We start from the raw sequence: 57,671 nt of genomic DNA, 5'->3' as shown, positions 1-57,671 counted from the left end.
CATTTAGATGTTCCTTTTGTTGCTCAAATTGAAGAAGCACTTCAAAAAGAAGGAATTAAAGTTTCTGGAAGTGCAAACTTGGAAGAGTTGGTGAAAAACATATGTCAAAAATAAATAGAATATCACCAGAACAAAAAGCTAAATTAATAGCTGATAAAAAAGAAGCAAAAGCAGAATATAAAGCTCATCTTAAAGAATTATCTTTAAAACAAAAAAATGATGCTAAAAAAAGAAAAAAAAGACATAAAGAAATTAGTCTTCTTGTAAAAGATGATCAAAAAAATCAAAAAGAATATCAAAAAGAAATTGAGAATCACATTAAAGAAGATAAATCTTTATTAAATCAAAGAGTTAAAGAAGTAAAGGAATGATATGCTTCTCAACCTAAAAAAGATAAAGCGACTAAAAAAGAGTTTAAAAGAAAAATGAATATTGCAAATCAACCAAAATGAGATTTCAATGGAGAAATCAAATTTGATTCAGTTTCATATACTTACAGTAAAAACTCACCATTTGAATTTAGAGCATTAAATGGTACTGATTTAACAATACAAGAAGGAAAAATAACAGCTGTTATTGGTATGACTGGTAGTGGTAAATCAACTTTAATCCAATTAACAAATGGTCTATTAGTTACAGAAACAGGAAGAACAATTATTGGAAATTACCAAATTCCTGCTTCAACTAAAAAAATTAAACAAGTTAAGGAATTGAGAAGAGAAGTTGGACTAGTTTTCCAATTCCCTGAATATCAATTATTCCAAGACACAATAGAAAAAGATATTTCTTTTGGTCCAATTAACTTGGGAGCAAACAAAAAAGAAAGTTTTGATAAAGTACCAGAACTTTTAAGAATGGTAGACTTACCAGAAGATTATGCAAAAAGAAGCCCATTTGACCTAAGTGGTGGTCAAAAACGTCGTGTTGCTATTGCAGGAATTGTTGCAATGGATGGAAACACATTAGTTCTTGATGAACCAACAGGGGGGTTAGACCCTCAAGGTGAAGAAGACTTTATGAATTTATTCTATAAATTGAATAAAGAAAAAGGTAAAAGAATTATTATTGTAACTCACAATATGGATCATGTATTACAAATTGCTGATGAAGTAATTGTTATGCATAAAGGAAAGGTTATTTCTAAAGGAACACCATTTGAGATATTCTCAAATTCTAAGTTACTTGAAACAATAGAAATAGAACCACCAAAATTATATAAACTAGCTCATAAATTAAAAGATGCTGGATTAGATGTTACTAATGTAGAATTTAGAACAGTAGAAGAACTTGCAAAAGCAATAAAATCTAAAAGAAAATAGAAGAGGAGAAATCTAATAATGAGAATGGTATTTGGTAGATATATGCCTTATAATTCAATGATTCATAAAATGGACCCAAGATTAAAATTGTTCATGATCATTGCTTTAATTGTTGTTGTATTTTTCCCTATTGGATATACTGGATTTGTGTTAATAGGAGCATTTATATTCTTAATGTACGCTGTAAGTAAATTAAGTTTCAAAATGCTATTTCAATTGTTCTTGCCAATATTGTTTATATTTGTCGTCTTAATACTTATAAATGTATTTATGTTAAAACCTCAAACTATTGATGGAAAAGACTTTGCATCATTGGCAAATGGTCTTTACGATTCTGGAAAAGACAGTTTTGGATGACTATATAAATGAAAAGCATTTACATTTTCTGAAAAAGCTCTTTACTCAGCTCTTTACATGACAATAAGAATCTTTTTAATGATTACATTAACAACTATTCTTACCGGAACAACTCAACCATTAGAATTAACTTTAGCTATTGAAGATTTACTATGACCTTTAAAATTAATTGGAATACCTGTTTATATTTTTTCAACTATTATTTCAATTGCTTTAAGAATGATACCAACTTTAATTGATGAAGCTGGAAGAATTATGAAAGCTCAATCTTCAAGGGGGATTGACTTTAAAAATGGTAAATTAATGGATAAAGTTAAATCAATGACTTCATTAATTATTCCTTTACTTGTATCTGCTTTCCAAAAAGCAGAAGACTTGGCATATGCAATGGATTCAAGAGGATATGATCCTCATGCAAAAAGAACAAGATATAGACAAGTTAAATTTAGAATATTAGATATAATTATCTTTATATTGGGTATGGGTGTATTTGCAACATTAATTTGTTACATAAACATACCTGCATTTGGAGATATGGTTCAAATTCCTAGAATAGATCAAATTCTATACTCAAAATAATATGTATTATTACTTATTTACAATTCAATATGATGGAACTGATTTTTGTGGATGAGCCAAACAAAAAGGTCAACCAACAATTCAAGGAGAACTTGAATTAGCTATTTCACGAGTAGCTAGAAACTCTGTATTTAGAGTTGTTGGAGCTTCAAAAACAGATTCAGGAGTTCATGCTTTTGATCAAAAAGCATGAATAGAGTTAAACTTTCAACCTAACGTTGAAGGTTTTTTAAAAGCATTGAATAGAAGTTTGCCTCTAGGAATACAAGTAACTAATGTAGAAGAAATTTCAAAAGACTTTAGAGTTAGAAATTGTAAAGAAAAAACTTATGAATATAAAATAAATCTTGGACAAAACAATGTTTTTGAAAACAGATTCTATTATTTACCAAAAAAAGCACTTGATTTAGATAAATTAAAAGAATCTCTTGGTTTATTTGTTGGAACTCATGATTTCTTTAATTTTTCTGGTTTAAAAACAGAAGAAAAAGAAATGATTGAAACTTTAAGAACTATTAATTCGATTGAAAGTGATTTAAATGATGATATCTTTAAGATCACCTTTAAAGCAAAGGGTTTCATTAGATATCAAATAAGAATGATAATTGGAGCTTGTCTTGCTTATAGTTTAGACAAAATTGATTTAGATAAAATTAAAAGAGTTTTAAACTTAGAAGAAGATAAAATGCCTTTTATTGCAAACCCAGAAGGTTTGATGTTAAAAAAAATAAAATACTAACTATTTTTTAGTGTATTATATAGATATGTCGGTTCTTTGAACTTAGATACACCAAAAAATAAGAAGTAGATAGTTTTTTATTAGTTTATCTTTCTTGCATAGACTCAATCGAGCAAGAAGGGAAAGGTATTTAATAAATTTCATTTACGCTAAACCGGCATAAAAATGTGAGAAATCACATTTTTTTTATTTTTAAATCAACCACTTATATAGGGTTGTTTAACAATGGTTTAATTTGTTATTTATTTTTCAAAATGTTATTATATAAAAGTACTTAACTGGAAAAGGAGAACTAAAATGAATAGCTTTAAAAATAAAAAAATAGTTAAAAACCTATATGTTTTATTTATCGCAACATATCTAATCATTCTATTTTCTCTTTTCCTTTTTGAAAAAAACAATAAAAATTTGTTTACTGCTGTTCAGGTATTTGCGATCATAAACACAATAGTTGTAACATCATTGTGTTTATGAATAATTATCGAATCAGGAGTTATGATTTCAAAGTTAAGAAAAAATTTTAACGAAATTAAAAATTTTAACTGATTTTTAAAAGGGGATTTCTTAAAAGGGTTTTTTAAACTAATAGTTATAACAGCTCCGATATTTATCTCAACTGAATTAAAAGCTTTTGATTACATTTGAAAAGATGAAAGAACAATGATTAACTTAGAAGCGCTTCTAATATTTTCTCTTACATCTGTAATCTTATTTTCTGTAATTATCTTGTCATTAAATCTTGTTTTAGATCGTTTTAAAGAAGTGGTTAGATTAGATATTAGTGAAAAAATATTTTTCACTGTGTCAAAAATGACAAATCAAGATTCAATTGAAACAAACATTATTGATTACTCAATTATGTTTGTTGAAGAAGATAAACATGATTTGAAAGAATTTATTGAAAAGAATTCTTTCATACAACATGTTATAAACTGAAAAAAAAGCTTAAACTTAAAATCATTTAAAAAAGGAGTAACTCCACCTCATTTAATTTTTTAGTCGTGTAAAAAAATATCAATCAATAGGAGGAAAAATTAAATATGAAAGGAATTAGACTTTTACTAAAGAATGCGTTTAGGTCTGCTGGAAAAAACAAATCTCAAATTATAGGTTTGTCTCTTTTAGTTATGCTTGTATCTTTAGTTATATCAGTTTTATCTGCAACAACAACAAGAGTTGTTGGTGCATATGAAAAATTAAACACACAATCTAATTTAAGAGATATAGTTGTTGATGTCGATTTAAATAATGAAATAAAAGAAAATGAGTCTTGAAAAGATTTGTCTGACTACACTATAGAAGGTAGTCTTACCCAAGAAAAACTATTTTACCAACAATATATTTTAAACTCAATGTCTTTAAAATATGGTTTTGATGTTTCTTTTACTGAATCAAGATTAATATCTGGATTAAAGGGTAAAAATGGAGATATTAAAGTTAAAACAATATCAAAAATAGATTCAAACGGACATGAAAAAGGTGTTGATAAATTAGTTATTTCAAAAGGGAGAAGTTTTACTCCAATAAATGGAAATGTTGCTCCGAAAGAAGTTGTTATTGGAGAATCATATGCTAAAGAAAATAATATTAAAATAGGAGATATAGTTAGGGTTAATGCTGATAAATTTGGAAAAGATTTACTTGTAAAAAATACAACAGGAGATTCACCGGAAATTTTAGCATTAAACGAAGCTATCAAAAATAATAATGCTCAAACGGTTTTAAATATGGCTGCATATTCAAATCAAGTTTGATTTGAAGTTGTTGGTATTGGTACATCATCTGACTTTACAACACCGATATTAGACCAAACCACAGTTATGCCCAATGTTAAAAATGAGGTATTAATGTACATGGATCCGTCTTGAATGGGTTATCAATCAAAACCAACAACATTTAAAAAGCAAAATCCAGAAGAAAAGTACACAAGAAATTTATCAACTTATGCTGTTCAATCAGCTAAGGTTGTAGTTTCTTCTGAAACAGATAGAGAAGCATATTTCTCTATTAAATCTAATAATGAATTTAACTCTACTTATTTGGAAAAATTAAATAATGAATACAAAGAATATTTAGATATAAAAATAGATAAACAATATTTTTATGATTCAAACGATTCAGAATATAAGTTTTCAGAGAGGGTTTCTACATTCAAAACAATAATGACAGCATATAATGCTATGGCAACAGCTTTAATAATAGTAATTATCTCAATTGCTGGATTTACAACAATATTAACAACTAAAAAACAAGTTGAACTACAAAGTAGACAAATTGGTTGTTTAAAATCTCTTGGATACAAAAAAAGAGAAGTTGTTAATAACTTTGTTGCCATTCCTTTAATAGTTTCTATTATAGGTGCATTTGCTGGATATATTTTAGCAATTTTCATTGAAACAGTTGTTGTAGGGATGTTTTCAAACTACTTCAATGTAGCTTTCTCTGGATTTAGATTCAATATTGTTTCATTTGCTTCAAGTATTGTTGGGCTTTGAATAGCTCTTACTTTATTGGCATTTGGAATTGGATATTGAACAATTAGGTTATCAGCGCTTACTTTATTAAAAGGTGGAGATGATAAAGTAATTAATAAATTTGCAATGAAAATTAAATCATTATCAGCAAAAAGAAGATTTAATCCAAGACTTAGAGTTGCTTTATTAACAACTTCTCTTGGGAAATTAGCAGGAGTTAGTGCGACTATGTTACTTAGCGCTACATTAATCACAACTACTGTTGTGGCTCCTAAAGTTATGTCAGATAATATGACAGCAACTTTTAGGGGAATGAACTATGAAAATATGGTTTCTTATACACAACCAATAGCAAACAATCCTTATTCATTCTATAAAACATATAACCCTAGTTTCAAAGATCAAGAATGAGGAAAATACGATAAAGATAAAGAGGTATTAATAAGAAATAGTGGATCTGGAAATGCTGTCGGCTCTGATTTCGTTGGGGCAAACCCAGCTGGATGAGCAGAAGGATTAACACCTTACCCAGTAATGCAAAAACCTGAGGGTTATATCAGTAATATAGCGGGTGATAAAACGGACTATATTATTAATTGAGATAAAGTTATAAAAGATCTATTAGCCGGAGATGTAAGTCCATATTATTATTCATATGACATCGCACTAAATGATACATTTTTTTGAACTGAATTTTCTTTTTTAGATTGAAAAAATATGTCATCTAAATTGTTATCAAACTTAGATGCTGCAAGCATAAGCGGTATAGCGGGTTCTATTGCCTTATCTCAATTACAAGGTCAATGACCCGACTATAATCCTTTGTTGTTGTCAATTGGAAATTTAACAAAAAATAAAAAACCAGGATCAGAGCAATTAAAAGAGTACTCAAACATAATGATGAATTTTTATGCTAAATATATAAATGGTATACAACTAACTTATAATTCTCTGGCTTTAATGAATGATAAAGAAAATAATTTAAATACAGATAAATTAATAAGTTCGGGATTACTAAAATACCCTTTGCTTTCTTCACAATTTAGAAATGGAAATAATAATTTTTGATATGCTAATAAGGATACAAAAACAAGTGAATTCATGAATTTAGACATTAAAAAAGGTGACTTTAAAGTTGATTTGAATAAAAAAGGAAAATTTATAAGTCCATTAGATATAAATGTTAATTCTTTAAAGGATGAACAGTTAAAGACATTAAATACTGCCTTGACTTTATGATTTGGTTCTGTATTTGAAAAAAGAATGGGAATGACAATTCTTCAAACAACTTATACTAGGGCATCATATTTTGTTCAAGAACAAATGAAACAAGCAATAGAAAATGATAAAAATTATAATATTGCATTTAATTTAGTTCCATATAACGAAAAAGAAGATGAAATTGGAACAAAATTAGATACAACATTTACATCGGTTAATGGAAAAAAAGAATCAGCAAGTATATTTGGAATAAATAGCGAAAGTAATCTAATAGATCTAAGAGATTCACAAGGAAACGAATTAAAAAATAAATTATTTTTAAACAATAATGAAAATGTAGTTCCTATAATAATAAATAAAAGTATGTATAAAAAAATAAATCAAGATATTGGAAGTAATATAAATTTAGATATAAGCAGGGACCTTCTTTTCGATAAAGAAGGTAATGAAATTAACTTGAAAGATGTTGATTATGGGCATAATGAAAATGGTAATAAAGATAATGACTTTAATACTATGAAAACACAATCAACATACGCTTGGTATTCTAGGGGTGATGGTTATACAAATCATTCATTGGCTGGATTAAACTCAGCTAAAATTAATGGAAAAGAAATTGCAGCAGGTGCAGCTAATGATGCAACAAAGCCAACGCCTATTTATAAAGGTTATAGAAATGGTGATTTGGTTGTAAAAAATAAAAGTGAAGAAAAACAATTTAAAATTGTTGGAATTCAAGATGGTTATGGACAACCACAAGGTTGAATCGCAAATGACTCAGCAAATAAAATTATGGAATATGATCAAGTAAAAGAAAAAAACTTTGAAAAATGATTTTCAAGAGAATACCCAAAGGGAAATGCGATTTATAAAATGGATATCTTTAGTGGCGATAACGATCAAAAAATACAAGGTACTAATCTAGAAGAATTTATTGATGAAGTTAATCAAGGAAAAAGAACTTATGAAGACTTCATAAGCAATGTAAATAGAAGTAAGGAAAATTCTTCTTGAAGAAAAATGAATCAGTTATATGAAAATCTTTTCCCAATATTTAATTACAAATACACAAGTGATAAAAATAATTTAGATATAACTGATGGATTTTCTGTTTCTCAAAGATTTGCTGATTTTAGTTCTGTAGGTTTAAATGGTAACTTTGAAATGAAAGAAGATGAAACTGGAGAAGCATGCAAACCTTCACAAGATGGTGGTTTATTAAAAGATGATAGCCAAAAATGTATGGTTATTGATCCTGATAAATTTAATGAAGGATATGGTGTTGGTTCATTATCTACAATGTTACCAAAAGAGCAAACTAGACAAATTTTAGGTCAAGTTACAGCTCTTGTAAACATGGTAATGATCATGTTTATAACAATAGCAGTTATTGTTTCTGCAACAATTATTCTTTTAACAACAAGTTTAATTATTTATGAAAATAAACAATTTATAGCAACAATGAAAACATTGGGATACTCAAATCCTTATGTTGTAAAACAAATCTTAGGAATGTACATTATGCCAATATTAATAATGTATGTTGTAGGATTCTTAATAGGTTGATTCACATTTGTATATATAGCAAACTTCTTAGCTATAAATACAGCATGAGTATTGCCTGTTCAATTTACAATCTGATTACCATTTGCCGTATTTGGTGTTATTGCAGCAATTTATGGAGTAACATTTGGTATTGGATGATCAAATATTCAAAAAATTAATCCTTTAGAAGCTTTAAAAGATAAGGATTAATAACAAAAAAAAATCACTTTCTAAGTGATTTTTTATTTGACCCAAGTAAGAAATAATGTATAATATATTTGCTTACTCATGAGCCCCGGAAGGTAAGGAGAACAAGCACATGAAACAAACTACACTAATTAAAACAGCAGATATTGCTAAAAAATGATACGTAGTTGACGCTACTGGAGCAACTTTAGGTAGATTATCTACTCAAATTGCTATGGTATTAAGAGGAAAAAATAAACCAACATTTACACCTCATATTAATAATGGAGATCACGTAATCGTAATTAATGCAGAAAAAGTAATTTTATCAGGTAAAAAAGAAAATGATAAAAACTACTACCACCACTCAATGCACCCAGGGGGATTAAAATCTAGAAACGTTGCTACACAACGTAAATTATTCCCTGAAAGAATCATTGAAAGAGCAGTAAGATTAATGTTACCAAAAAACGTTCAAGGGGGAAATCAATACCGTGCATTACACGTATATGCAGGTAATGAACATCCACACCAAGCACAAAATCCAGAAGTATTAGTAATTAACACAAACAAAGGAGATAACAAATAATGGCAGCAAAAAAAGACGTTGTTATGTATAGAGGAACTGGAAGAAGAAAATCTTCAGTTGCTCAAGTTATATTAACTCCTGGTCAAGGTGGAATAACTGTTAATGGAAAACCAGCTTTAGAGTTTTTCCCATATGCTACTTTAGTACAAGATATGGAACAGCCTTTAGAAGCTACTGGAACAAAATCAGATTTTTCAATCAAAATTACTGTTAAAGGTGGAGGATTTACTGGACAAGCTGGAGCAGCTCGTTTAGGAATCGCAAGAGCATTATTAGAAGCTTCAAAAGATTACAAACCAGAATTAAGAGGACACGGTTTATTAACTCGTGATGCTCGTGTTAAAGAACGTAAAAAATACGGACTTTATGGAGCACGTAGAGCACCACAATTCTCAAAACGTTAATTTACAATATCATATGTACATATGAATACCCACTTGTGGGTATTTTTTTTGTGGAAATTTTTTGCAAGATAACAAAAATTCAATTTAAAAGTAGATAAAAAAATATTTTAGTATTAATATATAAATGTAGGAGCGATAAAAATATGATAAATAACAAAAAAATAGTATTAGTTGGTTGTGGAGCTGTAGGAACAAGTTTTGTTTACTCAGCTGTTAACCAAGGAATTGCAAAAGATTACGTTTTAATCGACGTATTTAAAGACGCAGCAGAAGGAAACCAAATGGATATTGCTGATGCACAAGCAATATTACCAGATCCTTTTAGTTCAATTAAAGCAGGAGATTACTCAGATTGTAAAGATGCTGATTTAATCGTTATTACTGCAGGAAGACCACAAAAACCTGGTGAAACTAGATTAGAAATGGTTGCAGATAACGCAAAAATCATGAAAGATATTGCAACACAAATTAAAAACTCAGGATTCAACGGAATCACAGTTATTGCATCAAACCCAGTTGATGTATTAACTTATGTTTACAAAACAGTTACTGGTTATGAAAGTTCAAAAGTTATTTCTTCAGGAACAACTTTAGACTCAGCAAGACTAAGAAGATTATTAGCTGATAAAGTAGGGGCAATGCCTCACGAAGTTGAAGCTTACTTATTAGGAGAACACGGTGATTCATCAGTTGCTGCATGAAGTTTAGGAACTGTAAATGGAAAAACTGTTCAAGATTTCTTAAATGAAGGTGTTATAACAACAAAAGATTTAGAAGAAATCAAAGATGAAGCTACTCACATGGCTTACAAAATTATTGAGAAAAAAAGAGCAACATTCTACGGAATTGGTGCTTGTTTAGCAAGAATTGTTAAAGCAATCTTAACAGATGAAAAAGTAATGTTAATGGTTGGTGCTCACTTAAATGGTGAATACGGAAACTCAGATATCTATACAAGTGTTCCATGTATTATTGGAAAAAACGGTATTGAAGAAATCGTTAAATGAGATATTTCATCAGAAGAACAAGAATTATTTAACAAATCATGTGAACAATTAAAAGAAGTATTTAATACTGCAAAAGAAGCTATTAAATAGTTTCAAAACCCCTTACACTTTTAAGGGGTTTTTATTTTGTCTAATCTATAATAGAATATATTTCAAAGAGGTTGATGTTATGAAGGAAATAAAAATTAAAGCAAAAGATGGAAAAAAACTACACACTTACATTTGAGATGAAGTTAAAAACCCAAAAGGTATAGTTCAATTGGTTCATGGAAGCTGTGAACATTCAAAAAGATATGATGAATTTGCAAAATACTTAAATGCAAATGGATGAATAGTAATTTCAAATGATCATAGAGGTCATGGAAAAACTGCAAACATTGAAAATGATGAACTTGGTTATTTTGCAAATGAAGATGGATGAAAGTTACTAGTAACTGACTTAAAACTTATAAATGAATACATTAAAGAAAATTATAAAGTAGAAAAAACAGTAATGATGGGACACTCTATGGGTAGCTTCTTGGCTAGAAACTATGCAATTGATTATTCTGAATCAATTGATGGTTTAGTTTTAAGTGGTACTGCTTGAGAAAGTAACTTATCTTTAAAATTTGGAAGAAGAGTTGCTATTGCAAGACAAAGAAAGTATGGAGCTAAAAATGTAGATGATTTTATTTGAAATTTAAGTTACAAAAAATTCAATAAGAAATTTAATGATGAAGGAAATACAGGATCAGAATGATTATCAGTTGATGAAAAAAACGTAGATAAATTTGTAAAAGATCCGTTATGTGGACAAGTATTTACAACTTCTGCTTTTAAAGATTTGTTTGAAGGATTAATTTATATTCAAAAATCAAAAAATATTAAAAAAATTAGGAAAGACTTACCTATAATTTTAGTTTCAGGAACAAATGATCCTGTTGGTGGTTATGGTAAGACTGTTAAAAAAACTTATAAGAAGTTCAAGAAAGCTAATTTAAAAGTAAAAATTAAGCTATATGAAAGTTTGAGACATGAAATACTTTTTGATATTAAAAAAGACTTAATCTTTGCAGATACTTTAAGATTTTTAAATCAGGTTTAAAAAACACATTAAGAATAATGTGTTTTTTATTTATTAAATTTAATAAGTCCGTTAAAGATTAATTCTTCATCAAAAACAAAACCATCTTTTTCTATATCTTCTTTAAAATCAATTGAATTTCCACCAGTAAAAATAGCAGTCTTTAGATTTAGATTATTTATCATTGATTTCAACATTAAATAGTGGGCATTATATGCTCCAACATTTATGGCATCAATTGTATTTTTTCCATAAGCTTTATTTGATTTTTCATAAGTATTGTTTTGTAAAAGTACAGCACTTGAAATTAAAGCATTTAAAGATTTTTTAAGTCCAGGACAAATTATAGCTCCTTTAAACTTCTTATTCTCTATTATAGCAATTGTAGAAGCTGTTCCCATTGAAATTATAGCTCCAGTTTCAATGTTGTGCTTATCTAAAGCTCCATAAAAGTTTGCTATAAAATCTGCTCCTAGTTTGTTGATATCATCAACTTCAAAAAGTTCTTTTTCGATTTCAAAATCACTTCTAAGATTAAATATTTCTACTTTCATATTTGCTCCAAAAGCTCTTAAAATATCATTTCATTCAGGAACAACAGAAACATAAACTATTTTTTCAAACTCTATTTTATTGTCTTTAAAGTATTTACTCAAAACAGTACTTCTTCTTCATTTTGTATCTGTTGTTTCTGGTCTTATTATTTTTGTAAGAGAGTTTTTACTTTTATCTCAAATACGAAAATCAGCTGTAGTGTTTCCGATATCTACTAATAGTATTTTCATTTTTCATACCTCATTGTATTTATTTTATTACATAAATATTAGAAAAGAAGAAAAAAACACTAAAATGGTTATAAAATTATAATGATATTAAGAAAGGGTTAATATGAAAAGAGCTATTTATCCGGGGAGTTTCAATCCCTTTCATGATGGTCATTTGAATATTTTAACTAAAGCATCAAAATTATTTGACGAAGTAATTGTTGTAGTTACAAAAAATATATCAAAAAATAGCAATCCAGATTTGGAAGAAAGACTGGAAAAAATTAAATTACTTACTAAGGATTTAAAGAATATAAAAATAGAGACCAATCAAGATAAATTAACAGCTGATTTTGCAAGAGAAAAAGATATTCATTACATTGTAAGGGGTATAAGAGATACTAAAACTCTTGATTATGAAATAGAGCTATATGATGCAAATAAAAGCATATATGAAGATCTAGAAACAGTCTACTTTCTATCTGACAATGAAAGTAGACAAGTTTCTTCAACATTATTAAAAGAAATAGAAAAATATAAAAATGAGGAATAAAAAAAGATGTGATCAATAAAAGAAATAGAAAATAAAATTAAATCAATAGAGAAAAAACAAATAGTTGTTTTCCCCGAAGGTACACAAGAAAAAATTCAACAAAATGCTGAATTTTTAGTAGAAAATGAATTGGCAACACCAATACTTTTATTTAATACAAAAAGTGAAGTGCCAAATAATTTGAATTCTAAAATAAATATTGTTATTTTAGATGAATACAATAAAGATGAAATGACAAAAGTTTTTTTAGAAGCAAGAAAAGGAAAAGCAGATGAAGAAACTGCTAAAAAATTATTAAACCAAAGAACTTATTTTGGGGTAATGATGATGAAAATGAATTTAGCTGATGCTATGATATGTGGTTTAGAATACACAACAGCAGATACTTTAAGACCGGCATTACAAATAATAAAAACTAGTGCTAAATATTCAATAGCTTCATCTGTATTTTTAATGTCAAAAGAAAACGAAAGTTACTTATTTACAGATTGTGCTTTAAATGTTGATCCAAACCCTCAACAATTAGCAGATATTGCTTCAATGGCAGCAGATTTTGCAAAGCAATTAAATGAAGAAGATGTTCAAGTAGCCTTGTTGAGTTATTCAACAAATGGTTCAGGAATGGGACCAACTGTTGAAAAAGTGCATCAAGCAGTAGAATTATTAAAAGATAAAGAAACTCAAGGAATTCTATTTGATGGAGAAATGCAATTTGACTCAGCTTTTGATAAAGATGTAAGAGATAAAAAATATCCAAACACAAAAATTACAAAACAACATCCAGATGTTTATGTATTCCCTGATTTAAACTCAGGAAATATTGGTTATAAAATAGCTCAAAGACTTGGTAATTTCCAAGCAGCAGGTCCTTTCATACTTGGTTTAAACAAACCGGTAAATGACTTATCAAGAGGGGCAACTTTAGAAGATATAAAACAAACTTCTATTGTTACAATTTATACATCAATGTTTAATGGAGGAGAAAAATAATGATCTTAGTAGTAAATGCAGGAAGTAGTTCAATTAAATTTAAACTATTCAATACAAGTGATTCAAAAAACCCAGTTGCATTAGTAGATGGTCTTGCTGAAAGAATTTCAGTTGATGGTAGACTAACTATTGAAGTTGATGGAGAAAAACATGTATTTGAAGATAAAATGAATGATCATTTAGATGCAGTTAAATTAATTTTAGCTAAATTTACTGATTTAAAAGTTATTGAAAAACCAGAAGATATTAAAGGTATTGGATTTAGAATAGTTCATGGGGGAGACAAAATTGTTGAAACTGTAGAATTAACTCAAGAAATCAAAAAAACAATTGAAGATAACATTAGACTAGCACCATTACATAATCCAGGAGCTTTAACTTCAATTAACGCTTTCCAAGAAAGTTTACCAAATGCAAAACTAGTTGGATGTTTTGATACATCATATCACCAAACAATGCCAGAAATTAGTTATATGTATAATGTTCCTTATGAATGATATACTGACTTAAAAGTTAGAAAATATGGATTCCACGGAATAAGTTATGAATACATTGCTTTTAAAGCACAAGAAATTTTCAATAAAAAACAAGATGATTTAAACTTAATAGTTTGTCACTTGGGGAATGGTGCAAGTATTTGTGCAATTAAAAATGGAAAATCATACAACACAACTATGGGATTAACTCCTCTAGCAGGTCTTATGATGGGGACAAGAAGTGGTGATATTGATCCTTCAATAATACAATATGTAGCAAAAGAAACACAAAAAGATGTTTTCCAAATTACAGATATTTTAAATAAAGAATCAGGATTACACGGGGTAAGTAAAGTAAGTAGTGACATGAGAGATGTTATTGCAGAAGCTCAAAATAATAATCCAAAAGCTAAATTGGCATTAGATTTATACACTCAAACAGTAGCTGATTTTGTTGTTAAATTTGCTAATCAAATCAATGATAAAATTGATGGAATTATTTTCACAGCAGGTATTGGTGAAAATGCCTCATTAGTAAGAGAAAAAGTTATCAATAAATGTGGCTTACTAGGATTAGAAATTGATTCAACTTTAAATGATCAAAAATACTCAGATTATTTAGCAATTTCTTCAAGTAACTCAAAAATACAAGTTTTAAAAGTTAGAACAAATGAAGAATTAATGATATGTAATGAAACTTTAAGATTTTTATAAGAATTTAAAGAAACCAAACCTCTGGGTTTGGTTTTTTCTTTCTTATTAGATATAATTTAAACAATGAAAAGGGTGATGAAGTATGAAGTTAAATAAAGATTTTGAATTTTCTTTAAAAGTAATGGTTTTAATAGTTTTAATTGCTTTTTTAGCTTTCGACTTTGTTTTACAAGTTTATTCACCCAAAAAAAATCTAGAGGGTATTCCTGTAATTGAAAGAATAGATATATATTATGCCTTCTTTACTACCCAATCAAACTATGCAGTTGTTCTTTACCTAATTGTTGCTTTATTTATGAGAAGAATTTATAACACAAAACCAGCATTTGGAATAGAACTTGCAATGACTGTTTATATTACAGTTACAATGCTAGTTTTCTGATTTGGACTTTTAGCATCACCTGACGAATTAAAAGCCTATTATCCATCTAACTGGGTTTCAACTGTTGTTTTACATATGTGTATACCTTCAATAATGATAGGTTATTTTATGCTTTCTTGTGGAGATCAATATTATTCTACAAGAAGACATTCAAAATTCTCTTTACCATTAACATGTGGTTATCCAATTGGTTATTTAATGTTTGCAATGATTAGAGGAGAAATTAGATTTAATTATTACTCACCAGAATTCTTTACAAATATATATAGTGTAGAAGATAAGAGTCAAAGTTGATTTTGACAAAATTTATGAAGTGAAGGCAACGGTGTTATTAACAACGATCAACACTTCACACAACAAATGTGATACCCATATTGATTTTTAAATGTTCATCAATTTAAACTGGAAGCAAATGGAGAAGTTTATAGTAAAAGCTTTGGACCTGAATGAATGGTAATCTCAATATTTATATTAGCTGTTATGGCAATTACATTGCTAGTTGTTGGTTTACAGTTTTTCTACTTAAATTGAAATAATGGTAAATTTTACAGATGACATGATATTGAAGGAAAACTTATTACAAAAGAAGAACACGACTATCGTAAACAAAGAGCAAAACTGAAAAAAATTACAATTAAAAATCAAGCAAAAATGGAATTACTTCATAAGAAAACTGATTATAAAATTTTCTTAAAAAGTATTAAATCACTTCCAAAAGATCAAAGATTAATTAAAAAAGCAGCTCACTTAAAAGCTAAATCGCTAGAAGAAAAACTTAAGAGAGCTTCAATAAAACAAGAAAAAGTTATTATTAAATCTAATAAGGGACAAATTAAAAGATTTATCTTGTCTTTAAACTATAAAGACAGACCGTTTGTAAAAGAAAATTTAAGAGAAGCAGAACGTTACAAAAAATTAGTTAAGCAAGGGGTTTTAATTTTTAGACCTAAATATGTTGACTAGATTTTATTCACGACTTCACTAATAAAGGTAGGAATTTGCCTTTATTTTTTATATAATAATAGATGGTATATATATCTAAAAGGGGCGTTGATATTATGGTACATCTTAGGGCAAGAAACCTACCATCAAAAGGAATTCTAAGAGAGTGATTATTTTCTGGAGAAGAAATAAGCTTTGGACAAGACTTTGCTCTAATAGAACTTGAAGATGGTACTAAAGTTAATATTAAATCAAACTACAATGGAATAGTTACTAAAACAATTCATTTACACTCAAATGTTAAAAATGGAAGTATTTTAGCAAACATTGCTGTTGGAGAAAAAGAAATTCAAAAATTTAAAACAAGACACTTTAAAAAAGGTGATATTGAAAAAATTCCCCAAGAAGAAGTATTTATAGCCGATGGAGATTATGAACCAAACTTAAAACCAGTAGAAACTGATGCTGATCTATTCTCTGGAGCTGTACTATATGATAGATATAATCAAGCTGTAACACCATTTTCATCTGGAAGAGATGACATTATGGATTCGCCTGAAAAAATTAAAGAGCTAGAAGAGAGGGATAAAAATATGAGTCAAGCAAATGAGCAACCAAAAGATAGATTTGCTCAAATGAGAGCAAATATTAGAAACTCTATTAAAAATGCCCCTCAAAATAAAATAATGGGTGATTTAACAAAAGAAGAATTATTAAATATGGCAAATGAAAAACCAAAAGAAGAAGATGGTGGAAACTTATTTTCAACAAATAATTCAGCTGGTGTAAGTAAGTTTAGACAATTAGTGCAAGCAAGAAAAGAAAAACTTCTAGAAGAAAATGATTTCAAAGAAGTTCAAGAAGCAGATGAAGAAATAAATGCAATGTCAAAAACTGACGAAAAAGGTCGACCACTAATTATGAGAAATATAATTCAAGCAAGAATTGAGAAATTAAATAACTCTGGTGGAGATCCAAGTGTTTTAGAAAAAGATATTGTTGCTACAAAAGAGAATGCAATTCTTGACAGTCAAAAAGAAAAAGAATTAAAAAACCAACAAAAAAGTGCACAAGAGGTTGAGACAATGAAACAAAAAAATCTTGAAGTTAGAGAAGATGAAACATTTATGAGACAAGGGGCCAGTGAAGATGGTCAATTTGGTGTTACCTTTGGTTCTTATGTAGAAGATGAAGAACCAACTGTAATTGATGCAAATGATTTAAATCCTTATGGTGGACTTGTTATGCCTAAAAAGAAACCAAAAGAATTAATGGAAGAAATAGGTCACAAATCAAGCAAGACATATGCTGAGGCAAAACTTTCAAATTTATATGATACTTCAAGAAGATGAGATATCATGAAAAGTCGTGATGAAAGAAGTGTAATAAACCAAAGAAGAGAAGCTGTAGAAAGAGGATTAAAAGAGGAAAATCTTCAATACAGTAAAAAAGTTAAGGAAATAGGAATTCCAAAAGAATTTTTAAGAGAAGTTCCTCAACAAGATCCTTCAACTGGGGCAATGGTTTTTATGCCTTATAATGAAACTCCAAAAGGTAAACAAGAATTTGAAAATTGATTAAGAGCTACAAACCTTTACACAGCATATAAAGATGAAGAAAATTATATTGAAAAAACTCAAGAACTAGGTTCAAGTGCAGCAATAGCTGAATTGGAAAATATTGCAAATGAATCAATATTGGTTAAAACTCCGAAAGTTGTTCAAAAAGAATTAAAAACTGAAATTAGTAAAAAAGATAGTGAATTACAAGAAGTTGCTGATAAAAAAGTGGCTTCTGAAACAGTTGACTTCCTTAAAGATCAAATCAAAGAATTACAAAAAACTTTAAAAGAACAAAATCAACTTAATGCTGCAACATCAAAACTTAACCAACAGTCAAACTTAAATGCAGGAACTGATACTTTTGGCCAAATGATGCAATACATGTTAATGCAAAACATGATGCAAAACATGAGTATCAAAAAAGATTCAAGCAAAGAAATTAGTGCAAATGATTTGAAATCAATAATTAAAGAAGAAATTAATGCATTTTCAAGTGAGTTAAAAGAAAAACAACGTCAAGAAGAAGAAAGAGCTCGTTTAGAAAAAGAAATTATTGAAAGAGTTGAAAAAGATATAAGAGAAAAACTTGAATTAGAAAGATTGGAAAGAGAAAAAGAAAACATTAAAGATGTTAACTTTGAAAAAGATAAACCAGATAATTCAGTTGGATATATACAATTCGAATCAAATGATGAAAATAAAGTTATTGAAAGAGAAAAAATTAATCAAAACAGAAACTCTGCTGTTAAATCAATGATATTAAGTCAAAACTTTATACCACCTTTAACAATATCTACAGAGATTGATATGAGCTCAATTTTAAAATTGAAGCACATGTTAAAACAAACTCAAGATCATATTAAATTCACAACAATATCATTTATTGCCAAAGCAATATCTATTGCGTTGGAAGAATATCCAAAAATAAATTCAAGTTATGACCCAGAAACTAATGAAGTCCTGATAAGAAAATACCATAATATTGGATTAGCAACAGAAACAAGTGAAGGTTTAATAATACCAGTACTTAAATTTGTTGAAAAACTTTCAATAAAAGAAGTTGCAATCGATATAAAAGAAGTTACAACAAGACTTAGATCTGGAGAACTTTATGATTATGAAGCAGATGGTAGCACAATAACAATTGCTAATTATGGTAATATTGGAGCAATACAAGCCACTCCAACAATTTTCTATCCAAATGCCGCTGTAATTGGTGTTGGAAAAATAGTTAAAAAACCAGTAGTTGTTGATAATGAAAAACTAGCTATTAAAGCAATTATGAATATGAGTTTAACAGTTGACCAAAGAATAATAGATGCAGCTGAAGCTGGAAAATTCTTAGCTAAAGTAAAATCTATTCTTGAAAAACCAGAAATACTTACAGTTTCTTAAAATACAACAATTTGTTGTATTTTTTTGTTTGTTTTTTTCCACTTAAAATATTTTTTTAGTATAATAAGTAAGTGAAAACATTCACGGCGTGTATGGCGAAGTGGTTAACGCTCCGGATTGTGGTTCCGGCACTCGAGGGTTCAATTCCCTTTACACGCCCCATTAAAGAAAACTTAAATCTCTTTTTACGAAAAGAGATTTTTTTTATTTATTTTGTCGATTAATTAGTCGAGGTGATTATTATTTTAGACATAAGTTTAAAAGATGAATTGAAGTTTTCACAAGAACACCAGGACAAGGAGTTCATAAAAGTAAGTTCTGTAGACTCTAATACATTAAATCTTGATGCTATATTCATCAATGAAAAATATTCTATAAACAAAAAAGAATACTATAGACTTTTTGTAAGGCCTAGTTTGTCTAATGCTCATGGATATGATTACTTTAAAAGTTATTTTCAAACTTCTAAAGAAAATGAAACAACTTTAAATTTAAAATCAGGAGCAATTCAGTTTTATGTGAGAACAAAGGGTGGGATGGAACTGCTAAAATTTGGCAAAGAAGATCATTTAGCTGTCCCGTCATATTCAATTACTGCTAACAGAAGTGGGAGATTCACTTTAAAAGACTTTGATTTTATTGAAGTGGATATACCGGCTAGTTTTATAGAAGATCAACAAGAGGTCTTTATAACTTATAGTGCTAGTTATAATGTTTTAGGTGAAAAGATAAAACCTCACAATAACTTTGGGAGCATAGAAATAGATAGAAGAAACTTAACTCAATACAATTATAATAAAGCAGATGCCAAAATAACTATTGCTAATCTAGCATATGGTTATTTGAATTATGATTTTAATAACAAATATAAAAGACACTACTTTGATTTGTTAAGAAATGATATTGAGTTGAAGATGAAACAAAGATCTGCAAATACAATAGATCCAATAATGGAAGTTAAAAGCGTTTATAGCTCTTGAAATTATTTAGATCAATCTACACTAGGAAACAAGATGAATACATTTTTAGAACTTTTTCTTAAGGGTTTGAATAGAACTGAGGCAATGACCTCAACAGCAAAGCTAAAAAGTGATTTCAATTTTAAAGAACACTATGATATAAAAAAACTTAATGACAATATAACCCAATATACAGAAGGGTTTACAGTTAAAAGTACAAATAAAACATCATATTCATTTCCTAAAAACACTGTAGAAGAAAATGATTCTGGAACAGAAGGGATTGTATGAAACCCTTTGTACAAAAATAATTTAATCTATAATAGGGTAATCGATTTAAATTCAAGAGTTTTTTCAATTGATTATGTCAATGAAAATTTAAAAGAGGACATGTACAAAATTGATTACAGTGAGCAAACATCAAATTTAAAATATAAAACAGTTATAAAAACAAAGATTGCTGATTTAAATGCTATTGGATGAAAAAATAAAGAAAGAATAATTAACTATATAAATGAAAAAGAAAAGATTATCTAAGCTAGTTTTTATAGGGATAATAGTTTTTTCCTTGTTGGCTTCTTTTGGCTTATTTCTATTTTTTCATATAAATGCAAGCTCACATGATATTGATAGTGGTAAAGATGTGGAAAACATAGAAAAAGATCCAATTCCACAGAAAAATGATTTTGCAAAATCTAACCTAGATATAAAATTCAGTTTAGAACAAAAGATGTACATGTTAGTTTTCTCTAAAAACACATATTTTAAAGTTAATGAATTTAAATACTATTTCTTTTTAGAGTTTAATAAGTTAGGTCCTAAATCTAATGATGTAAATTTAGAAATGTTTATGAATGATAAAGAAAAACCAACTAAAATAACTGTACAGTATAAGTGTGCTAATAAAATATATACTTGGTATTTTAAATTAAATTAATATATAATAATTTATGGTGATTAAAAATGAATTATTTTGAAGAAATAAAAAAAGCTCTTTTAAATAAAGGGGCAAAAGGAACAATCAGCAACAATACAGAATTTAAAGCAATGGGGTTAGATTCATTAGATTTAATGGATATGATTGTTACTTTAGAAGAAAAATTAAACATATCTATCTCAGATGATGAATTGTTGGAAATAAAAAAAGTAAGTGACCTTTTAGAAGTTGTTGAAAAACTAACTAAATAGTTTTATGGAAAATAAATTAAACGAGTATTTAGAGTTATTCAAAAGTAAAAAAGTTAAACTTACCGATGTAAGACTGTCTATGTTGAAAATAATAGCTACAAAGAAACACTTCACAATAAACGAACTTATTTCAATGGTTGAAGAAGATTTGGGTAGTGTTAATGTTATGTCTATTTATAACAACATTGATTTGTTCTTAGATATGCATTTATTGTTTGCAAACACAATAAATGGTAAACAGATTATTTATGAAGCTATATCTACACAATTAATGCACATAAGTTGTGATAAGTGTGGTTCTTTAGAAGATCTTGAAAGTCCATCTTTAGCAAATGAATTATTTGTAAGATTCTCTAATATATTAGAAAATAAAGAAATGGAACTAGAACATTTCAAGTTAGAGCTTCATGGTATATGTAAAAAATGTAAATAAAATAGTCATATTTTATTGAAAATACTTTTTAATGTTATAATTAAAAAGTATTATTATAGGGGTATAGTTCAGTTGGTAGAACATCGGACTTCAAATCCGAGTGTCGTGGGTTCAAGTCCTGCTACCCCTGCCAAATAGAAATTCAAATACCCATTTGGGTATTTTTTAAATAGGGGTATAGTTCAGTTGGTAGAACATCGGACTCCAAATCCGAGTGTCGCGGGTTCGAGTCCTGTTACCCTTGCCATTAAAGATAAAAAAAATAACGATTTATATCGTTATTTTTTTGGCATTAATGATTTTTCTACTGCTATTAAACCTATTGTATCAATTCCTGCGTGTCATGGATAGACATTAGGTATTTTAGCTTCAACATAATCAATTTTTTCATTTTCAAGATATTTTCTTATTTGATCCATATGAGTTTTTTTAGCTTCTGGTAATGTAACAAAGTGTAGAACAAATTCTTCTTTTAATTCTTTTCTTAAAGCTGATATCATTTTATCTAAAACAGCTCCATAAGTTCTACCCATACCCAATTTTTTAGGTTTGTCTAATCATTGGATACCAACTTTAGTTTTCATCATTTTTAACATTGTTATTAATAATGAACTTGCTCTTCCACCTTTAGACATTTTTTGCAAGTCACTTGGTATGATTGCAGTAAAACTACCTTTACCTCATCTATCAGATTCTTTTTGATATTCTTTAGGATCTTCAATACCATCCTCTGCCATTTGTGCAAATTTAATTGTTAATAATTGAGCACAGTTTGCAGCGATACAGTTTTCTATAACTGTAACTTTACCCTTAAAGTCATCATCATTTGAGATCATGACAGCTGTTTGGTGCATACCTGAAAGGTTGTAAGGGATTGTCATATGAATAATATGATCAAACTCCTTTAACATTTCTTCGTATTTATTCATTAACTCTCCAGGAGAAGCTTGACTAGTTGATGTTTTATGTCCATCTCCCAATATTTTTATAAGATTGTTCTTTTTGATATCCTCTGGTGTATCTAAATAATCATCTTTATCGTTTACTATCAAATGTAAAGGTATTACTCTAACATTTTTATATTTATGTTCATTTTCTAGATAACCTGTTGAGCTATCTACCAATATTCCTATTTTCATAAATAAGCCTCCTATTTTTTTCATGTTGCCAATGCAACTGTTTCTCTACCTGTATGACAGGTGATTGTGTTTGGTAATTCATCAATCAAACCAATTTCCATTCCTTCTGATTTAACTAAATCTTTTACTAAATCTATGTGTTCATGATTTATTCTTGAATAAGATATATCAATTATATTTGTATTTCCAAATTCTTTTAAAACGCTTATAGATTCTTGGATTGCTCTTTTAAAAGTTCTTTCCTTACCTTGTTTATCAATTATTCCATTATATTTAAGTATTGGAACGATTTTAAGGAGTTTAGCAAGTCCGGCAGCAGCTTTACTTATTCTTCCTCCACGAACTAATTGATCAAGAGTTTTTGGAATTATCATTAAACTAAATTTTTCATTTTCTTTTTCAATTGCCTGTTCAATTTCTTTAGCATCTTTAACTTTTTCAGTTAAATCTAAAGCCATTTCAACTTGCCTTCTTAATACTGTGCTTACTCCGTTTGAATCTGCTATAAAGACTTTGCCTTTATATTCATCTTCATTTGAAAGCATTTTGCAAGTATTGTATTGACCTGAAAGTCCTTTTGAAATTAATATACAAACAATTTGATCATATTCTTTTAATAATTCATCTCATTTTTCCATCATCATTCCTGGAATAGATTGTGATGTTTTTAATATTTGTGAATCATTTAATTTGTAAAACTCATCTGCTGAAAAGCTTTCATCATCAGCTATTTGAGTCCCATCTTCCTTACTTATCATTAATGGTACTAAATATAAGTTCTTAATCTCACTTATATTTGGTATTCCGCAAGCAGAATCAGTTATTATTGCTATTTTCATAATTTTTCTCCTCAAACTTGATAAGGCATAAGAGCAAATGTTTCTCTACCTGTATGACAAGTGATTGTATTTGGCATTTCATCAAATAAACCAATTTCGTAACCAGATGATTTTGCAACTTCCTTAACAAGTTCGATAGTTTCTTGATTTGTCCTTGAGTAAGCAATATCAACTATATTGCTATTAGGGTAGTTCTTTTTAAGTAGCACAAGTGCTTCTTCAACTGCTTTTTTAAATGTCCTTGTTTTTCCTTCTTTATCAATTTCTCCATTGTATTTTAGTATTGGAGTAATTTTTAAGATTTTAGCAAGTCCAGCAGCAGCTTTACTTATTCTTCCACCACGAACTAATTGATCAAGAGATTTAGGAATAATATAACCTACAGTTTTATTGTAGTGTTCTTCAACAATATCTTTAATTTCTTTTCCATTTTTACCTTCATCGATTAGTTTTTCAACTAATTCTAGTTGCCTTTTAAGAACAATACTTACACTGTTTGTATCAATAACATGAACTTTACCGTTATATTCATCTTCTTGTGAAAACATTCTAAATGTATTGTATTGACCTGAAAGTCCTTTTGAAAGTAATAAACAAACTATTTCATCATATTCTTTTAATAATTCATCTCATTTTTCCATCATCATTCCCGGAATAGATTGTGATGTTTTTAAAAGTTGTGAATCATTTAATTTATAAAACTCTTCAGTTTCTAAGTTTTCATTATCTGCGATTTGCTCGCCATTTTCTTTAGTGATCATAAGTGGAACTAAGTAAAGGTTTTTAAATTCCTTTAAGTTTTTTATTCCACTTGATGAATCAGTAATTACAGCTATTTTCATAGTTTTTCTCCTCAAATTTGATTAGGCATAAATGCAAATGTTTCTCTACCTGTATGACAAGTGATTGTATTTGGCATTTCATCAAATAAACCAATTTCTAAATTTTCCTTTTCTATAACATTTTTTACAATTTCAAGTGTTTCTTCATCAGTTCTAGAAAATGCAATGTCAATTACAGTGTTATTTGGATTATTTGTTTTTATCAGTTGAATTGCTTCTTCAACTGCTTTTTTAAAGGTTCTTGTTTTTCCTTCTTTGTCAATTTCTCCATCATACTTAAGTATTGGAGTTATTTTTAATACTTTTGCAAGTCCAGCAGCAGCTTTACTTATTCTTCCACCACGAACTAATTGATCAAGAGATTTAGGAATAATATAACCTACAGTTTTATTGTAGTGTTCCTCTATTATTTCTTTAATTTCTTGAGCCTTTTTACCTTCTTTAATTAGTTTTTTAACTAATTCTAATTGACGTTTGATAATGATGCTAACACCATTAGTATCAATTACATGAATTCTATTTTTATATTCGTCTTCTTGAGAAAACATTCTAAATGTGTTGTATTGACCTGAAAGACCTTTAGAAAGTAATAAACATATTACTTCATCATATTCTTTTAATAACTCATCTCATTTTTGCAACATAACTCCGGGAATGGATTGTGATGTTTTTAAAAGTTGTGAATCATTTAATTTATAAAATTCTTCACTATGTAAATCTTTATCATCAGCTATTTGGTTTCCATCATCGGTAGTTATCATTAACGGTACACAATGCAAATCATTAAATCCTTCTGTATCTTTAATTCCACAAGAAGAGTCGATTAAAATTGCAATTTTCATATTTCCTCCTCTATATAAAAGACTTATATTATTATATAATTGTTTTGACATTATTCCAACAAAAAGAAAGGTAATTCAAATGAAATTATTTTCAAAATACATTAAAAACTTCAATACTTTAGGAGTTTTATTAAAAGATAAAAAAGTAACAGAAACTAAAAAAGAAGAAGGTTATGAAATTTTATTGCACAATCAAGAAATTATAGGATTCAATATTTTTAATTTTGAATCAACAGAAAAGTATAATTTAGAAGATAAAAGACTACACGAAGTCATAAAACCTATTTTAGAAAAACATATTGGCAAAGAAGAAATAGAAGACCAGTTTATAATTGCAAAAGTTGTTGAGTGTGAAAAGATACCAGATACTCATCTTTCTAAGTGTAAGGTAAACACAGGAACTGAAGAAATACAAATTATTTGTGGGGCAAGTAATGTAAGGGAAAATCTTTACACAACACTTGCGACAATAGGTTCTTGAATGCCAGATGGTAGTGAAATTAGACAAGGTAAGTTAAAAGGTTTTGATTCTTTTGGTATGCTATGTTCATCAAAAGAGTTAGAAATAACTGACGATAAATTTAACAAACCTGGTATCATGGAGTGAAATGTAGATGACTCTTATATTGGAAGATCTATTTGAGAGGTTTTAAATGAAAAATAAATTTAATATAGATATGAGAATGTTTGAAGATTATTATTCTGCAGATTACTTTAAAAAAACAAGAGAGATATTGAATAAATTTAAACCAAATCAACTAGTTACAATGCAATGATTTCAAAGATCAAACCAAACTGTTGTTTGTGGTATAGAGGTTATAAAAGAAATATTAAGACTTTCTGGGGTTAAAGATTTACAAGTTGAAGCTGTTGAAGATGGCGAAATGGTGGATGCACTAGAACCTGTTTTAAAAATAACAGGTAAATATAATGACTTCGCTCATTTTGAAGGTCTTTTCGATGGTATATTATCAAGAGCTTCAACAATAGCTACAAACGCTAGAAAAATAATAACTGCAGCTAACGGAAAAACTGTTTTAAATATGAATGATCGAATGGATTATTATACAAATCAACAAATAGATGGTTATGCTTCAAATGTTGGTGGTATAAAAAATCTTGTAACACAAGCTTCATTTGAGTTTTTAGATGAAGAGCCAAAACTTAACGGTACTATGCCTCATGCACTAATTGCTTCATTTGATGGAGACTTAATAAAAGCAACTCAAGCCTATAAAGAAGTATTTCCTCAAAATAATTTAGTTGCTTTGGTAGATTATAATAATGATTGTATAAATGATTCTATAAAGGTATGTGATGCCTTTAAAGATCAAGTTTATGCGGTGAGATTAGATACTTCTCAAGGTCTTGTTGATAAATCTCTTCAAAATTTAGAAGAGAAAGACAATGAATTACATGGTGTTAACTCTACATTGGTTAAGTTATTAAGAAAAGAATTAGATGCAAAAGGACATGAAAAAGTAAAAATCATAGTTTCTTCTGGTTTTAATGAAGAAAAAATAAAAGAGTTCGAAAAAGAAAATACACCAGTTGATATATATGGAGTTGGGGATGCAATTACAAAAAACAAGATTGGATTTACTGGCGATATAGTATTAATCGATGGTAAAAAGCAATCTAAATTTGGTAGGGAAAATGCTTTTTCAAACAAGATAAAAAGTATAAAATATAATTAGTAGTTTTAACAAAAGGGGGTATTTCTATGAATTTATTTGCTAGAAAAAAGAATAGAAATGATGAATTAGAATCTTCAAAAGATAAATATGAAGATAGAGCCCCTAATCATTGAACTTATAATGATGATCCTTTATTAAATATGGAACCCATCTTTACAGATGATCCAGAAGCAAATAAAGTTTCTATCGAAGATATTTCAAAACAATTCTCAACAGGAGAATTGTATGAAGAAAAAAGTTCTGTAACTGACAAATTAGCTCAAATCAGAAAAAATATAGGAACTAGTGCTCCAAAAAATACGGGTGGAGTACTAGGTTCAATAATTGACGGAGCTAGAAAAAAAACACAAGATATTCAAAATGAAATATTAGAAAATGACCCTGTAATTGCAAAATTACAAAAAATTGAAGAATTGAGAAAGAGTGGAGGGGTTGATGCTGACCTTTACACTGATGTTGAAAAAATCAAAGAAAAATCAGTCAGTTATTCACAAAGAGCTAAGGAGTTTCATGAACAAAACTCTACAAAACCTAGAGAAACAGAAATTGAAAGAGTTAGAAGACTTTCTCAAGAAGTGCAAAATCAAAGAGATGAGAGAAATAGACTTAGAAAATTAGAAGCTGAACAAAAAACTATAAGTGAAGAAATAGTTGAAAAAGAAAATATCTTTTTGGCAGTTCCTAAAAGTAAAATAAATAAAAACCCTATTGAAGAAGAAGTTAAAGAAAAACTTCTAAAACTAAAAGAAGTGAAATTTAAAAATATCGAAGAGGAAGTTGAAAAAACTATTCAAGAAATCGATTCAAAAGTATTCTTGAGTGATGTTTTAAAAGAAGAGTTTTTCGAAGAAAAACTTAAAGAATTTGATAAATTATTAAAAGATAGCACAAAAGAAAATAGAAAACCAGAACTTATTAAACCTAGAAGAATTCAAAACAAAAAGAAATAAGGTGATGTCCAAATGGACCAAAAAAATAAAGATAATAATTTAGAACAAGCTCACTTAGAAAGTGATCAAGCCAAGAAAAGACTTGAAGAAATTAAGCAAAGTAATAGTTTAATGAATTCTCAAATGACAGCTAATAATTTTTATGTTCCAAAGAGAAAAGTAAGTAATTCAGGAAACGAACAAACAGAGATTATAAAACCAAGAAAAAAGAAAAACTTACCTTTCACCGATTCTCAACAAAAAGAGATAGAAAAAACAATTTCTAATATTCAATCTGAATATAGAGAAAATGAAAAAGAAAAGAAAATTGTAGAGAAAAAACTTATCAAAGAAGAAATTAAATTATCAAGATTGATATCTAAAACTAATAAAAAAATTGGTAGTTTAATAGATAAAGAAAATAAAGAACAGTTAGAAAAAACAGTTGAACTTCAAGAAAGTTATTTAAATGCGTTTGATAAACTACATGATGATATAGATACCTTAGTTTTAAGTGAAAATAAAATATCTCTAGAAGATAGAAGAAAACACATTTACAATAACGCTTATAATGCAGAAACAGAAAGAGCAAGAAAGTTAGTGCAACTGAGAAATAGTAATAAAGCTAACTGAACAAATCAATTAAAAGAAAATAAAAAAACTGTTTCTAAAAGAAATAGTGATAATTGAATGGAAAGATTAGGGATACTTGATGACGATGAATAGTCATCAAGTTTTTTTATATCTAATTTTATTGTTTAAAAAAGCGCTTAGTGTTGTATAATTTTATTGATTATTAGGAGACTATTTATGAACTTATCACTTATTTATACTTCAACACCAGTTGGAACAACTCAAACAGTTATGATAATTATTTTGTTAGCATTAGCTATCATTTTGACATTGTATACAATAATTACTTTAAGAAAAGTTGGTATTGCAGCTAAAAAAGTAGATTATTTCTTTGAAGATCTAACTTATAAATCAGAAATGTTAAATGCAACTGTTGATACTGTAGCAAGGGTAACAAATTATATGGATATATTTGATGCGTTTGCGAAAAGAAATGTTAAATCATGAGTTAAAGTGGCAACAAAAAACAAAGACGTTGTTTATAAATTGGTTGATAAATTAAGAGAATTTGCAAATTCAGAAGACTAATTGGAGGGTTAAAATATGTTTAAATTACTAAGATTAGCTTCATGAGTTTTCCTAGGGATGATGCTAGCACCAAAAAGAGGTGTAGAGATAAGATCAGATTTTGTAGACTATTTAAAAAAATATAGACCACAAATAAAAAAATTAATATCAACAATAGAAGAAACTTGAGAAAAATCTCAAGGTAATGAAAGTGACGAAGTAATCGCAAATATTGAGATGAAACTTTCAAATATGAGAGATGCAAGTGACGAATTGGATGCTGCAAAAACAAAAGAACTTGCTTTTAAAGCACTACAAAAAATTGGACAAACTACTGTAAAAATTGGACAGGAAGTTGCTAAATCAGACAACGTAAAAATAATTGCAAAAGACTTAGCTATGATAACAGTTGATATCATCGATAAAGCAGATGAAGTCTATTCAAAAGTAAAAGATGTATCAATAAGTATGAGTGAAGATGTTTATGAAAGCGGAGACTCAGCGAAAGCGAAAACAATTATTAATAAGGAGAAATAATAATGCATAGCATTTTAGAAGAATTAAAGCAAAGAGATTTGCTTAAACAATTTACAAATGAAGAAAAAATAATTAAAGCACAAAATGAGGGTGCAGGAATATATTGTGGGTTTGACCCAACAGCAGATTCACTACACGTGGGTCACTTAATACAAATAATAAATCTTAAAAGATTTAAAGATTTTGGTTTTGCTCCAATTGCTATATTGGGTGGTGGAACTGGAATGATAGGGGATCCTAGTTTTAAAAGTGAAGAAAGAAATCTTTTAACACTAGAACAAGTATCTCAAAATGTAGAGGGAATTAAAAAACAACTAAACTTTTTAATACCAGATATTAATGTTGTAAATAATAACGATTGACTTGGAAAAATGTCATTAATTGATTTTTTAAGAGAAATTGGTAAGGATTTCAATTTAGCATACTTACTTGCTAAAGAAAACATATCATCAAGAATTGAAAAAGGACTAAGTATAACTGAATTTTCATACACAATGCTTCAAGGATATGATTTCTTTAGATTATATGAAGATCAAAACTGTTGAGTTCAAATAGGTGGTTCTGATCAATGAGGTAATATAACAAGTGGAACAGATTATATTGCAAGCAGAGTTGGAAGAGAAAACTCAAAAGCTTGTGGTATAACAATGAATCTTTTAACAAAAAAAGATGGAGTTAAATTTGGAAAAACAGAATCTGGTGCTGTTTGATTAGATAAAACAAAAACAAGTGAATATGAATTCTACCAGTTTTTTATAAACCAAGACGATGAAGATTGTGAGAAATTATTTAAATTCCTAACAACTCTTCCTTTAGAAGAAATTGAAAAAGTAAAACAAGAACATTCAAAAGAACCTTTCAAGAGAATAATGCAAAAGAGATTGGCTCAAGAAGTTACAACATTTGTACATGGAAAAGAAGGTCTTGAAAAAGCTGAAAAAATAACCCAAGCACTATTTAGTGGTGAATTAATGCAACTAGAAAAAAATGAATTATTATCAATAATTAATTCAATGCAAAAAACAGAGGTTAAATCAGGTCTTCAAATAACAGATTTTTTAGTTGAAACAAAAATAGCAAGCTCAAAAAGAGAAGCTAGAGAACTGTTAAACGAAGGTGCTATTTCAATTAATAATAACAATAAGCTAAATGAAGAGTTAACTGTTGACTCAAAAATGTTAACTGTTGAAAACTTTATTATTGTTAAAAAAGGGAAGAAAAAATATTTCGTAATAGAAATGATATAGGAGTAATTTATTTATGGATTTTAACTTAATTTTAAAAAATGTTCTTGAAGAATTAGTCAATTACTATAATGAAGAATGTTTTAAAGACTTGAAACTTAATAATAAAAATATAAAAATAGGATTTTCCAATATGTTTGAAAAAATAACAACAGAAAAATTAGATTTAATAGACTCAATTGTTAATCAATTAAACAATCTAAGACAAGAAAATCAAGATTTACTTACAAAAGAAAATGTAGATCATATGTTTTATGCAAGTACTGAAATTTTATTATCATCAGCTAGTGAAGGTTTTAAAAAAGTGCAAGAATCTTTTGAGAACCTAAACTTCTTAAAACACACTGAATCAGACAGTAATCTTATTGATTTAAATGAAAAGTTTGTAATTAGAAAACTAACTTCAAATGCTCAAAGAGTTCTTAATAAATTTGAGAATTTATCACCTAGATTTATTAATAATGATAAAGTAACTAAATTTTTAAATTGTTTGAAAAAAATGACAATGTGTGAATCTGTTAGTGAAATAGTGGAATTAGCAAACGAAGTTTTAATCAGACAAGACGAAATCAAAAGACTAGATCACTTTGTTGATTACAATGCTTTGGTGGATGAGTATGGATGAGTACACGATATTGTTAAATTATCATCTGCAAATGCTGAGTTCATGGGATTACTAGTTAATGTAGAAATTTTCTCAAATGTTATTAAAGAACAAGTTTTTAAAGAAAATAGAGTTAAAGCATAATAAAAAGCACGATTAATCGTGCTTTTTATTATCTTCCATTTCATTTAATTTCTTAAAGTAAGATTTTTTAAATGGATAATAAATTGTTCCGTTTTTTATTCTCTCTAAAATGTATTTATCAATTTTTGTTTGAAATAATTTATTTTTATCTGAATTTGGATTGTTGTAGTAAGTATAGACAACGTGATCTAAAATATCTGCAAGTCTAATTACATCAGTCATTTTACTTGAAAGATAATAAGTGTTTATTGTATATGGTTTTTCTATGTAATTTGTTTTTAATAGATTTTCCAACTGGTTATATTCTGTTTTTTTAAGATTTCTTTCATCCATTAACAGAAATATTTTGTTACATTTTTCATCAAATTTAAATAGTTTTGAATTGAATCCAACTAAGTTATTTACAAAAAAATCATATGCAAGCATCTCATTTACTGTGAAGTGCTTGTTTAATTCGTTTCTTGAAACCACAGAAAAAATAGGACAAATTAAATCTCCTATTTCTTCGAAAATTCTATTAATAAAATCAACGGTAGCCATCTCTTCAGATTTATTACCTTTTAATTCAAAGTTTTTAGGAATGTTATATTTATTTTTAACTTCGTTTTCAATTTGTCTTATTTTGGTTTTTACAGTATCTTTATCAGAATACAAAAATCCACCAACTATGAAATAGTTTGCTATATCATTTTGATTAAGCTTACCACTTTCATCCAAAGCTATATAAAGCTTGTCTGAAATAAAGTTATCCATATTCTCCACTCCCACTTAATTACTATTTTATCACATTTAATTGTATTTAATTTGGTTAGTTATTTGAGTTGTATTATAATAATAAGAGTGAAAAGAGGTAATTCTATGAATTTAGCAAACAAAATTACTTTAGTGAGAATACTTTTAATTCCCTTAATAGTTCTTTTGCTATTATTAACACCAGCGCCTTTGGTTAATTATGAAGGGCTTCAAATTTTAGAAAAGGCGAACTTAGAAATTGGAAACTATAGTTTGCCAATTACATATTTAGTTGCAGGAGTATTATTTATAATTGCTAGTTTAACAGATATGTTGGATGGATATGTTGCAAGAAAATACAAAATGGTTACAAACTTTGGTAAATTTTTTGACTCAATTGCAGATAAATTATTAACAAACGCAATATTAGTAATTTTTGCTTGTTTTAAAATACTGCCAATTTGAATGTGTGTGATCTTAGTTTCTCGTGATTTTATAATTGATGTTGTTAGACAAATTTTAGCTACTTCTTCAGTTGTGATGGCAGCAAATCAAATGGGAAGAATTAGAGCAACAGCTGAAATGGTTGGTTTATCTTTACTTTTCTTTGTTGGCTTACAATGCTGAAGCAATTGATCAGAATTCGATTGACTAAATCAAGTTATTTTAATACCAATGTACTTAACAACAGTTCTTTCAATATTGTCTGCAGGAATATATATTCATGCAAATAGAAAAGTTTTATTTGATAGTTCGGTAGAGAAAAATAATGAAAAAAAATCAAAATAAAAATGCATTTGCTATAGTAACTGGTGCAAGTAAAGGGTTAGGCTATGCTTATTGTGAAGAACTATTAAAATTAGGTTATAACGTTATTGGTGTTGCGAGAGATACTGATAACTTAAAAGAACTACAAAATAAATATAAAGAACTTAAAGTCGAAGCATGAAATATGGATTTGAGTGATATCAAAAATGCTTATAAATTATTTGAAGACTCAAATAAATACGAAGTTGAAATTGTTATAAATAATGCTGGATACGGAGTTTGAGGATATTTTGACCAGTCATCACTAGATCAAGAAATGAACATGATTGACTTGAATATTAAATCATTGCATATAATTACAAAACTGTTTGTTCAAAAATTCAAAGAGAAAAATATAGGTAGAGTATTGAATATTGGTTCAATGGCGGCATTCACTCCAGCACCTGTGTTTGCTAGTTATTATGCTTCAAAGGTATACGTGTGAAGTTTGGGTGTTGCTATAAACACTGAACTTAAAAAAACCAAATCAAAAGTAAGAGTTATAACATTATGTCCTGGTCCATTAAAAACTGATTTTTGAAATAGAAGCAGTAATCAAAAAGAAGCTAAATATAAATCAACTGTAAAAGTTATGAAAACAAGTACTTATGCAAAGAAAAGCTTATTAAAAGGTTTGCAATCAAAAAGAAAAGACTACATAATTACCGGGAATACTAATAAATTAATGAAAAAATTAACTAAGTGAGCACCACAATCAATTGTATTAAGTTCTGTATATAACTATCAAAGAAAGAGAAAATAATGCTTAGTCAAAAAAAAATAAATTCAGCAATAGATTTTTTAAAATCAGATAAGATAGTTATCTTGCCTACAGATACAATTTATGGTTTAAGTGCTATTTTTAATAGCGAAAACGAACTTAGAATAAACAAAATTAAAAGATCTGAAGAAACAAAAAAACTAATTGTTTTATTTTCCAAAAATAAACAGATTAAAAAACTTATAAACTTAACAAAAGAGTTTAAAGTAAACTTAAAAAGTAAGGAACCGATAACTCAAATTGTTAATGATAAAAACAATCAAACCATTGCTTTAAGAAAAGTTAAAAGAAAAGATCTTAAAAAAATAATAAATAAAACAGGTCCCATATTTTCTACAAGTGTAAATTATTCAGGAAACTCGTTTTTGAACAAAAAAGAAGAGCTTGATCTATTCAATATTCAAGTGAGTGAAGTATTTTGGGATGGGGAACTTAACTCTAAACCATCTAAAATATTAGATCTAGTTAATAAAAAAACTATTAGAGAATAAAAAAACCACACATTAAACTGTGTGGTTTTTGTTTGCTTCTTTTTTAATTAAATTAGCTACTTTTATTACTGAGAAGGGATTCTGACCAGTTATTATTCTTGAATCTATTAAAGCAAAAGGTTTAAAAAATCTTTTGCTTTTGAAAATCCCGCCTCGTTTTTTTACTTCACTTTTATTTATAAAAGGCACTTTTTTCTTTTTTGCACTAATTATTTCTTCTGTGTTTGTGAAACCTGTAACACGTTTACTATTTATTAGATAAACATCTTGTTCATCTTTTATGTTTAATAAACCTGCAATTCCGTGACACACAGAAGCTACATAGCCATTGTTTTGATAAATTTTTATGGCTATTTTTTGTAACTCTGTATTATTTGGAAAGTCCCACATAACACCATGACCACCTGTGTAGTAAATTGCAAAGTAATCTTTTGCATTTACTTGACTTGGTTTCAAAGAATTAGTTAATGCTTTGTTTTTGAATTCTTCATCATTCATTAACTCAATATCATTTTTCTTCGCATACTTTAAACTTCTTGGATCTATAGGAACAACACCGCCATTAGGGCTAACATAATCAAATTCGAATTGGTCTCTTAATGCCAAAACAAATTCGGTTGCTTCGCCTAATCATAGTCCTGTTTTTTCACTATCTTCACCATAAGTGCTAGTATTTGTTAAAACTAGTAATATCTTTTTCATTTATTCAAATCCTTTAATATAAAACAATTGATTTTATATTATTTAATTAAACGGTTGTATCATTCAACAATTAAAGCTTCATTGATTTCTTGGTTTAATTCTTTTCTTTCTGGTAATCTTACTAAAGATCCAGTCATTTTTGCTTTGTCGAATTTTACAAACTCAACAGTTGATGTGTTTGATGCTAATGCCTCAACGATTTTATCGTTTTTTTGCATTTTATCTTTTACAGAGATGATATCTCCAATTCTTACTGAGTATGAAGGGATGTCTAATTTTTTACCATTAACTAAGATGTGACCGTGTGATACTAATTGTCTTGCACCTTGTCTTGTAAGTGATAATCCCATTCTGTAAATTACGTTATCCAATCTTGATTCTAATTGTTGTAAGAAAATTGTTCCTGTAATTCCTTTGATTTTTTTAGCTCTTGCATAAGTGTTTCTGAATTGTCTTTCAGTTAACCCATACATGAATTTAACTTTTTGTTTTTCTTGCATTTGTTGACCATAACCCGAAAGTTTTGTTCTTCTTGCTCCGTGTTGACCAGGTGCTGTAGTTCTTTTTTTACCTTTTGAGAACTCTTTACCTGTTTCTAAGATAGAAAATCCGTATCTTCTAGCTTTTTTGAATGTAGATCCTGTATATCTTGACATACATTTTTCTCCTTATTTCTATTTTTTTTATTATATTATTTGGAAAATCATAACTAAAGATAAACTCTTACAAAGGAAGTCTATATTTCGCCCTCCATCTGCAGGGGTTACTTTTTAAATAAGTTATAGACTAATTATTTTGCAATGCTTATTTGCAGATTAACCAAAAATAATTATATATTAAATTGGGCTTAAAAAATAAGATAATTTAAAAAAAGACCCAAAAAGTCTCTATATGATATAATGATTTTGATTTCAAGGAAGTAAAATTATGAAACAATTATGGGATATTGATCAAATCTTTAAAAATCCAATCTACATAGGGGCGCTATGTACTTTTTTCATTTGTCTTGTTATTGGTGTAATAATTTTAATTATGATGAATATTTACAAAAGAATCCTTCAAACATCAGCAAAAACAATAGACCTTATTGATGATCTTAAAAAATCACCGTTAAAATATCGTTTAATGAGAGTGTCTTTGATATTTGAAGAAACTAAGGCTTTTGAAAAAGAATTAATGATCTGAAGAACAAAATATGAAATTCTATTTGAAAATGAGCTTCAAAAGGTTTTTAAAGATTTTGTTGAATTAATTGAAGATAAAAAAAACACAAGACCATACTTAAAAAATCTAAAAAAATTTGAAACAATCTATGAAAGAGCTATGACAATCAATAAAAATGTACATGACATTTTTATTGAAACTATGAATAGTTTAGAAATAGAGTTTATTCAAAGAGATTCATTAACATTCCAAAAAGAGTTATTCAGAATACTTAAAGATGAAGTTATAATGACAACATTTAAAGATGTGGCAATTGATCAAGTAAAACTAAAACAAACAATAGACCAAATTGAAGCTCTTTTTGAAGACTTCTATATTAAATTAGATGAAGGTAGATATAAAGAAAGTTGAGATTACCTTTTAAAAATAGATAAGGCTTTAGTCTTTTTAATTGAACTGTTAGATTCTATTCCTTACATTATTTCAACAATAACAACAGTTATTCCTCAAATTATGACTGAATTAAAAAATAAACATGTTACTTTCGGTCCTTTAAAATCAAAATTACCAATTAATGCAAAAAAATATGGTGAGCTTGAAGCAGAAATTGATAGATTAAGAATCAGAATTAATAATGAACTTCAAAAGTTACAGTTCAAAAAAGCAAACAGAACCCTAAAAGAAGTTTTCAAACAAGTTAATACATTTAAAAGTATGGTTGAAAATGAGGATAACTTGAAATCATTCTTTGAAGTTAGAACTCCAGATATCAGAAACAAATTTGATATTATTGAACAATCTTCAAGATTAGTTGAAAGAGATTTTGCAAAAGTTGAAGACATTACAAAACAATTTTCTAAAGAAAGAAATGATTTTGAAATTGCAAAAGCGTCATATAGAAAAACAAAATCAAAAGCCGATTTATTATTCTCTCAAATTGATTTAGGAACAAACAATGGTAGAGAGATAAATCTTTTTGAAATTAAAAAAGAGATGCTTGATTTAATGGAACAAGCTTTAAAAGATATGTCTGCTTTAGAAAAATCTGCAAAAATTGTAGAAAGCAAAAGTACAAATATAGATTCTCTTGCAAATCAAGTTGTTTTTATTCAATCAATCTTAAATCAACTTGATGTTAAAATAAACCAATTTAAATCTATAAAGGAATTAGAAAGATTTATAGAACCTATTCAAGAATTACACGTAAGTCTTGCTAAGTTCTCAAGAGAAAATCTTAAAAAAATAACTAGTCAAGAAGAAAGACAAGTTATTTCAGAGGAAATAGAAAAATGTAATCAAGATACTCTTGTTTTGGCAAGAGATTTAAATGATACAATTTTTTTAGACTACATTGCACAAGAAATAATAATTTATTTAGAAAGATACACAGGAAAAGTTCCTGGTATTGAAGAAGTAATTTTTAACTGTGAAAGATTATTTAAGGAAAGAGAACTAGATCAAGCCATTGGTTATTCATTAAAAAGTTTATTAGCAATTAAAGAAAACTACAAAAGATAGAGGTACTATATGAAAAATATATTAATAAGGTATGGAGAATTAACTCTAAAAGGAAATAATAGAAATGCTTTTATAAGTAAGTTGATTCAAAATATAAAATTTAAACTTAGACAATACAAAGAAATAATTGTTTATAAAAAAGATCACAACAGTTTAGTTTTGGAAATTAGTGATGACTCTAAATTAGATGAAATCTCAAACATACTTCAAAACATTTTTGGTATATATTCTATGTCTATTGTAGAAATTGTAGAAAAAAATGAAGAAGTAATTTTGGCAAAGACATTAGAAATTGCTTCAAATCATAAGGGAACTTTTAAAGTTGAAGTTGAAAGAAAAGATAAGAGTTTTGAAATTAGTTCTCAAGATTTAAAAACAAAAGTGGCTGTAAATATTTTAAAAAATAATCAAAATATAAAAGTTGACGTTCACAATCCTGAGTTAAAAATAACTATAGTTGTAAAACATAATGGAACATTTATATTTACTTCAAGAATAAATGCTTCAAAAGGTTTACCTGTTGGTGTAAGTGGAAAAGGATTATCTCTTTTAAGTGGTGGTATTGATTCACCGGTTGCAAGTTATCTTACTCTTAAAAGGGGTATGCAAGTAGACTTTTTACATTTCATGACCCCACCACATACAACACCAGAAGCTTTGGATAAAGTTTTTAAGTTAGCAACTAAAATTGAAAAATATAATCAAGCAAGTTTCTCTCTTTTTGTATGTGATTTTTCAATGATATTAAAAGAATTAATGCATATAAAAGAAGAATCATACAGAATAACAATCATGAGAAGAATTTTTATTAGAATAGCAAATGAACTATCAAATATAATTGGGGCAAAAGCTATTATAACAGGAGAATCATTAGGTCAGGTTGCAAGCCAAACTATTGAATCAATAAATGTAATTAATGAAGTTTCTGATTTACCTATACTAAGACCTGTGTTAACATATGACAAGGAAGAAATAATAGAAGTTTCTAAAAAAATAGATACATATGAAATATCTATTCTTCCTTTTGATGATGTATGTTCAATGTATGTGCCAAGAAATCCAGTCACAAAACCTAAATCATATGTTGCACAAAAACAAGAAGAGAGTTTGTTGTTGGATGAAATGATTGACTATACAGTTAAGAACTTAATAAAAACTTATATATGAAAAGATGGTGGTTTAGTTGAAAAACAATAAAACAAAAAAGAAAACCGAAACAAGTAAGTTTGGAGTTTTCAATGGAAGTGTTGTTAACAGTGAGACATTGGCATATGATCAAGAGTTTGAAATAGAAAACTATAAGGATGATTCTTTAACTATATCTGAAATACCAACACCTATTTTGAAAGAAAAAAAAGCAGAATCAAATGTTAAGAATAAGAAAAAGAAAACCAATTATTTTATTTATAAAATAACAGCATATATAATAATCTTATTAATTATAATCTTATTAATAGTTTGAATAGCAATTCGCTAGAGAAGAGTTGAAATCATGGATACATTTTTTAAAATAATATCTAGAATATTACAAATAATTTTTTACGCAATAATAATTGATCTTATTTTTGGTTCAGTTAGAAGAAGACGTGGTGGAACAAATCGAAATAGAGACAATACACAAAGTCGCTATTCTGATGAGGATTTTGCTGGAGCTGGTTATGACAGATCTGATTCTGCATCAGATTTTTATAGAGGTCCATCTCAATTGGAACAAGCTTATCAAGTTTTGGGTTTGAGTCAAGGAGCAACCTTGAAAGAGGTTAAGTCAAGATATATTGAACTTGCAAAAAAATATCACCCAGATAAAAACCCAAATAATTTAGAAGCACAAGCTGAAATGACAAAAATTAATAATGCTTACGAAACAATTGTCGATGATTTCAATAGGAGAAAAAATTAACACTATTTAATTAAATGGTGTTTTTTTGTTAATAATGTAAAATAAGAGAAGTGAGGTTTGCTATGGAGTATTTAAATTTACTTAATGTTCAAAGTTGTTACAACTTTTTAAACTCAACAATAAAAATTGATGATTATTTGAACTTTTTAAAATTAAATAATTTAGAATATGCTTTTTATGCAGACAAAAATTCTATGTATGGATCTGCTGAATTCTATGAAAAGGCTATTTCAAAAGATCTTAAACCTATTATAGGTTTGAATATTGATTTGTCTTTTGGAAGTATTTTGATATATGCAAAAAATAACATAGGTTTTCAAAAAATTAGTTACATAAGTTCATACTTAAACCAAAATGATAAAGTTAATTTAGAAAATTTGGAAAAAGTTTTTTGAGATACATTATCAAATGATTTAATTATAGTTTGTTCGTTTTCAATTGAAAATGTAGATAACTTTTTAGACAAGTTTAATAAAAATTTAAACTCAGAAAATTTTTATATTGGAATAACAAAACAAAATAGTAATTTCTTTTCAAAACATTCAAATAGTGTTTTTGCAAATCCTATTAATTTTTTAAATGAAAATGAGTTTCCGGTTTATAAAACACTGTTAGCTATTGGAGAGGGAAAACTAATCTCTGAACTTACTAATGTAGATAAAAACTTTTTCTTTCCAAAAGAAGTAGTCGAAAATTACATGAATGTAGAAAATCACATAAACAACATATTAAAAATTTCTTCGCTTATTGATTACAAAAGCATTTTTGTTAAAGAGAAACATTTTTTAAAATATCCAAATAGCAAAAAAATGCCTTCTAGAGAATATTTAAAAATGATTTGCGAGAACTTCCTAGATGATTATTTTGAAACAAAAAATAACTTGAACAAACAAATTTACAAAGAGAGACTTGCATATGAATTAGATGTAATAAACAAAATGGGATTCGAAGATTATTTTTTAATTGTTCACGATATGATCTCAGAAGCTATCAGATTAAAAATATTATATGGTCCGGGTAGAGGTTCTGCTGCAGGAAGTTTGGTTGCCTTTTTATTAAAGATAACAAAACTAGATCCAATAGAGTGAGATTTATTGTTTGAAAGATTTTTAAATATAGACAGAGTTACTTTGCCGGATATAGATTTAGATTTCCAAGATGATAGAAGAGAAGAAATTTTAGAGTATCTTTTCAATAAATATGGAAAAGATCACTTCGCTACAATAACAACCTTCCAAACAATTGGTATTAAAAATGCTTTAAGAGATTGTGGAAGAATTTTTGATGTACCAATGAATGATATTAATCATATGACAAAACAAATAAATGACAAAAATATAAAGGATTTAAAATTAGCTCTTGAAGATAGTGAGACATTAAGAAAGTATAAAGAAAAATATCCTCAGATTTTTGAAATTAGTGAAAAAATAATTGGTCTTCCAAGACAAACAGGAACTCATGCTGCTGGAGTTGTTTTTTCAGATGTCGAACTATACAAAGTTGTTCCAACCAAAATTGGTATAAACGGAATTTCTCAAACACAATTTTCTATGAATCACTTAGAAGAGATAGGTTTAATAAAAACAGATATTTTAGGTTTAAGAAACCTTTCTATAATTCAAGAAGTTTTAAAAAATATTAAAATGATTGAAAAAAAAGATATAAAACTTGAAGATATTCCTTTAGATGATAAAAAAACATTCGAACTATTAAGAAGTGGAGATACAAGTGGTATTTTTCAACTTGAATCAAGTGGTATGACAGATGTTCTTATAAAAATGAAAGCAAACTCAATTGATGATATCGCCTTAACAAGTGCATTATATAGACCGGGACCACAAGATAACATTCCATTATTTATAGAAAGAAAAAATAATAGTGATTTAAAATATTCTATTGATAAAAATCTAGAAGACATTTTAGAATCGACTTTCGGAATAATAGTTTATCAAGAACAAATAATGCAAATGTTACAAAGAGTTGCTAACATGAGTTTGAGTAAAGCAGATATTGTTAGAAGAGCTATTGGTAAAAAAGATAAAAACCTAATGAGCCAATTTAAAGAGGAGTTTACCCAACAAGCTGTTGAAAATGGTTATTCTCAAAATAAAGCAAATGAGATATGGGTTTATATTGAAAAGTTCGCTTTATATGGATTTAATAAATCGCATGCTATAGCTTATTCTTTAATAAGTTATTGAATGGCGTACTTAAAAGCAAACTTTAAGTCAGCATTTTATTGTTCTCTTTTAAATGGTTCAATTAGAAATGAAACAAAAACATCTCAATATTTAAATGAAATAAAAAATGCAGGGTTTCACGTTAACCCACCAACAATAAAAAATCCAAATAGTATTTATGTTTTCCATAATAATATGATTAATATACCAATGAATATTATTAAATACATTGGTCCTGAGTTTTTAAAAAACATAAAAGAATTATTTAAAACTAATAAAGAAGCTTTTGAAAATATACTTCTACTAATTGGGAATATGAAAGAAAAAGGTTTAACAGAGCAAAGATACACAGCACTAGTTTATTCTGGAGCATTTGATTGTTATGGTTTTGCAAGAAAAGATTTAATAAATAAAAGAGAACAGATTTTTAATTTAAGTTCTACAACAACATTATTAAATGATCCTAACATTTCTTTAGATTTAGAAAAAAGAAAAGACAAACCCGAAGAGATAGTTGGTTTTGAAAAAGAGTACTTAGGATTCTTCGTATCTGCACATCCTCTTTCAATAATCAGACAAAAAATAATGAATAGTCAAAAATTAAGACTGTTAAATACATTAAAAGAAGAGTCAATTGTGTGTGATGTTCTTGTAAATATTGAAAATATAATTACAAAGAAAGATAAGAATGGAAACGAAATGGGATTCATTGATATAGCAGACGAAACTGATTCAATGGTTGTAACTGTTTTCTCTTCTGTTTATGAGAGTTTGAAGTCAAAATTAAATTTAGGAAAAAATTTAATTATTAAAATAAAAACTCAAAAATTTAATAACAAAATTAATGCAGTTCTTTTAGAGTTTATTAAAGAGATATAATAAAAAGTGCTATAAGCACTTTTTTTGTTATTATAGAATTAATGGTGAAAAATATGAAAAAGAAATTCTTACTTGTAGATGGAAATGCTCTTATTTTTAGAGCGTTCTACAGCTCTTATGGTAGAGCGACACTTACTACAAAAAGTGGTATACCCACAAATGCTGTTTACTCATTTATTAATATGCTAATGAATATCATTGAAAAAAATGATTATTTTTGCGTTAAAGTAGCTTTTGATAAAGGTAAAAAAACATTTAGACACGATAAGTTAAAAGATTATAAAGCTGGAAGAGCAAAAACGCCCTCAGAGTTGGTAATGCAATTCCCTATAGTGAGAGAATTTTTAACTAATGCAAATATTGAATGATTTGAAGTTGAAAACTTTGAAGCAGATGACATAATTGGTACAATATCACAAACTTTAGAAGCAGATGTTGATGCAGAAACTCATATTCTTACAAGTGATCAAGATATGTATCAACTTATTTCTGATAAAACATTTGTTCTATCACCGCAAATAGGTACAAGTGATTTAATGATTTATAATAGAGAAAAACTTTTTGAAAAATGAGGAGTAACTCCAGAACAAGTTGTTGATTATAAAGGTTTGAGAGGAGACTCATCTGACAACATAAAAGGTGTTGCTGGAATTGGTGAAAAAACTGCAAAAGAATTATTGCAAGAATTTAAAACACTAGAAAATATTTATGAAAATATAAATTTAATAAAAGGTGCCAAACAAGCTAAACTAATTGCTGGTAAGGAAGATGCTTTCCTGTCAAAAGAAATTGCAACCATTCACAAGGAAATGGTAATCGATAATATAAGTTTTGATAAAACTGAAATTGACTTTAATGGGTTAAGAGATTTTTTCATTAGATATGAAATGAATTCTCTTTTAAAAAAATTTAGCTCAAAAAGCGAAGACAAAGTTGAGGAGTTTAAATTAGAATATAAAGTTTTAAATAAATGAGACTCAACATTTAGTGATAAAGAAAACTACATTTATTTAGAAACTCTTAATGACAACTATCATACAAGTGATGTTATTGGTATTTCTGTTGTAAATAATAAAGGTAATTTTTATTACACTTTTAAATCGAGTGAAGAAATCAGTATTTTTAACTGAAATGAATCTGTTTTGGATGAACAATTCCAAAGTTTTTTACTTAACTCAAATTTTAAAACATATGATTTAAAGAAAACAATAGTTGCTTTAAAGAAAATGGGTTATAAAATAAATCCAGATAATTTTATTTACGACATGATGATTGGTTGTTATGTAATTAATTCAAATATCAAATCTACTTTTGAACAACACGTTATAATGTTGGATCAATCTAGTGAAATTAAAACTTTTGAAGAAATTTTTGGAAAAGGTGTAAAAAGAACTCAATTGATTGATGAAAAAGTTAAAATGGACTATTTGGTTAACAAGGCTTTGATAATAAAACAACATGAACAAGAAGTTATAAAACAATTAGAAAACAATAAGCAAACAAGTTTATATGAAAAAATCGAACTTCCCTTTGCAAAAGTTTTAATTGATATGGAAGTAGAAGGAATAGAAGTTGATAGAAAAGAACTTTCAGAACAAGAAAAAAACATCTTAGAGATTCTAACTAAATTAGAAATTGAAATTAAAGATGAATTAAAAGAATATGTTGATGAAAGTTTTAATATAGGTTCACCTAAACAATTAAAAGAACTTTTATTTGATAAATTAAAGCTGCCAGACTACAACAAGGGAAGTACAGATAGAGAAACTTTAGATGCATTAGAAGATAAGCATCCTGTAATTTCTAAAATTATTGCTTTTAGAAAATACAGCAAGTTATATTCAACATACTTAAAAGGTTTTGAAAAATTTATTCATCCAGATAATAAGGTTCATACAATATTCAATCAAACTTTAACAAATACAGGGAGATTAAGTTCTAGTTATCCAAATATGCAAAATATTTCTGTAAGAGATGAAGAACAAAAAAATGTAAGAAAGATTTTTGTTACAAATGAAGAAAACCTATATCTAAGTTTCGACTACTCACAAATTGAGTTAAGAGTATTGGCAGATATTGTTGAAGAAGAAAAACTAATTCAAATTTTCTCAATGAAAAGAGACATTCACTCTGAAGCTGCAAGAAGTATTTTTGATTTAGAAGAAGATCAAGAAGTTAGTTCGGAACAAAGAAGAGTTGCTAAAGTATTTAACTTTGGTATTTTGTATGGTTTGAGTGATTTTGGTCTTGCAAAAGACTTAAAAATATCTATTCCACAAGCAAAAGAATATATAAAAGCTTACTATCAAGGTTTCCCGCAAATTTTAAAATTCAAAGAAGAAGTTATTAAGTTTGGTTACGAAAAGGGATATGTAGAAACTCTAGGGAATAGAAGAAGATACATCTATGAATTAAGTAACTCAAATTATATGGTAAAACAGTTTGGAGAAAGAGCTGCTGTAAATGCTCCAATACAAGGAACTGCAGCAGATATTCTAAAAGTAGCAATGATAAATGTTTTTACAAAATTAAAAGAAAATAATTTTGAAACAAAAATGGTTGCCCAAATACACGATGAGATAATATTATTAGTGAAGAAAAAAGAGTTAGATCAAGTAAAGGAAATGGTTCTTGAAACTATGAAAGATGCTTACAACAACTTGTTAGAACTTTCAAACAAGAACAGAAAAGCTTTGGTGGAGTTAGAAATTAACTTTTCACAAGCGAATGATTGATTTGGCTTAAAATAAGGAGAAATTTGTATGCCAGAATTACCAGAAGTTGAAACGGTTATTAGAATTTTAAATAAGAAAGTAAAGGGTCTTACTATTGAGAATGTTAAAATAACTTACCCAAACTTAGTAAAAACAGATATATCTATATCTGATTTTGAAAATAAAGTTAAGGGTAGAAAAATTGATAACATTTCAAGAATTGCTAAGCATATCATTTTTGAACTACAAGAAATTGTTCTTATAAGCCACTTGAGAATGGAAGGGAAATGATTTGTTTATGACAAAGGAGATGTTTATGACCCAAAACATGTAGAAGCTATTTTTGAGTTAAGCAACAACAAAATGCTTATTTATAATGACACAAGAAAGTTTGGAACACTTCATTTACAAGATAAAAATGACTTTAAAAATCAAAACCCTATTGCTAAAGTTGGTCCAGAACCTTTTGATAATAGTATAAATGGTCAATATCTTATGGATGTAATGTCTAAGTCAAACAAACATATAAAAACAGTTCTGCTTGATCAGACAAAAATTTCAGGAATTGGTAACATTTATGCTGATGAAATACTTTTTGATTCAAAAATTCATCCAGAAAAAAGAGCTAGTAGCCTATCTTTAAAGGATTTTGAAAACATTCTAGATTCATCAAAAAAGATACTAAAAAAATCAATTGATTTGGGTGGTTCTACAATAGATTCATACCAACCAGAACAAGGAATCGATGGTAAATTTCAAAACGAATTAAAAGTGCATTTAAGAAAAGCAAAGCCATGTTTTGAGTGTGGAAAAATTATTGAAAAAATAAAAGTAAATGGAAGAGGAACTTATTTTTGTTCACAATGCCAAAATTTATATTAATATGTGGATAACTTGATAAAACCTTTTAAATAAAGGAGTTTATCAAGTTTTTATATTCACATTTGTTAGTCAATTAGATAAAAAATATTAAATAGGTTTCAATTTTTTTTCTTTTTTTTATTATTAATTAGTCAAAGGTACGGAGGTAAATTATGGATAATTTCAGTTACAGAGTTGTTCTTAAAAATATCATTGATAGCTCAAATAATAAAATAATTACCTACCTATACCAACCAATAATGGGATCAAAAGCGGTTTCTTTATATTACACGCTAATCAATGAATCATATATTTTAAGTGAGTTCAAGAAAATAACACTTTCAGATGCTAGGTTATCAAAAATCACTGGAATTACAAAACAAAGTCTTGCCAAATATATTAAAAAATTAGAAGCTCTAGGGCTTTTAAGAACTTTAGAAAACAAAGAAAAAGAAACTATAATTTTCAATGTCTATTCACCTTTAGAGCCAGTTGATTTTTTTGAAAACCAAGTTTTCAACAATGCGCTCCTATCAAAGTTAAAAAAAGAAGATTATGAACTTGTTAGATTTACATTTAGAGATGAAGGTGAAATATCTCTTGAAAGTGGATATAAAGATACTTCTTCTAAATTTGCAGAGGTATTTGGTCAGCTTGAAGATATTAAATCAGAACAAACAACAATGATAAAAGCAAAACCAAAAAGAACAAATGCTTTATTAAAAGGTCTAGATTATGCTAATTTAATTGATTCTTTAGAAAAAGAAGATGTAATTATAAGTAAAAATAATCAAACTGTTAAAAAAGCAATTGAAGATGTTTTTGGATCATATAATATAAGTCAATTCGAAATAAAAGAAATAGTTAAAATGATTTATGACAAAGAAACATGTTCATTTGATAATTCTTTATTCTATAAAGAAGTTGCTAAACTTGTATTTAAAAAAGAAGAATTTGCACCAACAGTTCCTGAAATTGATGTAAAACAAAATATTCAAGTTAAAAAAACTCAAAAACTAAATGAAATGGAAACAATAGAACCAGAAGAATACTTATTGGCTTTATTGGTAACTAAAAATAAAGAAATTAAAGAACTTGATAAAACTCAAAACGAAATAATCGAGATATTGCAAAATAAATACAAATTAAGAAATGGTGTAGTTAACTGTTTATTTGACTTTGTATTCCTTAAAAACAAAGGAAAAATAGTTCCTAACTATATTTACAAGATAGCTTCAACAATGTCAGAGAACGGGTTTAAAACAGCCCCTGAGGCCTTTGAGTATCTTAAAGTTGCCCACCAAAAATCTAAATCAAATATTAAATCAAGTAAAGACGTAACTATTGATTTGGGCAGAAGATGAGATGATGCTTTAAACAAGAGTACTTACAAAATAAACGTTGAAGATGATGTTACTTTTGATGAGAGTGGATGAGGTGATTTTTAGATGAAAAGATTTACCTTAGAAGAAATAAAAACACATTCAAGTTTAAAAGAATTAATAGAGAAACATAAAATATCAGATCAGATTCTAGAGAATAATATTTTAGTTATAAACAGATTTTTAACTGAGTATACTTTATGTTCAAAAGAAGGACCTTTAAGTGAATGTAAACAAGTAATACCGGGAGTTCAAGGTGTTCTTGTTTACAAAAATAATTTATTCTATATATCAAGCAAAAACTGTAAACACTGAATTTTTGAAAATAAAGATTACAAAATTACAAAGAATATAATTCATGCAGACTATGATTTACTCGAAAATACTCAAACTATTGGTGAATATATCGAAACCCTTGAAATAGCAAAAGTTCCAAAGCAAATGCAAATTCTATTTAAACAAATTAGAGATAACATTGTTGAAGGTTCTTGAAAAGGTCTATATATTTTTGGAAATCCAGGAGCAGGTAAAACTTTTTTAATGAAAAGATTGGCAAATACATATGCAAAAAAAGATAAAAAAGTAATATTTGTAACTGTAAATAAACTAATAAAAATCGTAAAAGATACATTTAATACAGAAGAAAAAACAAGCTTATCAAGATTTTATGATGATTGTTTAAAAGTTGATGTTCTAATACTTGATGACATTGGAGCTGAAGTTGTAAGTGATTGAAGTAGAGATGAACTTATGTTCGGTATATTAAACCATAGACTTGAAAACAAAAAAATAACTTATTTTACATCAAATTTCTCAATAGAAGATCTTCAAAAGTATTACTTAAATAAAAGAGTGACAAAACCAGATGAAAAAAGATTCGAAATGCAAAAGACTTTAAGGTTTACCGAGAGAATAAAAGGTCTTTCAAAAGAGTTTGAAATGGTTGGAGAAAACAAGAGATACTAATGGAATTATTTTCCATTACAAAAAATTTCTTATGGAAAAAATAGAAATAAAATTTTTAGGTTTTATTTAATAAATAAACCAATAAGGTATAAAATAAAAGCGTGAAAGGAATTGACTAATATGAAAAAAATAGCAATTAACGGATTTGGAAGAATTGGACGTCTAGCATTTAGACAATTATTCTTATCAAACGATATTGAAGTTGTAGCAATTAACGACTTAACAGATTCAAAAAAATTAGCATACTTATTAGAATTCGATTCAGCTCAAGGAAAATTCATGAGTGGAAAAATCGAATCTAAAGAAGGAGCTATTATTGTTGATGGAAAAGAAATCAAAATCTTAGCAGAAAGAGACCCAAAAAACTTACCTTGAGGAGAAATGGGAATTGACCTAGTAGTAGAATGTACAGGATTCTACGCTGACAAAACTAAATCTCAAGCACACATCGAAGCAGGAGCTAAAAAAGTTATTATTTCAGCACCAGCATCAGGTGACTTAAAAACAATAGTTTACGGTGTTAACCACAAAACATTATCAGCAGACGACACAATCGTTTCAGCTGCATCATGTACAACAAACTGTTTATCACCAGTAGCAAAAATCTTAGATGAAAAATTTGGAATTGTTAAAGGATTAATGAACACAATTCATGCCGTAACAAACGACCAAAGATTATTAGATTTAGCTCACCCAGAAGACTTACGTCGTGGGCGTGCAGCTGCATGAAACATTGTTCCTTCAAAAACTGGAGCAGCAGCAGCAGTTGGTAAAGTATTACCAAACTTAAACGGAAAATTAGATGGATTAGCATTACGTGTTCCAACTATTACAGGATCAATCGTTGACTTAACTGTTGAATTATCAAAAAACACAACAGTTGATGAAATCAACAATGCAATTAAAGCAGCAGTTTCAAGTGACGCTGAATTAGGACAAGCATTAGAATACTGTACAAAAGAAATAGTTTCACAAGACGTTATTGGATCAACATATGGTTCAATCTTCGATGCAACTTTAACAAGAGTTATGGAAGTTGAAGGAAAACAAATGGTTAAAGTGTTCTCATGATATGATAACGAAAACTCATTTACTTCACAATTTATCCGTACAATTAAACACATGTTATCTTTATAATTTGTAAATAACATTAAACAAGCATATTTTTAAATCGATAGTAATATTGAGGTGAAAATATGTTTTTTTATTCTAAAGATGAATTCATAGATTATATTTTGAATGTAATTGCAAAAGTTAAAAAAGAAAAAAGTATTTCTAAAGTTACACAAATTCAGATTCAAAAGATTATTTATATTGTTTATTCTTACTTTTTAATTTTCAGAGATAAGATAGCTAATATAGATTTTGAAACATGAAGATGAGGACCTGTTATTTACGAATTGTGGAAGAAACATACAAGTTATTCAAGATCTGATATCCCAATAACCTACATTGAAAAAATGGACAAAGAAATTAATCTTTCATATGAAATGGATAATAAGATAACTTATGAAATAGTTAATTTTTTATTAACTTTAAAATCATGAGATATTGTAGTTATTTGTCACGAGCAAACTCCTTGAAAAAAACTATATAAACCAAGTAAAAATAATTTAATAAAAGATCAAGATATAATAAGGTTTCACAATGAAAATCCAGATAATTTTTTTGATTATATAGATTTTATGGTCAAAAATGTTTTAAAATAATTAGGTATAGGAGAACGAAAAATGAAAAAAACATTAAATGATATTCAAGTATCTGGAAAAACTGTTCTTGTTAGAGTTGACTTTAACGTACCATTAAAAGATGGTGTTATAACTGACGATAACCGTATTAGAGCAGCATTACCAACTATTAACCACTTAATTGAAAATGGAGCAAAAATTGTTTTATTTTCACACTTAAGCAGAATTAAAGAAGAAAGTGATAAAGCTAAAAAATCTTTAGCTCCTGTTGCTAAAAAATTAGAAGAATTATCAGGGAAATCAGTTAAGTTTGTTGCACAAACTAGAGGTGAAGAACTGGAATCAGCTATTAAATCTTTAAATGAAGGAGAAATTCTTTTATTTGAAAACACACGTTTTGAAGATGTTCAAAATGGAGAATTAGTTAAATTCGAATCAAAAAATAATGCTGAATTAGGAAAATACTGAGCTGGATTAGGAGATGTATTCGTAAATGATGCATTTGGTACAGCACATAGAGCCCACGCTTCAAACGTAGGGATCGCTTCAAACATAGCTGAAAGCTGTGTTGGATTCTTAGTTCAAAAAGAATTAGAAATGTTATCAAAAGGAATTGATAAACCAGAACACCCATTCGTAGCTATTATTGGTGGGGCTAAAGTTTCTGATAAAATCGGAGTTATCGATAACTTATTAGAAAAAGCTGACAAAATTATTATTGGTGGAGGAATGGCATATACATTCTTCAAAGCACAAGGTCACAGCATTGGTAAATCATTATGTGAAGAAGATAAAGTTTCATTAGCAAAAGAATATTTAGAAAAAGCAAATGGAAAAATTATTTTACCAATAGACTCAGCAAACAACACTGATTTTAAAGATACTGAACCAACAATTTCTGGTGTAGATTTACCAGAAGATGTAATGGGATTAGATATCGGACCAAAATCAATTGAATTATTTGAAGATATCTTAAAAGATGCAAAAACAGTTGCATGAAATGGACCAATGGGAGTATTCGAATTCGAACACTACAACAAAGGTACTTTAGCTGTTTGTGAAGCAATCGCTAACTTAAAAGACTCATTCACATTAATTGGTGGGGGAGATTCAGCTGCAGCTGCAATTCAATTAGGATTCAAAGAAAAATTCACACACATTTCAACTGGTGGGGGAGCTTCACTAGAATATATGGAAGGTAAAGTATTACCTGGTGTTGAAGCAATTCAAAGTAAATAGTTAAAATATCAAACACGGTAATTAACCGTGTTTTTTAATTTATAATTAAAAAAGGTGATTGAGTTGAAAATAAATACAAGAGAAATTGATAATACAGAATGAATAACAAATATATTCGTAGATAAAGAAAATATATACTTTTGTGATAGCGAACCAAATGGAATTGTGAATACTCTTTGCTATATTCCTAAAGATCAGTTTAAGGAAAACTTAAAAAACAAGAAAAATATAGATAGGGTTTTTTTGGCTCATCCAAACCCTCTAATATCTTCGATGGAAAAAAGCTCAGAAACAGATGTAGATATAATTAATATCTTTGAAAACTATATTCAAAACTATATAGTAATAGACAAAAATGATAGTTATATAAGTTTTATAAAAGACGGTAAGGTATTTACTTCAAAATTAAAAAATACTAATGATTTAAAAGAGTTTCAAATCATTAGAAAATTAAAAGACTCAAACCTTATAATTAAAAAAAATAATGAATTATTTCTAACAGATAATCAATTGAACGAAATAAAAAAGATAAATTTAGATATAGTAGACCTTATTGAATTCAAAAATAATTATGTTATTCAAAAATCAAATGAAGAAGTTGTTTTATTAAATTCTAACTTTGAGTTTTTAAAGATAATTGATAAAGAACCGGGTTTTAAAAAGATATTCTATTTAAATAATAAAAATATATTAATAAGTTACAGAGAAAAAATGGAAACATATATGTATAACTTTGAAGTAGATAAAAAGGTATTTTTTGATAGTAGTTTTATTAAAAGGGCCACAATGCTAGAAGAAAATATTCTTTTGGTTAAAAAAATGCAAAAAAATTACAAAAGAGATTTGTTAAATTTATTATATTAGTATAAAATTATACTAGTTTGAAAGGCTAGGTAAAAAGCATGTATCCAATTATAAGACCAGACAATGCTAGCGATCCAAGATTCGGATGATTCTTCTATGATTGACAAATGTATATATCATTTGCAGCATTTTTATTTGCTATAGCGGTTATAATTATAGCAACAGTAATTAATGTTAATGTTTATCTTAAAACAAAAAACAAAAAAAGTAATGTTTTACAAAAAGACTTATTCAAAGCTTTATCTATTAAAACAAACTATACAGATGTAAAGTTAATGTATGGAAAAAGAAAAAGAGTAAACAACCACTTTAACTATAGAGCAGCTTTCCAAGAATTACATTTACCAAAATGATATGAAGAAAACAACTCAGTTAAAGGAACTATGTTAATGCTTTACAACTTCACTAATATTTTAGATATTCGTGAACAATCAACAAACTTCTGAAGTAGATCAATCTACTGTCATATATTAGCTGCATTCGGAATTGGTGCTAATTTAGTATCATACTTATCATTTAGATTTTGTAATTTAGGAGCTTTATCAGCAATGAACTTATCATGATTCTTTATGGCTCTTGCTTTAGCAGGAACAATAATGATCATAGCTTCATGAGCTTGATGATTAAAAATCTTCAACAAACTAATTAAAAAATTAGATGAAATTACAGTTGGAAACTTACCAGACGAAGAAAGAAACCAAGTATTAAAAATGTTTAAACTTCAAGCTGCAATTCCATTCACAGTTAACACTTCAATTATTATTCCTAGAAAAATAGATGAAGAACAAGAAGATTAAAATTATATAAAAAAAATAACTCCTACAAAGAGTTATTTTTTTATGCTTTATTTTTTATGATTGCATTTCATATTCTTTTTGTCTTTCAGCAAGTTTTGAATAATCTTGGTAATAAATTTGATCACCTTTAGCTCAAATACCTTTTATAATTCTGTTTATTGTATAAATTATAAATAATTGCATTGCAATTCTGTAAGCTGCAAACATTGAATTAAATAATGAACCTAAGAATCCTCTTCTTCTATCAAACATATCTGCAAAGATTGAAATAATAGATAGAACAGCGCTTATTAGTTGTAACACTAATGTAAATGTTGCAATAATTAAGTTAATTGTTGCAATAAAATTCATAAATTTATATGCAGCACCTTTTTTATCTCAAGATTCTTGAGAACTTGGCATTGCAAATATTAAGCAGTTCAACACTCCTCAGAATAGAATTACTCCAAATATAGCAACAACTGCCATATCAGCTGCACCATTACCAAATACACCTTGACCAAATCCGTTTAATGAAAAACCAAAGTATACAGCTAATGCTGCAAATCCTGAAACTAATGCGTTTCCACCATAACCTTTTGAGATTGTGAATTTAGGACTAATTGTTGATTGAACTTGAATATTTTGCATTTGTGCAAGAACAAATGGTGTAAATAAACCACCAATTGAAATTGAAAATAGAGCGATTATGTATCTGTTGTTTAATAAAGTAATGTCATCTGCTTTTCTTAAGAAGTTAATTATATAACAACAAAAGAATACGTTAGTTATACTAAAGAATGCAACTGCTGAGAATATTAAAGGCATGTAACCTGCAAGTTCTTGCATTTCTGGTGTTGGGTCTTTAACCAAAACACCAGCTCTTGACATTCAATAAACAAATACAAATAGTAATATTAATCCAGATATTAATCCAAATACATTCCCAATCATCAATAAAGTTCTGATTGAACTAGTTTGTCTGTTTCCTTTCATTTCTACACCTCCCTTAAGAGAATTGTATCACTAAAGAGCATAAAAAAATGATTAGTAATTTTTACTAATCAAATTAATCTTCTGGTTCTGGTATGGGTTCTTTTGGTCCCGGTGTATTTTTTACAAGTATTTTAAATTCGCCATTAGCTTCATCTTTGCTTGTTATACCTATATAGAAATAAGGATATTCTTTCCCTAGTGTAAATCCATCACCTATTGGATCACCCACAATGTATTTTCCATCTGGTCCTAAAACAGCTTTATATAGATTTCTTGGTCAATCCATTTTAGTTATTTTGGTTTTCTTTTCTTTATTTATATGGTCAATAATTTTATTTCTCATCTCAGTTTGATCAACCATCATAAATCAGTTGATGATTTGTGTTTTGGTTTGAAAGTCAATATTTTGAGGTAACTCAATTCCTCAATCAGTTTTGTCATAACCTTCAATAATAACTTCCATTACAATTTCTAAATCAAATGTATTTGTGAATTCTTTTTGAATATCTTTTAGTGAGTTAAATTTTTTATATGAAGAACCACCAAATAGTCTAACTTCTTTTCCACCGATTGATACTCAAACATTTACATAGTATAAAGGTCCTGAAGCGGGATCAGAATACTTTTCAATTTCTAATCTATGATTTTTTATATTCATTTTTTTAATATCTTTGTTAGCATCTTTAAAAGCTTCATTGAAAGAAGTAACATCATTATTTGCGTAACTTGTTGAATTAACAAAACTTGTTGTTATTTTTTTAATATTATAAACATTTGATTGTTCTTCGGGAATAGAATCAAACATTTTTTGAATACAATCTGTAAGTGATTTTGTAAAATCATCAGAAGTGTAAACTGCTTTTAAAACCCCATTGACAGGTTTAAAGTCATCATCTGAAAGGGAGAATTGATTAAAATTATACTTATAACTAAATTGTTTTGTTATTGTTTGGGTAGGGGCATATAAAGCGAAATTAACGATTGGAGTAATAGTACCAATAGCTAAAGTTGTTGCACTTAAAACACCAAGTAATTTTTTCATCTCATACCTCCATATTAAGTTAATTATAATATAAAAAAATAGTCCATTTTGGACTATTTTGAAACTGCTTTATTTTTTAGTTTTTCTTCTTTTAGTTGAAGTTTATACTTTTTGTATTCTTCATCTTCTTTTTGTTGTTCTAAAGCGATTGCTTCCATTTCTTTGTCAGACAATAATCTAAATAGCTTTTCATATTCAGCAATTTCTTTAGCTTCTTGTGAATTGGGATCCAATTTTGCCATTTTTGGTTTGTAGTATAGGTGATATTGTAATACAGCTCATACAACAACTCCTAATACGTAAATTATTTGGAAAATACTACTTACTAAACCTTGTATGTTATCACTGTTTGAAATAACTCCGCCTTCTGGGTGAGTAAATGGTTTTAACAATGATGTTATAAAGTAACCTACAAATATAAAGATAAGGAACAATGATGTTATTGTTCAAGCAACATATTCTCATATTTGAATTTTTACATTTTTTCTTATTCCTTGAACAATAACTGTTGGAATAATTGTTCCGTAGATTGCAATTAACAATAATGAAGCACAACTTGCTATTGTTGCATAATTTAATGGTGATGGTTTTTTTGTAATACCTTCAATAATATCTGGTATAAACAAGAACATTGACGCACAAATTATAAATAAAACAATAGTTGCAAAAACACCAGCTACAGGAACATTCTCTTTATTTTCTTTTCTGAATTTTTTTGAAATGTAACCTTGACTTGATAGGGGTTCTAATGTTGAACCTCCAAACATTGTTATTTGTAGTGATGAGTTAAATCTCATCAAAATTGTACAAATTATTATCAGTGAAGGACCAAATACTTTTAAGAAATTATTATCTCCAAAGAATTGGGTGTTTGGATTTGAACTAAATCCTTTACCTCCCACTGCAAACATTGTTATTACTGAAAATACAATGTAAAAAGCTGTTGTTGCTATCATTATTACAACAATAGCAATAGGCATATTTTTACCTCTGTTTTTAATATTTTTTCCTGTTGTTATAAATGTTTCAATTCCACCAAATGCAAAGAAACAAGTTGTGAAAGCCTTAACGAATCCATCAAGATCAATTCCTGTTTCTTTATACTTTTGAAATGGATCTGATTTAGCATCTAAATGCATAAATCCTGCAGTTAAACCAAATACCATAAGTATAATAGTTATTCCTCATGTCATATATCCGATTATTAAACCAACATACTTATATTTTTTAATTCCAAAAAATAAAATAGTTGCTGCAAACATATATAATGCAAATGCAATTAAATCAAGGTATAAGTTTCCTCATTGGTTGAAAACCCCACCATAAACTCCTTCTTTTTGACCAACAAGTCAAAATCTTGAATCATCTTGTGGACCAAAATTGGCTCTAACCATTGTAACGATTAAAGCCATACCTATTACTGGTATAACTGAATAGTTGAAGAATCCCATCAATAATCCTCAGAACTTACCAAAAGCAGTTCTGACATATTGGCTTCCTCCACCATTAGCTTGTGGGTGATATTTTACTAGTTTAGCAAAAGCTCAAGCACACATAAATGCTATGAATCCTTCTAAAACAAAGATTCATAAAATATTAAGACCTACTCCTCCATTGATATTTCCATCATTACCATATGAAAGAACTATTTCTCCAAAACTTGCAGTGAATGTAATTCCTGCAATAAAAGTGAACCCAATTCAAATTATTGAAAATAGGCCCAACTGTTCTTTTTTAGTTTTCATTACTCTATTTAACCTCTACTTTTTTATTTAAAATAACAGGAATTATTAATGGGTTTCTTCTTTTGTATCTAAAGATGAAAGGTGATAATGATTCCTTTATAGCGTTCTTAATTGCACCGAATGTTGGTTTTTGTGAATTAAGAACTTCTTGTACTGCATTTGTAACAATGTTAATTGATTCAGCAATAACATTTCCGCTATCTCTTACATAGAAACTTCCTCTAGAAACAATTCTTGGAGGTGCAGACAATTTATTTGCTTGAGAGTCTATTGAAATAATTACAGCCATAAGACCATCTTTACTTAAAATATTTCTCTCTCTAATAACATTACTTGCTTTTCCTGTCATATCTTTTCCATCAATAAATACAGCTTCAGCAGGAACTCTTTTTCCTACTTTTCCTGTACCGTTGTGTAGTTCGATTTGATCTCCGTTTGCAACT

General features: G+C 27.7%; 56 protein-coding genes and 3 tRNA genes (2 of these 59 cut by a window edge). 47 read left to right on the top strand and 12 right to left on the bottom strand.

What is annotated here, in order from left to right:
• The 10 genes from SBIUS_RS03855 to SBIUS_RS03810 all read left to right on the top strand — a co-directional run.
• Positions 1 to 114 carry the 3' portion of an energy-coupling factor transporter ATPase gene (locus tag SBIUS_RS03855; RefSeq protein ID WP_238988294.1) on the top strand. It extends 1,086 nt beyond the left edge of the window, so 114 of the gene's 1,200 nt are visible here — the last part of the coding sequence; its start codon lies beyond the left edge, outside the window; it ends in the stop codon at positions 112 to 114.
• Positions 115 to 425: 311 nt separating this feature from the next.
• Positions 426 to 1,319, top strand: a complete 894-nt coding sequence (locus tag SBIUS_RS03850) for an energy-coupling factor transporter ATPase (RefSeq protein WP_162685283.1) — start codon at positions 426 to 428, stop codon at positions 1,317 to 1,319.
• Positions 1,320 to 1,337: 18 nt separating this feature from the next.
• Positions 1,338 to 2,255: an energy-coupling factor transporter transmembrane protein EcfT gene (locus tag SBIUS_RS03845; RefSeq protein WP_162685164.1), complete on the top strand. Its 918-nt coding sequence runs from the start codon at positions 1,338 to 1,340 to the stop codon at positions 2,253 to 2,255.
• 1 nt (position 2,256) lies between these two features.
• Positions 2,257 to 2,994: a tRNA pseudouridine(38-40) synthase TruA gene (gene truA / locus SBIUS_RS03840; RefSeq protein ID WP_162685163.1), complete on the top strand. Its 738-nt coding sequence runs from the start codon at positions 2,257 to 2,259 to the stop codon at positions 2,992 to 2,994.
• Between the two features lie 297 nt (positions 2,995 to 3,291).
• Complete coding sequence (locus SBIUS_RS03835) at positions 3,292 to 3,993, top strand: hypothetical protein (protein WP_162685162.1); 702 nt, start codon at positions 3,292 to 3,294, stop codon at positions 3,991 to 3,993.
• A 41-nt stretch (positions 3,994 to 4,034) separates the two neighbouring features.
• Positions 4,035 to 8,444, top strand: a complete 4,410-nt coding sequence (locus tag SBIUS_RS03830) for an ABC transporter permease (RefSeq protein WP_162685161.1) — start codon at positions 4,035 to 4,037, stop codon at positions 8,442 to 8,444.
• Positions 8,445 to 8,553: 109 nt separating this feature from the next.
• Positions 8,554 to 9,009 carry a 50S ribosomal protein L13 gene (rplM, locus tag SBIUS_RS03825; protein ID WP_162685160.1) on the top strand — a complete coding sequence of 152 codons (456 nt, stop codon included), beginning with the start codon at positions 8,554 to 8,556 and terminating at the stop codon, positions 9,007 to 9,009.
• The gene (gene rpsI / locus SBIUS_RS03820; RefSeq protein ID WP_162685159.1) at positions 9,009 to 9,413 is read left to right on the top strand and encodes a 30S ribosomal protein S9; all 405 of its coding nucleotides are present in this window, start codon (positions 9,009 to 9,011) and stop codon (positions 9,411 to 9,413) included. Before rplM ends, rpsI begins: the two co-directional genes overlap by 1 nt.
• Positions 9,414 to 9,556: 143 nt before the next feature.
• Positions 9,557 to 10,510, top strand: a complete 954-nt coding sequence (locus SBIUS_RS03815; RefSeq protein ID WP_162685158.1) for an L-lactate dehydrogenase — start codon at positions 9,557 to 9,559, stop codon at positions 10,508 to 10,510.
• A 79-nt stretch (positions 10,511 to 10,589) separates the two neighbouring features.
• Entirely contained in the window at positions 10,590 to 11,507 is a 918-nt protein-coding gene (locus tag SBIUS_RS03810) for an alpha/beta fold hydrolase (RefSeq protein ID WP_162685157.1), read from the top strand.
• 26 nt (positions 11,508 to 11,533) lie between these two features.
• Here the strand turns inward: SBIUS_RS03810 and SBIUS_RS03805 are convergent, their stop codons facing one another.
• Positions 11,534 to 12,271: a type III pantothenate kinase gene (locus tag SBIUS_RS03805; protein ID WP_162685156.1), complete on the bottom strand. Its 738-nt coding sequence runs from the start codon at positions 12,269 to 12,271 to the stop codon at positions 11,534 to 11,536.
• A gap of 103 nt (positions 12,272 to 12,374) precedes the next feature.
• Here SBIUS_RS03805 and coaD point away from each other — a divergent pair, with 103 nt between their 5' ends.
• The 12 genes from coaD (at position 12,375) to SBIUS_RS03745 (ending at position 22,091) form a co-directional block, all read left to right on the top strand.
• Positions 12,375 to 12,803 carry a pantetheine-phosphate adenylyltransferase gene (gene coaD, locus SBIUS_RS03800; protein WP_162685155.1) on the top strand — a complete coding sequence of 143 codons (429 nt, stop codon included), beginning with the start codon at positions 12,375 to 12,377 and terminating at the stop codon, positions 12,801 to 12,803.
• 6 nt (positions 12,804 to 12,809) lie between these two features.
• Positions 12,810 to 13,793, top strand: a complete 984-nt coding sequence (gene pta / locus SBIUS_RS03795) for a phosphate acetyltransferase (protein WP_162685154.1) — start codon at positions 12,810 to 12,812, stop codon at positions 13,791 to 13,793.
• Positions 13,793 to 14,983 carry an acetate kinase gene (locus SBIUS_RS03790; RefSeq protein WP_162685153.1) on the top strand — a complete coding sequence of 397 codons (1,191 nt, stop codon included), beginning with the start codon at positions 13,793 to 13,795 and terminating at the stop codon, positions 14,981 to 14,983. The genes pta and SBIUS_RS03790 overlap by 1 nt, the downstream gene beginning before the upstream one ends.
• 82 nt (positions 14,984 to 15,065) lie before the next feature.
• On the top strand, positions 15,066 to 16,328 hold the full coding sequence (locus SBIUS_RS03785; protein WP_162685152.1) for a Pr6Pr family membrane protein: 1,263 nt from the start codon (positions 15,066 to 15,068) through the stop codon (positions 16,326 to 16,328).
• Between the two features lie 95 nt (positions 16,329 to 16,423).
• Positions 16,424 to 19,264, top strand: coding sequence for a 2-oxo acid dehydrogenase subunit E2 (locus tag SBIUS_RS03780; RefSeq protein ID WP_162685151.1), 2,841 nt, complete (start codon positions 16,424 to 16,426; stop codon positions 19,262 to 19,264).
• A gap of 86 nt (positions 19,265 to 19,350) precedes the next feature.
• Positions 19,351 to 19,426, top strand: a tRNA-His gene (locus tag SBIUS_RS03775).
• Between the two features lie 71 nt (positions 19,427 to 19,497).
• Positions 19,498 to 20,760 (top strand): hypothetical protein, encoded by a 1,263-nt coding sequence (locus SBIUS_RS03770; RefSeq protein WP_162685150.1) that lies wholly within the window; start codon positions 19,498 to 19,500, stop codon positions 20,758 to 20,760.
• Entirely contained in the window at positions 20,738 to 21,160 is a 423-nt protein-coding gene (locus SBIUS_RS03765; RefSeq protein ID WP_162685149.1) for a hypothetical protein, read from the top strand. The genes SBIUS_RS03770 and SBIUS_RS03765 overlap by 23 nt, the downstream gene beginning before the upstream one ends.
• 26 nt (positions 21,161 to 21,186) lie before the next feature.
• Entirely contained in the window at positions 21,187 to 21,411 is a 225-nt protein-coding gene (locus tag SBIUS_RS03760; RefSeq protein WP_162685148.1) for an acyl carrier protein, read from the top strand.
• Between the two features lie 4 nt (positions 21,412 to 21,415).
• On the top strand, positions 21,416 to 21,844 hold the full coding sequence (locus SBIUS_RS03755; protein ID WP_162685147.1) for a Fur family transcriptional regulator: 429 nt from the start codon (positions 21,416 to 21,418) through the stop codon (positions 21,842 to 21,844).
• Between the two features lie 57 nt (positions 21,845 to 21,901).
• Positions 21,902 to 21,977: transfer RNA gene (locus SBIUS_RS03750), tRNA-Trp, on the top strand.
• 38 nt (positions 21,978 to 22,015) lie between these two features.
• Positions 22,016 to 22,091, top strand: a tRNA-Trp gene (locus SBIUS_RS03745).
• Positions 22,092 to 22,122: 31 nt separating this feature from the next.
• Here SBIUS_RS03745 and SBIUS_RS03740 read toward each other — a convergent pair.
• Genes SBIUS_RS03740 through SBIUS_RS03725 form a run of 4 tightly spaced genes read right to left on the bottom strand, consistent with a single transcriptional unit; the run spans position 22,123 to position 25,506 of the window.
• Complete coding sequence (locus tag SBIUS_RS03740; protein WP_162685146.1) at positions 22,123 to 22,983, bottom strand: DegV family protein; 861 nt, start codon at positions 22,981 to 22,983, stop codon at positions 22,123 to 22,125.
• Between the two features lie 11 nt (positions 22,984 to 22,994).
• A complete protein-coding gene (locus SBIUS_RS03735) occupies positions 22,995 to 23,822 on the bottom strand; it encodes a DegV family protein (protein WP_162685145.1) in 828 nt (275 codons plus the stop codon).
• The gene (locus SBIUS_RS03730) at positions 23,813 to 24,664 is read right to left on the bottom strand and encodes a DegV family protein (protein ID WP_162685144.1); all 852 of its coding nucleotides are present in this window, start codon (positions 24,662 to 24,664) and stop codon (positions 23,813 to 23,815) included. Before SBIUS_RS03730 ends, SBIUS_RS03735 begins: the two co-directional genes overlap by 10 nt.
• Complete coding sequence (locus SBIUS_RS03725) at positions 24,655 to 25,506, bottom strand: DegV family protein (RefSeq protein ID WP_162685143.1); 852 nt, start codon at positions 25,504 to 25,506, stop codon at positions 24,655 to 24,657. The genes SBIUS_RS03730 and SBIUS_RS03725 overlap by 10 nt, the downstream gene beginning before the upstream one ends.
• A 79-nt stretch (positions 25,507 to 25,585) precedes the next feature.
• Between SBIUS_RS03725 and ytpR the strand changes: the two genes are divergently transcribed.
• From ytpR to SBIUS_RS03685, 8 genes are all read left to right on the top strand, one after another.
• A complete protein-coding gene (gene ytpR, locus SBIUS_RS03720; RefSeq protein ID WP_162685142.1) occupies positions 25,586 to 26,170 on the top strand; it encodes a YtpR family tRNA-binding protein in 585 nt (194 codons plus the stop codon).
• The gene (locus tag SBIUS_RS03715) at positions 26,160 to 27,203 is read left to right on the top strand and encodes a nicotinate phosphoribosyltransferase (protein ID WP_162685141.1); all 1,044 of its coding nucleotides are present in this window, start codon (positions 26,160 to 26,162) and stop codon (positions 27,201 to 27,203) included. The genes ytpR and SBIUS_RS03715 overlap by 11 nt, the downstream gene beginning before the upstream one ends.
• A gap of 26 nt (positions 27,204 to 27,229) precedes the next feature.
• Positions 27,230 to 28,153, top strand: a complete 924-nt coding sequence (locus tag SBIUS_RS03710; RefSeq protein WP_162685140.1) for a hypothetical protein — start codon at positions 27,230 to 27,232, stop codon at positions 28,151 to 28,153.
• Between the two features lie 12 nt (positions 28,154 to 28,165).
• Positions 28,166 to 28,858 carry a hypothetical protein gene (locus SBIUS_RS03705; RefSeq protein ID WP_162685139.1) on the top strand — a complete coding sequence of 231 codons (693 nt, stop codon included), beginning with the start codon at positions 28,166 to 28,168 and terminating at the stop codon, positions 28,856 to 28,858.
• 84 nt (positions 28,859 to 28,942) lie between these two features.
• Positions 28,943 to 29,293 (top strand): hypothetical protein, encoded by a 351-nt coding sequence (locus SBIUS_RS03700; RefSeq protein WP_162685138.1) that lies wholly within the window; start codon positions 28,943 to 28,945, stop codon positions 29,291 to 29,293.
• A 15-nt stretch (positions 29,294 to 29,308) separates the two neighbouring features.
• Positions 29,309 to 29,809, top strand: a complete 501-nt coding sequence (locus SBIUS_RS03695) for a hypothetical protein (protein ID WP_162685137.1) — start codon at positions 29,309 to 29,311, stop codon at positions 29,807 to 29,809.
• Complete coding sequence (gene tyrS / locus SBIUS_RS03690) at positions 29,809 to 31,056, top strand: tyrosine--tRNA ligase (RefSeq protein WP_162685282.1); 1,248 nt, start codon at positions 29,809 to 29,811, stop codon at positions 31,054 to 31,056. Before SBIUS_RS03695 ends, tyrS begins: the two co-directional genes overlap by 1 nt.
• 13 nt (positions 31,057 to 31,069) lie before the next feature.
• Positions 31,070 to 31,801 carry a hypothetical protein gene (locus SBIUS_RS03685; protein ID WP_162685136.1) on the top strand — a complete coding sequence of 244 codons (732 nt, stop codon included), beginning with the start codon at positions 31,070 to 31,072 and terminating at the stop codon, positions 31,799 to 31,801.
• A 12-nt stretch (positions 31,802 to 31,813) separates the two neighbouring features.
• On the opposite strand, the gene SBIUS_RS03680 is transcribed toward SBIUS_RS03685, so the two are convergent.
• Entirely contained in the window at positions 31,814 to 32,554 is a 741-nt protein-coding gene (locus tag SBIUS_RS03680) for a DUF3800 domain-containing protein (protein WP_162685135.1), read from the bottom strand.
• Between the two features lie 105 nt (positions 32,555 to 32,659).
• Between SBIUS_RS03680 and pgsA the strand changes: the two genes are divergently transcribed.
• From pgsA to SBIUS_RS03665, 3 genes are read left to right on the top strand one after another with little or no spacing between them, the layout of a single operon-like run.
• Positions 32,660 to 33,322, top strand: coding sequence for a CDP-diacylglycerol--glycerol-3-phosphate 3-phosphatidyltransferase (gene pgsA, locus SBIUS_RS03675; protein ID WP_162685134.1), 663 nt, complete (start codon positions 32,660 to 32,662; stop codon positions 33,320 to 33,322).
• Entirely contained in the window at positions 33,303 to 34,103 is an 801-nt protein-coding gene (locus tag SBIUS_RS03670; RefSeq protein ID WP_162685133.1) for an SDR family oxidoreductase, read from the top strand. Before pgsA ends, SBIUS_RS03670 begins: the two co-directional genes overlap by 20 nt.
• Entirely contained in the window at positions 34,103 to 34,612 is a 510-nt protein-coding gene (locus tag SBIUS_RS03665; RefSeq protein WP_162685132.1) for an L-threonylcarbamoyladenylate synthase, read from the top strand. Before SBIUS_RS03670 ends, SBIUS_RS03665 begins: the two co-directional genes overlap by 1 nt.
• A 12-nt stretch (positions 34,613 to 34,624) precedes the next feature.
• Here SBIUS_RS03665 and SBIUS_RS03660 read toward each other — a convergent pair whose 3' ends face one another.
• Together SBIUS_RS03660 and rpsD are read right to left on the bottom strand one after the other, a co-directional pair.
• Complete coding sequence (locus SBIUS_RS03660; RefSeq protein WP_162685131.1) at positions 34,625 to 35,314, bottom strand: type 1 glutamine amidotransferase domain-containing protein; 690 nt, start codon at positions 35,312 to 35,314, stop codon at positions 34,625 to 34,627.
• A 38-nt stretch (positions 35,315 to 35,352) separates the two neighbouring features.
• Entirely contained in the window at positions 35,353 to 35,970 is a 618-nt protein-coding gene (gene rpsD / locus SBIUS_RS03655; RefSeq protein ID WP_162685130.1) for a 30S ribosomal protein S4, read from the bottom strand.
• A 271-nt stretch (positions 35,971 to 36,241) separates the two neighbouring features.
• On the opposite strand from rpsD, the gene SBIUS_RS03650 reads away from it, so the two are divergent.
• The 14 genes from SBIUS_RS03650 (at position 36,242) to SBIUS_RS03585 (ending at position 53,466) form a co-directional block, all read left to right on the top strand.
• Positions 36,242 to 37,996 carry a septation ring formation regulator EzrA gene (locus SBIUS_RS03650; RefSeq protein WP_162685129.1) on the top strand — a complete coding sequence of 585 codons (1,755 nt, stop codon included), beginning with the start codon at positions 36,242 to 36,244 and terminating at the stop codon, positions 37,994 to 37,996.
• Positions 37,997 to 38,005: 9 nt separating this feature from the next.
• A complete protein-coding gene (gene thiI / locus SBIUS_RS03645) occupies positions 38,006 to 39,193 on the top strand; it encodes a tRNA uracil 4-sulfurtransferase ThiI (protein ID WP_162685128.1) in 1,188 nt (395 codons plus the stop codon).
• Positions 39,180 to 39,473, top strand: coding sequence for a hypothetical protein (locus SBIUS_RS03640; RefSeq protein ID WP_162685127.1), 294 nt, complete (start codon positions 39,180 to 39,182; stop codon positions 39,471 to 39,473). The genes thiI and SBIUS_RS03640 overlap by 14 nt, the downstream gene beginning before the upstream one ends.
• Before the next feature lie 15 nt (positions 39,474 to 39,488).
• Entirely contained in the window at positions 39,489 to 39,896 is a 408-nt protein-coding gene (locus tag SBIUS_RS03635) for a J domain-containing protein (RefSeq protein WP_162685126.1), read from the top strand.
• Positions 39,897 to 39,958: 62 nt separating this feature from the next.
• On the top strand, positions 39,959 to 42,955 hold the full coding sequence (gene dnaE / locus SBIUS_RS03630; RefSeq protein WP_162685125.1) for a DNA polymerase III subunit alpha: 2,997 nt from the start codon (positions 39,959 to 39,961) through the stop codon (positions 42,953 to 42,955).
• Between the two features lie 53 nt (positions 42,956 to 43,008).
• The gene (gene polA / locus SBIUS_RS03625; protein WP_162685124.1) at positions 43,009 to 45,705 is read left to right on the top strand and encodes a DNA polymerase I; all 2,697 of its coding nucleotides are present in this window, start codon (positions 43,009 to 43,011) and stop codon (positions 45,703 to 45,705) included.
• A 12-nt stretch (positions 45,706 to 45,717) separates the two neighbouring features.
• Positions 45,718 to 46,551 (top strand): DNA-formamidopyrimidine glycosylase, encoded by an 834-nt coding sequence (gene mutM, locus SBIUS_RS03620; protein ID WP_162685123.1) that lies wholly within the window; start codon positions 45,718 to 45,720, stop codon positions 46,549 to 46,551.
• Positions 46,552 to 46,703: 152 nt separating this feature from the next.
• Positions 46,704 to 47,978, top strand: coding sequence for a DnaD domain protein (locus tag SBIUS_RS03615; protein ID WP_162685122.1), 1,275 nt, complete (start codon positions 46,704 to 46,706; stop codon positions 47,976 to 47,978).
• A complete protein-coding gene (locus SBIUS_RS03610) occupies positions 47,979 to 48,878 on the top strand; it encodes an ATP-binding protein (protein WP_162685121.1) in 900 nt (299 codons plus the stop codon).
• Between the two features lie 120 nt (positions 48,879 to 48,998).
• The gene (gene gap, locus SBIUS_RS03605) at positions 48,999 to 50,015 is read left to right on the top strand and encodes a type I glyceraldehyde-3-phosphate dehydrogenase (protein ID WP_162685120.1); all 1,017 of its coding nucleotides are present in this window, start codon (positions 48,999 to 49,001) and stop codon (positions 50,013 to 50,015) included.
• Between the two features lie 59 nt (positions 50,016 to 50,074).
• The gene (locus SBIUS_RS03600; protein WP_162685119.1) at positions 50,075 to 50,587 is read left to right on the top strand and encodes a hypothetical protein; all 513 of its coding nucleotides are present in this window, start codon (positions 50,075 to 50,077) and stop codon (positions 50,585 to 50,587) included.
• A gap of 21 nt (positions 50,588 to 50,608) precedes the next feature.
• Positions 50,609 to 51,805, top strand: a complete 1,197-nt coding sequence (gene pgk, locus SBIUS_RS03595) for a phosphoglycerate kinase (protein WP_162685118.1) — start codon at positions 50,609 to 50,611, stop codon at positions 51,803 to 51,805.
• Between the two features lie 63 nt (positions 51,806 to 51,868).
• Entirely contained in the window at positions 51,869 to 52,669 is an 801-nt protein-coding gene (locus SBIUS_RS03590; protein ID WP_162685117.1) for a hypothetical protein, read from the top strand.
• Positions 52,670 to 52,707: 38 nt separating this feature from the next.
• A complete protein-coding gene (locus SBIUS_RS03585; RefSeq protein ID WP_162685116.1) occupies positions 52,708 to 53,466 on the top strand; it encodes a hypothetical protein in 759 nt (252 codons plus the stop codon).
• 54 nt (positions 53,467 to 53,520) lie between these two features.
• Here SBIUS_RS03585 and SBIUS_RS03580 read toward each other — a convergent pair whose 3' ends face one another.
• The 4 genes from SBIUS_RS03580 to SBIUS_RS03565 all read right to left on the bottom strand — a co-directional run.
• Complete coding sequence (locus SBIUS_RS03580) at positions 53,521 to 54,441, bottom strand: hypothetical protein (protein WP_162685115.1); 921 nt, start codon at positions 54,439 to 54,441, stop codon at positions 53,521 to 53,523.
• A gap of 73 nt (positions 54,442 to 54,514) precedes the next feature.
• Positions 54,515 to 55,483 carry a hypothetical protein gene (locus tag SBIUS_RS03575; protein ID WP_162685114.1) on the bottom strand — a complete coding sequence of 323 codons (969 nt, stop codon included), beginning with the start codon at positions 55,481 to 55,483 and terminating at the stop codon, positions 54,515 to 54,517.
• Positions 55,484 to 55,536: 53 nt separating this feature from the next.
• Positions 55,537 to 57,228 (bottom strand): APC family permease, encoded by a 1,692-nt coding sequence (locus SBIUS_RS03570; protein WP_162685113.1) that lies wholly within the window; start codon positions 57,226 to 57,228, stop codon positions 55,537 to 55,539.
• 4 nt (positions 57,229 to 57,232) lie between these two features.
• A protein-coding gene (locus SBIUS_RS03565; protein WP_162685112.1) for a ribonuclease J crosses the window boundary here: on the bottom strand, positions 57,233 to 57,671 show its 3' end. It continues 1,361 nt past the right edge of the window; the window shows 439 of its 1,800 coding nt (coding positions 1,362-1,800); its start codon lies beyond the right edge, outside the window; its stop codon occupies positions 57,233 to 57,235.

Source organism: Spiroplasma sp. BIUS-1 (genome assembly GCF_010365805.1).
Lineage (GTDB): Bacteria > Bacillota_I > Bacilli_A > Mycoplasmatales > Mycoplasmataceae > Spiroplasma_A.
This window is presented reverse-complemented; position numbering and strand designations above follow the sequence as displayed.